Source organism: Listeria floridensis FSL S10-1187 (genome assembly GCF_000525875.1).
Taxonomy (GTDB): domain Bacteria; phylum Bacillota; class Bacilli; order Lactobacillales; family Listeriaceae; genus Listeria; species Listeria floridensis.
In genome coordinates this window covers 1-57671 of sequence record NZ_AODF01000015.1, presented here as the reverse complement: position 1 = coordinate 57671, position 57671 = coordinate 1, and the positions used below count along the sequence as shown (strand labels likewise).

Below are 57671 nucleotides of genomic sequence, written 5' to 3'. Positions count from 1 at the left end.
GTCGGCTTTCGCTACACAACGAAGCACCTTGCGTATCAATATGATGTCAGTGGGACGGTGAAAAATTTGGAGGACGGCTCTGTTGAAATTAGTGCGCGAGCTGAAAGCGGACAGCTTGAAAACTTTATTGAGGCTGTAAAAAAGGGGCCTTCGCGGGCAGCGCATGTGAACGAAGTTTTTGTTTATAAAGGGGCTCCTGTTCCAGAAAGCAAAACTTTTGATATCATCTATTAATTAAGCCTTGAAATCCCTTGTCATTTGAATTATAGTAAAGGAATGATGCCGCAGGAAAGGAGCTGATGCGCGCATGGGAATACTGGCGCAAATGTTTGCTGAACCTGAATTTATTTCGATTTCAGTCACGTTCCTTTTGACGCTTGCAATTTTTCGGTTCTGGCCGGTTATCACTTTACTGAAACCTGCGATGGTGACGCGAACTCATGATACCATTCGTTTGTTTCGTCTAACGCCATGCAAAATAACTATCAGTAAGCCGACCCGCACCAGTTTTGTTGTAAACTGGATTGTTGCAACGCTTAAAAAAGGCCAGTTCGATGATGATGAAAATCACAGTTCTTATTCCTTATCCGAACTCAAATGAAACTTTAGGAGGAAATAAGAATCTTGAAACTTAAACAAAAACATATTATTTTAATCAGCATGTTGCTTGTCGGCTTGCTAGTTCTCTCTGGCTGTAGTATGGACCCTTCTCAAAATCAGGACGGTTTTTTCTACAAATATTTAATCTGGCCGCTTGCTTGGTTTATCCAATTTGTCGCTTCTTTTTTCAGCAACAACTACGGAATCGCGATTATCATCACAACGCTCGTTATTCGTGCTGTGATCATGCCACTCAACCTTAGAACGGCAAAAGCGCAAATGGGGATGCAATCCAAAATGGCTGTTGCCAAACCGGAAATTGATGAAATCCAAGCGCGTTTAAAACGTGCAACAACGAAAGAAGAACAATCTAAAATCCAACAAGAGATGATGGTTGTTTACCAAAAATATAATATTAATCCTATGCAGATGGGCTGCTTACCACTTCTCATCCAAATGCCTATCCTGATGGCATTTTATTATGCGATTCGTGGTTCAGAAGCCATCGCAACGCATACATTCCTTTGGTTTAATCTTGGAACACCAGATATGATTCTTGCGATTATTGCCGGTGTTGTCTACCTTGGTCAATACTATGTATCAATGATTGGTTATACACCGGAACAAAAGAAACAGATGCGTATTATGGGACTGATTTCCCCAGCAATGATTCTGTTCATTTCCTTCTCAGCACCAGCTGCACTTGCACTTTACTGGGCTGTCGGCGGGATTTTCCTTGCCGGGCAAACCTTGCTAACGAAGAAACTTTACATGAATAAACACCCTGAGATAAAAGAAATGGAAAAAAGCGAACGTGAATTTGAAGAAACGGTTGAAAAACAAAATAAACAATAAGAGTGTTAGTAAAAAGAGGAGAGCGAATCGCTCTCCTCTTTTTATATTCAGCGAATGAAGGGTTTGCCTTCATAACACATTAAATCGCGGTAGCAAGCATCGTGCTGTTCATTCACAAGTTTTGGAACCTGATCAAGTGGGAAAAATGCCAGCTCAAGTGTTTCGTTATTTGTCTCTTTAAACAGTTCTCCGTCTCGATACTCCACGTGAAAGAAAAATAAAATCGGCTGAGCTTTATCTCCGTTTGGATAGCAATCTTCATACTTGGAATAAACTCCGATCAACTCTTTCGTTATTACTTTAAGTCCAGTCTCTTCATAGAATTCTCGCTCTACAGTTTCACAAACTGATTCGCCAAGCTCGACTGCACCGCCAGGAAAGCCCCAGCTTGCTCGATCACTTCGCTTTTGCAGCAACACTTCTCTGTTTTTGTTCAGCAAGCAGCCTCCGGCAAAATTCAAGATAATTTGATCGTGCCCCACTTTCGTTCGAATCCATTTTATATAATCCATCTTCATTCTCCCTTCATCAAAAAACAACCCGGCTGAAAATCATACCGGGTTGTTCGAATCAGCAATCTTAATTACCGTTTTTCTTTTCTTCTTTTTTCTCACCAGCCACTTTTTCAATCAGCGGCAGCGTAATCGTAATTTCGGTTCCTTTTCCTTCAGCGCTAGTTGCACTAATTGTGCCAAGGTAGCCTTCAACCAGCTGTTTGGCGATCGCGAGGCCAAGCCCGTTCCCACCTTTTTCTCGACTCCGGGCTTTATCCACCCGGTAAAAGCGGTTGAAAACTTTCTCGATCTCGTCTGCTGAAATTCCGACCCCGTAATCGCGAATTGTCACTTCGACTTTTTCGCCGCTACGCGCAACTGCCATATCGACTTCTTTTGCACCATCTGAATATTTCACTGCGTTATCCATTACAATAATCAACAGCTGTTCCAGATGGTTGTGCTGAATCAGTGCATGCAGATTATCCGCTTTCTCATCAAGCTTAAATGTAAAGTCGGTGTACATTACTTCAAAATTACGTCGCACTTGTTCGACAGTGTCATTGATGCTCGTAATTTGTAGTTCTTTCGTTTGCGAAACTTGTTCTGCTCGTGACAGGTCAAGCATTTCCTGTACCAGTTTCTTCATTCGTTCAAGCTCTGTGAGCGATGCTTGAAGCGATTCATCAAGTACTTCGGGATCATTTTTCCCCCAGCGGTCAAGTAGCTTGAGATGCCCTTCCATAATTTGAACCGGCGTCCGCAGTTCATGCGAAGCATCCTCTACAAATTGTTTTTGCTGTTCAAAGCTCGTCTCAATGCGCGTCATCATATCGTTAAAGATAACCGTTAGTTCGGTAATCTCATCGCGTGATTTCGTTGTTGTTTCAATTCGTTGTTGGAACCCGTTATTTCGGACATCGCTCATTCCTTTTGCCAGTTTGGTAAGCGGGCGGAGGAAGTTTTGAGCGAGCAGGTAACCAAGCATACCGCTGATAAATAGAGCCACTGCCCCAAGAAGGAACATTGTGAGTAAAAGCTTGCCCATAATTTTATTGTAGCTTGTCAGCGGATTGATAATCTGAACATAACCGATCACGGTTGAATTGTCATTTAGTGATGTAATCGGTCCTTGCGAAATCAGCATCTTATCTCCGCTGATTGTCGGTTTATTTGTTACCCGATCATTCGTATACGGTTTAAAATACGAGGAAAAGTCATTATTTGCCGTTTTTTGACTGGAATTAAGAAAGTATTTATCAAGCTGTTCACCTTTTGCATTATAGATGGCAATCACTTGATCTTGAATTTTTCGGCTAATGCTCGGACTTTTATCAAAAACTTCTTTTAAAAGATCAGCATTATCCAAGTTTCCCGATTTCAAAACTTGATTAGCTGTTGTTTCTGCAAGAAGTGAATTTACTTTTTGCTCCTCTTCATTCAGGAGCATTTGTCCGATTCCTTGATAAATCGCATAAGAAAATAAGAAAAATGTCAAAAAAATGGCTGCCGCTGCCCCGAAAGTCCATTTAAATTTTAGTGAACGACTTTTCAGTGAAAAGCTGCTTACATTTGTCATGTACGCATCACATACCCTGTACCGCGAACGGTTTGAATATAGCTCTCTTCCTCTTCATGGTCGATTTTATTTCGCAAATAACGTACATAGACATCCACCACATTGGTTTCCACTTCTGTTTCATAACCCCACACTTTATTGAGCAGAACCTCGCGTGTGAGAACGATATTAACATTTTCCATCAGCGTAAGTAGTAGCTCATATTCACGCTTTGTTAAATCAATCACCTCTTCGCCTCGTCTTACAATCCGGCTTTCCTTCTCAACCACTAAATCACGGTATTCAAGTGTGGTTTGTTTTGCCGATTGTTCTGCATTTTCAACACGTCTTAGAAGCGAGCGAAGTCGCGCAAGCAATTCTTCAATGGCAAACGGCTTTACAATATAGTCATCCGCACCATGATCGAGTCCTGAGACACGGTCAATGACAGAATCCCGAGCTGTGATCATTATGATTGGCGTTTGCTTCACTTGGCGAATCCGCCGGCATACTTCCATCCCATTCAAATGCGGTAGCATTAAATCAAGCAAAATCGCATCCCAATCTTCATCAAGTGCTATTTCAAGCCCTGCACGGCCATCATTTGCAACCGTCGTTTCATAGTTTTCATGTTGAAGCTCAAGTTCAATAAAGCGAGCTAAATTCTTTTCATCTTCCACAATTAATATTTTACTCATCTAAAAAACCTCTCTTCTGGGTTTATGACTGTTGTCCTATTTCTATTGTAGCGAACTTTAAAGATAAAACAACTCCTAACCGCCACCCTGGATACTTTTTTAGTAAATTATTATTTAAAACCGCTGATTTCTCATGAATTTATTAGAATTTCGATCAATAAAAAAGCACATCCTCAAGCAAGAGGATGTGCTTCTTCGTTATTTAATCAATCTTCAACTTCAGGCCACTCCGTGTGGAATGTTCCTTGTTTATCAACACGTTCATACGTATGCGCTCCAAAATAGTCGCGTTGTGCTTGAATCAAGTTTGCAGGAAGAACACTTGAACGATAGCTGTCGTAGTAGCTGATCGCAGCTGAGAATGTTGGAACTGGGATTCCAGCTTTCACAGCTTCTGCCACAACTTCACGTAGTGCACCTTGATAATTATCTGCAATGCCTTTGAAATAAGGATCAAGCAAAAGGTTATTCAAGTTTTTATCGTTGTTATAAGCATCGGTAATTTTTTGCAAGAAGCGCGCACGAATGATACAACCCGCGCGGAAAATCTTCGCAATTTCACCGTATTGTAAATCCCAGTTATATTCATCGCTTGCCGCTTTCATTTGTGCAAAACCTTGCGCGTAAGAAGCAATCTTACTGAAATACAGTGCGCGGCGTACCGCTTCAACAAAAGCTTTTTTATCTCCGTCAAAATGATAGCTTGATGGTCCAGTTAAAACTGTACTTGCATGAACACGTTCATCCTTAAGAGCCGAAATATAACGTGCAAATACTGATTCAGTAATCAGCGAAAGCGGAACACCTAAATCAAGCGCGCTTTGGCTCGTCCATTTTCCTGTTCCTTTTTGACCAGCTTTATCTAAAATAACATCCACGATTGGTTTGCCTGTTGCATCATCGCGAACCGTCAAAATGTTTTTCGTAATTTCGATCAAATAGCTGTCAAGTTCGCCTTCATTCCATTCAGCAAACACTTCAGCAAGCTCATCGTGATTAAGCCCTACGATGTCTCTTAAAATCGTATACGCTTCAGCAATCAATTGCATATCGCCGTATTCGATTCCGTTATGCACCATTTTTACATAATGACCCGCGCCATCTGGACCGATATAAGTCACACACGGTTCCCCGTCTGCAACTGCTGCAATTTCACGCAAGATCGGTGCAACAAGGTCATATGCTTTACGCTGACCACCCGGCATGATTGAAGGTCCCTTAAGCGCTCCTTCTTCACCGCCTGAAACCCCAGTTCCGATAAAGTTAAAGCCTTCTTCGCTAAGTTCTTTATTACGGCGAATCGTATCTTTGAAAAAGGCGTTTCCACCGTCAATTAAAATATCGCCTTCTGAAAGGAAAGGTTTAACCGCTTCAATCATCATATCAGTAGCTTCTCCTGCTTTTACCATGATGAGAATACGGCGCGGAACTTCTAACGATTCGACAAACTCCTCCAAGCTGTATGTCGGAACTAACTTCTTGTCCGAATGTTCTTCCATAACTGCTTTTGTTTTTTCAGTCGAACGGTTAAAAATGGAGACTGTATGCCCGCGGCTTTCAATGTTTAAAGCCAAGTTGCGTCCCATTACGCCCATTCCGATTACTCCAATTTCTTGTTTTGCCATTTGAAATATTCTTCCCTTCCTGAATTTATTAAGGCAGAAAAACTGTCTTACATTTCTCAACCCCTTTACTATACCAAAGAAACCCCGCCCGGGCAAATGAATCTTCCTCAAAACGTTCGGCTAGCGCGGCGGAAATTCCGTTATAACTTCCATTCCGCGAGCAGAGCTGATGATGGCAAGAAGAAGTCGTGATAAGTTTTCGAGTTCGGCCTGCGCGATCCTTTCTTTTTCTGTGTGCGGATTTTCATATCCGACAGAAAGAAGCAAGGTCTCAAGTCCTCTTTCATTGAATATGCTCGCATCTGACCCTCCGAGAAAAACCACTTCTTGATTCTTGAGTTCTGCTTTCCTCGCTGCTTGCTTCGCAAGCAGCACAGCCGGATGCTGATCACGAATTTTAAAGCCCGGATAACTAATATGCAGTTCAGAATCCACACTGGCACCGTATTTAGCCCCCGTTTGATCAAAAAGTTGGCGAATCCCTTCTATTGCCTCCAAGCGGCTATCCAAAACAAACTCTCCCGCAATCGTTAACTCAACCCGTACCGTTTCCTCACCGAGCTGATTTTTAGTTCCGTCAAACCGAAGCACATTGACTATCATATCTTGCGGCATCCTAGACTTTCTAATCCGGTGAAGAGCTGCGCGAGCAATATTAATCGCCGAAACATCACTGTCTTTAAAACTTTGAATCACTGTAACGTTCAGTTCCGCATGCGTATCCGAAATCCGCTGAAACGAACCTACCTTGCCGGGTGCATCTAAACAAAAACCATATCGCGATTCAAGTACTGTTAAATCAAGCATTTTCGCACCAAGTAGCCCTGCTTCTTCCCGTGTCGTAAAAATGAATTCAAGCGGTCCGTGCTCAAGCGAAGTATCTTCTTGAACCGTCTTAATTACCGCAAGCATTGCCGCAACCCCTGCCTTGTCATCCGCACCAAGATAGCCTGAACTCGACCGATAATAACCGTCTGAAAGCTCGATCACAGGCTTTTCTCCGTTCGTTGCCGTATCCAGATGTGCAGCAAAAAAAAGCGGAGCAAACCCCTCTTTTGTCTCAGGAATCCGCGCTATAAGTCCGCCAGGCCCAGTATGAATCAGCGGCACTTGAAACCCATCAATTTCTGCCTTTATGTATTCAAGAAGTTCGTCCTCAAAAAGCGAAGGCGAATAAATCTTTGTAATCGTTTCAAAATAAGCAAACACATCTAAAACTGCCATAGTCAGACCTCTTTCTCCTTACGGCTTTTTCTGTTTATTCGTAAAGTTCTCCTTGAAGAACTGCTTAAAAATTGTTAGAATCAAACTAGAAAAGTATTTTGAGAGGAGCAGCACGTCTTATGTCTAATAAAAAAGTCATGCGCTTTGTCGTCATCTTGATGCTTGTAGCCATTGTCTTATCGAGCATCCTAACGGGTGTACTCATGGTTCTGTAGAAGCCGATTCCGATCGGCTTTTTTATTTTTGACAAAAAAAAGAGCAGCACCGCAAAGAGTACCACCCAAAAACATCTAGGGAGTTTAGGGGTATGAATCTAGATGTAAAATACTATACCCCTATCTCCAAAAATGCAAACATTATTAATAAACCGAAGTGTTATCTTTCGAAATTTCTTCCACTGTCTTCTTAATCGTTTGAAGGAACCTGCCTGCCATGAGACCATCTAGAATCCGGTGGTCAATCGACAAACATAAATTCACCATATCGCGGATCGCAATCATATCCTCAATGACAACTGGGCGTTTCACAATCGCTTCCACTTGCAGAATAGCCGCTTGCGGATGATTAATAATCCCCATCGACTGAACTGATCCGAAAGAACCAGTACTGTTCACCGTGAACGTTCCACCCTCCATGTCTGCCGTTGTCAACTTGTTATTCCGAGCTTTTCCAGCCAGTTCACTGATTTCGCGCGCAATTCCTTTGATTGATTTTTCATCTGCATTTTTAATAACTGGTACATAAAGCAAATCATTCGCAGCGATCGCAATCGAAATATTAATGTCTTTATGCTCGATGATCTTGTCTCCTGCCCAAGTACTGTTAAGCATTGGGAATTCCTTAAGTGCTTGTGCGACTGCTTTAATGAAGAAGGCAAAGTACGTTAAGCTGTATCCTTCTTCTTGTTTGAATTTATTTTTAACACTATCGCGGTAGCGAACAAGATTTGTTGCATCTGCTTCCGTCATCATCCATGCATGTGGAATTTCGTGCTTGCTTTCCACCATATGTTTCGCGATTGCACGACGCACTCCGTTAACCGGAATTTCACGATCGCCGTTTGCTACCTTCAGAAACTCTTTTGGAGCTGCTGGCTGTTCCGCCTTAGCAGGAGCTACTGGTTCAGCCTGCACTGATTTTTCTGCTGCAGGTTTTTTAGCTGGACCCGCTTCAACAAATTTCAACACATCTTTTCGCGTAATCCGTCCGCCGTTCCCGGTTCCTGGAATTTCGCTCAAGTCCAGATTATGTTCACCAGCAAGACGAAGCACTGCTGGAGAAAAGCGCGCGCCAGACGGAGCATTTGCTTTCGCTTCCTTCATACTTGCTCCACCATTTTGCGGGGCTGCAGCTGGTTCCACAGTTTCCGCCGGAGCCTCAACTGCATGTTCAGAAACATCCGCAGTTGCATCGCCGCCATCCGTTTCAATCGTACAAATAACCGCTCCGACTTCAAGCGTTTCATCTTCTTTTGCAAGTATTTCTTTGATTGTTCCTGTATAAGAAGAAGGAATTTCAGCCGTTACCTTATCCGTAAGCACCTCAGCAATCGCATCGTATTTTTCGACCTTTTGCCCCGGTTCAACCAGCCAAGAACTAATTGTCCCTTCCGTCACACTTTCGCCAAGTTTTGGCATTGTGATTTCCATAATTGCCACGTCACTTCAACCCCTTCATTAAAATTCTGCAAGCTCGCGCATTTTATCTAAAACCTTATCCGGATTAATCATAAAGAATTTTTCCATTGTCGGTGAAAACGGCATTGCCGGCGTATCCGGTCCTGCAAGACGCATAATCGGCGCATCGAGATCAAACAAACAATGTTCCGAAATAATCGCCGCTACTTCCCCGATAATACTGCCTTCGAGGTTATCTTCCGTTACGAGAAGGACTTTCCCGGTTTTTTTAGCCGCCTCAATAATCGCTTCCTTGTCAAGCGGGTAAATCGTGCGCAGATCAAGAATATGCGCCTCATGCCCCTCGCTCTTAAGGCGTTCCGCAGCCTGCTGTGCAAATTCGACCGCAAGCCCGTACGTGATCACAGTAATGTCGTCGCCTTCACGAACCACATTTGCTTTCCCGATTGGAACCGTATAGTCTGTATCCGGAACCTCGCCTTTAAGCAGCCGATAAGCCCGCTTATGTTCAAAGAAAAGAACTGGATCATTATCACGTATCGCCGCTTTTAAAAGCCCTTTTGCATCATAAGGATTAGAAGGAATCACAATTTTTAGTCCCGGTTGACCAAAGAAAACCTTCTCAACCGATTGCGAGTGATAAAGCGCTCCGTGAACACCTCCGCCAAATGGAGCCCGAATAACCATCGGAACACTCCAATCATTATTCGACCGGTAGCGAATACGTGAAGCTTCCGAAATAATTTGATTGACCGCTGGCATAATGAAGTCCGCAAACTGCATCTCAGCTACTGGACGATAGCCGTACATAGCAGCACCAATCCCAACTCCGGCAATTGCCGATTCAGCAAGCGGTGTATCAATTACACGACCTTCGCCGAATTCGTCATAAAGACCGGCTGTTGCTTTAAACACGCCGCCCTTTTTTTCCAACATCTTCTCCTAAAACAAATACTTTTTCATCGCGTTCCATTTCCTCGCGAAGCGCCATTGTGATGGCATCAATATATGAAATGACTGGCATGTTTTATTCCTCCCCCGTACGTTCTTCATAAACATAAAGAAGTGCTGATTCCGGCTCAGAGTAAGGTGCATTTTCTGCATACTCTGTTGCTTCATTGACTTCCTTCGCAATCTCTTTTTCAAGCGCTTCTAAATCAGCTTCCGTCATAAAGCCTTCTTCAAGCAGCTGACTTTGGAAAATAAGTAGCGGATCATTCGCTTTTGCTGCATCCACTTCTTCACGTGAGCGGTACGAACGGTCATCATCATCTGACGAGTGAGGCGTAAAACGATAAGAAACTGTTTCAATTAAAGTCGGCCCTTCGCCGCTTCGTGCACGATCAACCGCTTTTTTGAATGCTGTATATACAGCCCCAATATCATTTCCGCTGACACGTTCACCCGGAATTCCGTATCCAAGCGCTCGATCAGACAGTTTTTCCGCTGCATATTGCTTTTCAGCAGGTACGCTAATCGCGTATTTATTATTATGAATCACGTAAACAACCGGAAGTTTGTGTACACTTGCAAAGTTGATTCCTTCATGGAAATCTCCTTGGTTTGATGAACCTTCCCCAGTTGATGTATAGGCTACAATTTTATCTCCGGCCATTTTTGCTGCAAGTCCGATTCCAGCTGCGTGAGGAAACTGTGTCGTTACCGGTGAACTTTGCGTTACAATGCGGTTTTTCTTTTGCCCAAAGTGAGCCGGCATTTGACGTCCGCCCGAATTCGGATCTTCCGCTTTCGCGAATGCAGAGAGCATCACATCACGTGCTGTCATACCGAAAGCAAGCACTACAGCCAAGTCGCGATAATATGGCAAGCAGTAATCCTTATCCAAATCAAATGCATAGGCTGCCCCGATTTGAGCAATTTCTTGACCTTGCCCAGAAATTGTAAACGGAATCTTCCCAGAACGATTTAATAGCCAAATCCGCTCATCTAATCTTCTAGCAAGTAATGTCGTACGAAACATTTCTTGTAATTTATCTTTTGACAATCCTGTATCTTTTAAAGCCATTATCTTTCCTCCTATACGTCACCCGATTTTCATTTAACCGTGAATTTGATTGCCATCAACAGCAAGCGCCGCTTCTCCGAATGCTTCTGAAAGCGTTGGATGCGGATGGATCGTCTCACCAATTTCCCAAGGAGTCGCATCAAGAACTTGTGCAAGCGCAGCCTCACTGATCATATCCGTTACATGCGGTCCGATCATCGAAACGCCAAGCAGATCATCTGTTTTTTCATTCGCAACAACTTTAATGAAACCATCAGATTCACCGAACACAAGCGCTTTTCCGATCCCGCGGAAGAAGAACTTGCCTTTCTTAATATCATATCCGCGTTCTTTTGCTATATCTTCGCTAATTCCAACACTTGCAATTTCAGGCGAGGTATAAATACAACGCGGCACGAGATCATAATCAAGCGGCTTAACGGCTTCACCCGCAATATAATTCGCTGCAATAATCCCTTCATGCATTGCAACATGTGCTAGTTGAAGCGTTGGGATACAGTCACCGATTGCAAACATATGACTTTCCTTCGTTTGAAATCTTTCATTCACTTGGATAAAGCCGCGTTCCACGACTACATCTGTATTTTCTAAACCGATATTTTCAACATTAGCTGCACGTCCTACAGAAACTAGCATTTTTTCCGCAGTAAAAGTTTGCTTTTCACCTTTTACAAGCGCATCAATGGATACCGTTCCTGCTTCTTTTACAAGTGAATCCGCTTGTACCTCAGCACTTGTAATCATTTTGATTTTCTTTTTCTTGAAAAGACGTGTCAGTTCTTTCGAGATTTCTTTATCCTCAGTTGGGATAATCCGATCTGCATATTCGACCACCGTAACATCTACACCAAAATCATGTAGCATGGATGCCCATTCCATTCCAATGACACCGCCGCCGACGATAATAATTGATTTTGGAAGTTCTTCCATTTGAAGCGCACCGTCAGAAGAAAACACATCTACTTCATCGAGCTCAAGTCCTTTCAAAGAACGTGGTCGTGAACCCGTTGCGATAATCAAGTTTTTCGGAATGATCATTTCATTTTCAGAGCCATCATTAAACTCAATCGAAATCGTTCCAGCAGTAGGCGAAAAAATGGATGGACCAAGAATTGTTCCCGTTCCTTCATAAAGATCTATTTTACCTTTTTTAAACAGCTGATGGATACCAGTTGTGAGCTGATCAACAATTTGATTCTTCCGTTCAATTGCTTTCAGGAAATTCACAGAAGAGCTTCCTTCTACCGAAATACCGAATTCTTCTGCCTTTTTAACCGTTTGAAAAACCTCAGCCGAGCGCAGAAGTGCTTTGCTTGGAATACAACCACGATGCAAACACGTTCCGCCAAGACGGTCTTTTTCGACAACCGCAACTGTCAGTCCTTTTTTTGCGGCTTCGATTGCTGCTACATATCCGCCTGTTCCTCCGCCTAAAACAACGACATCATATTCTTTTGCCATTCTTGTTCCTCCTTTTAATACTCTTTTGCTTGTTCAACTTTCGCTAAGATGCGCTGTGTACCTTCATTCAAAGCTTTTAACTCATCTTCGCCAGGTGAAAGAATCACTCGACCAATCCAAGAAACAAGCTCCGTTACTTTATCCGTAAATGCTTGGCTGCGTGCAAGACCGCCAGTCAAAATAATCCCATCGAAATTTCCTTTAAAATAAACCGATACAGCTGCAATTTCTTTGCTGACTTGAATCGCCATCGCATCAAAAACGAGCGCCGCTTCCGCGTCACCAGCTTCAATCCGACGTTCAATTTCACGCATATCATTAGTTCCAAAGTAAGAAATGATTCCGCCTTCCCCGACAAGCTGCTTTTGCATCTCTGCTTTACTTGCTCCTGGCTCAAAACAAGCCTCAAGAAAAGCCGACATTGGAAGTGTTCCTGAACGTTCAGGACTAAATGGTCCCTCTCCGCCAAGCGCATTATTGACATCAATCGCTTCGCCGCCAAGATGCGCAGCAACCGAAATTCCGCCGCCAAGATGCGCAATCACAAACCGACTTTCTTCATACGTTTTCCCGAGCTGCTTGGCTACTTTTCGCGCCGTTGCTTTATGATTTAAGGCGTGAAAAATGCTAATCCGTTCATAAGCTGCGTGTCCTGATATCCTTGAAGTCGGGATAAGCTCATCTACAACAACCGGATCAACGATATAAGCTTTGATACCAAGTGGAGTACTTAAATCCTTTGCGATCAAACCACCAAGATTACTGGCATGCTGACCTGAAACTCCAATTTTAAGATCATTCACCATCTTTTTTGTAACCTCGTAGGTTCCACCTTTCAGCGGACGAAGTAAGCCTCCCCGACCAACGACAGCATCGAGTTCCGCTAGTTTAAAACCGGTTTGCTCTAATCGCTCAACAATTGCCTCTTTGCGAAAGTCAAGCTGATCCAAAATGGTTTCAAATTTCTTTAACTCATCAAACGAATGACGCATTTCTTCTTCAAAACGAAGTTCCTCTCCATCATAAATTGCAATTTTTGTGGATGTCGAACCTGGATTGATTGCAAGAACTGTGTGAGACATTTTTTACCCCCTTTAAGCACTTTTACGATGAAAAATCAGCTAAATCAAGCTTCATTTGTGAAATTCGATTTATGTTGTCAGTCTATTCAGTACCATTGTAACACGAGGGTTTAAGAGAAAAAAAACCGTTTGCATCAAATTAAAAGAAAACGCTTTATTCACATTTGTTTATCATATTCAGACCATTCTGCCAGTTAACAAAAACGACATCAATTTATTCTCTGCAGAATCACTTCTTGAAGAAATGACAATCGGAGCCTTCGCGCCGATAACCGAGCTCGCAACCTTCGCACCTCCGAAGTAAACAAGCGCCTTATAAAGCGCGTTACCCGTTTCAATGTTTGGGACAACGAGAATATCAGCATCACCCGCTGCCGGATTGTCAATTCCCTTATGAAGTGCTGCTTCTTTTGATACCGCAACATCGAGTGCAAGCGGACCAGCAGCATCAAGTTCTGAATATTCCTCTTCCATAAATTTTAAAAGCGCCTCTGCGTCGACCGTAGACGGCATCTTAGCTGTTACTTTTTCCACAGCACTCAAAAAAACAACTTTCGGCGACTTAACCCCAAATTTCCGCACAGCTTCCACCGCATTGGCCGTAATTTGCTTTTTCTCTTCCAAACTCGGGGCAATATTCATCGCACAGTCAGTAATAAAAATCGGCTTATGATAGCTCGGTACCTCAAACATGGCGATTTGCGAAAGCAATTTATCCGTTCGAAGCCCTTCTTCTTTGGCAAGAACTGCGCGAAGGATGGTTGCCGTCGCCACAAAACCCTTGACGAGCACATCTGCTTTTCCTTCACGCACCGCGCGTACCGCTTGCCCGGCCGCATCTTCATCAGAACTTGCTTCAAACACCTTTACCTGATTTTCATCATAAACAACCTCTCCCGGACCGAACAGCAAAAAATTTCCCAGTCCTTTTTGAAGCGCCAAATCCACAGTTTCTTTGATGACCGGATCATTTGCACCCGCCACCGCATAAGTCCTTTTAACCGCGATATTTGTTTCTAAAAGTGATTTCCCTTCCATGACAACTCCCCCTCTAGTATGTTTCACACAAAAAAGGCTTCATCTAGAATTAGCAGTTGTTTTTATGACCTGGTAATAAAATCACCATTTCATCATAAACAAAAACTCTCCCATATGCAAGCCGTTTTGTCTTATTTATGTGTTTTCTTGATTGCATTTGCTTGTTCAATCATTTCTTCCGCGTGTTCTTTCGCAAGTTTAGTCACTTCTGTTCCAGCAATCATGCGACCGATTTCAAGCACCTTATCCTGACCTGACAGTTGCTTAACGAGCGTGATCGTCCGTTTATTTTGAACCTGTTTTGCAATATAAAAATGATGATCTGCCATTGCAGCTACTTGAGGCAGATGTGAAATACACAAAACTTGAGAACCAATTGAAACAGCATAAATTTTTTCGGCAATCGCTTGAGCGACGCGTCCACTAACTCCGGTATCGACTTCATCAAAAATAATCGAGGTAATGCCTTGGTGCCGCGAAAAAATCGTCTTGAGCGCGAGCATCATTCGCGAAAGCTCGCCGCCGGAAGCCACTTTCGAAATTGGTTTAACCGGTTCGCCTGGATTGGTCGACATATAAAAGACTGCATCATCCGTTCCGTTTTCTTGAAAATCGTTTAATGTTTCAAAATGTACTTCAAAGATTGCTTTTTCCATATAGAGCTGCTGCAATTCCTGTTTGATTTGTTTTTCAAGCTTTTCAGCAGCCTCGCGCCGAACTTTGGATAAGCGTTCCGCTTTCTTAGTCAGACTTGCCTGTAAGCTTTGTACTTTTTGTTCAAGTGCATCGACATTACGCTCGCTGTTTTCAAGCTGCTCGATTTCTGTGCTGATTTCTGATTGGTATTGAATGATATCTTCAATCGTCTTACCGTATTTGCGCTTCAGCTGACTTAATTCAGCCAAGCGATTTTCAATATCGTTCAACTCTTCCGGCTGAAATTCTAGTTGGTCAAGTGCTTGCCGAATTTCCAAGACCGCATCCTCAAGTTGATAATAGCTCGAGGCCACGCTTTCCTGCAAATCTGCGTAATCCTCTGTGACGGTTCGAGCTGCTTCAAGTTCGCGCATCGCCTCGCCTGTATACGACAACCCGCCTGGATCACCTGTCAGTGCGTTATATGCTGTTCCTAAACTATCCGACAGCTTTTCAAAGTTAACCAGCCGGTTTTTTTGCTGCAACAACGCTTCTTCTTCGCCGGAACTAAGTCCTGCTTCTCGAATCTCTTGTTCTTGAAAATGTAGCATATCCAGACGTTGCGCCATTTCTCTTTCATTTTTAGTGAAGTTGCGTAGCTCTTTTGAGGCCCGCTGATAAGCTAAAAAGTCAGTTTGATAGTCTAGAAGTGGCTTGGCTAGCTCTTTTTGCGCAAATCGATCGAGCAGCGTCAAATGAAACTCATCATGCATCAATTCTTGGTGTTCATGCTGCGTATGAATATCGAGTAGCTTCGTTCCGATATCACGTAAAAGTGTCGTTGTGACAAGCTTTCCGTTTACTCGGCAAACATTTTTTCCAGACTTAAAAACGGTTCGTTCAAGTACGACACTATCGTCCGAAAAATCAATTCCGTTTTCAGCTAACACTGCCGTAACCGCTTTATTTTCTTTCGGCAGCTCAAACAAACCTTCAAGCGACAGTTTATCTTCCCCGTGTCGAATAAACTGGCTCGAGCCTCGTCCACCGACAAGAAGACCCAGAGCATCAATAATAATCGACTTCCCTGCGCCTGTCTCCCCGGTTAAAACTGTCATCCCTTCTTCAAAAGAAAGCGAAAGGGATTCGATGATTGCGAAATTGTGGATGGTTAATTCCTGTAACATCCCTTCATCAACCTTTCATTAAAGCATTTCAATTAAACGTTCCGATAGCTTGATTGCATCCTTCTCTGAGCGGCAAATAATGAGACAAGTATCATCGCCACAAAGCGTACCTGCTTTTTCCGTCCAGTTTAAGTTATCAAGCAAAGCCCCAATCGCATTTCCATTTCCCGGCATAACTTTCAAAATCAAAATAAATTGAACTGTGTCGACACTGATAAAGCAGTCAACGAGCGCTCGCTTCAGCTTTTGCTGCGGGTTGAATTTATTGTCGGCAGGCAAACTGTATTTGTATGTTCCATTTTGCGTCGGAACCTTCACAAGATGAAGCTCTTTAATGTCCCGAGATATAGTCGCTTGTGTCACTTTCACATCACGTTTTTGCAAAAGCTCGACCAGCTCTTCTTGCGTATCAATCTCATGTGACGTTACAAGTTCTCGAATAATAATATGACGATGGCCTTTATTCATTATTTTATCACCTCGCGAAATTTTTTCTATCTCCATCTTATCGGAAAAATCGCACAATGTCACGGATTTAACGCAAATTTTTTCAGGAGAATTTTGGAAATTTTTATTCATAATCGCTCATAAAACCTGCAAATTCTATTCAAGCTACGCAAAAACACCTGTTTCTCCATCGATGTTTCATTGAAACATGTGGAAAAACAGGTGCTTCTCTGTTAAATTAAGGCAGAATTGGAATATCTAAAGTTAGATTTTGTAAACTATCCTTTGAAGAGAAATACGGAGCCGCAATGATATTTTTATCTTTCAAACTAGCAGGAATATAGCCGCTGTATTTCTTACCGCCAAATACTGCATTTGCGTCGTTGATTCCGACATACATTTGCGTATCAAATGGCAGTTTATCCATTGTATAGCTTGTCAAAATTTTCGATGTTGTGATCGTTTTAAGCACACGTCCATCACGATCATAAACCGTCAGCCCAGTTGAATATGCTTTCTCAGAAGTATCGAAAACACCGTTTTGATTGGCATCTGTGAATATTTTACCTGTTAGTTGCGGCAGTTTGCGAATACCAAAATCAAAATTGGTAGTTTTCGTAAACTTGAAGCCAGTCAAATCATAGGTATCTCCATTTAAATCTACTTTAATCACACGTGTTGCTGGGAGCGCACTCACTACGTTCATGATTTGCTTCGTCATGTTAAGCGAAGTTTGAACATCCGCCTCGAGATACTTATCAATGTTCAACGCAGAAACTGCACGAATTGCTTCTGGAACATATTTTGCGACCGACTTAAGATATTCATTATCAGGAGCTGTTGCTGCATCACCAGTCGCAATTAACGAAGGATCATCGAGTAATTTTTCAACATCGCCTGTTGTAAGAATTGAAACAAGCGCATTGATCTTGCTAAGATTTCCAAGCAAATCACCTAGTGTTAAGTTAAACGGCGAACGCATCATGATATACATGCCGGAATCCACATTCGGAAGCTGAATTGCTGCACCTTTTGCACTTGTACGGAATAAAATCGCATCTTCAATATCAAGACTTCCGCTAAGCGCACTTGTAATTTGACTGTTCAAGTTAAAATCATTTAAACGTCCGCTTTGAATCAAATCAGCTGTCTTCTCTAAATTGATGAAGATAACCGTTTTGCCGTTCATGATGCTCTCATTTGCATCTTTAACACCATTAATATTCAAATCTTCAAATGGCGTTACCGTTAAGTTCGCTGTTCTTTTTGCTGCCAAGTCTTGAAATCCCATCAATTGGTTGACATTCACTTGAACAATGCCAGCTGTTTTTGTTCCATCGGCATTTGCAAGCGAACTTGATTGCACAACCGGTTTCAAATTCGTTTCAAAACCGTAACGCATAAAATAGGTGCCTTTCGCAAGCTTCGTAAAGCTATACATTCCTACTGCATTCGTTGTTGTTTTTGCTACAGCATTTTGGTCATTCTTAGCATCATCTGCTGTTTTATACAATGCTACTTGAATTTTCGGAATTGAAAGCTCAAGTTTTGCAAGTTCCTTTACCCCATTGCCATTTTTATCCAAAAAGACAGAACCTGTGACTCCATAGATCGATGCGTTAAAAAACGCCGAACCAGTTGCTGGTGCAATTGTCGTAAAAACTAAAAGTGAGAGTAATAGTACACAAAACAGTTTTTTTTAGACCCTTTTTTAAACAAATAAACCCCTCCTTGTGAAGTAAAACCTGTTTGCTGCGTTGCTTACCATAAAAAAGTCATTTCAATCAATTTTGTCATCGCATCAGTCCCTTTCTAGTTGCCGTTATCAACCATAGTATACCATATAATAAAATACTTTATAAACCAAAAATAACCAGAATTGAAAAAGCGTTTGAACAATTGGAAGTCTATCCCCGTCGTTCAAACACTTTTCATTAATTATTTTCTTTTTTTCTTATCTAACTCCAGATGTGCACGTTTTACAGTTTCTGCAAACGAATCATCGCCGATAAAGTTCGTTCCTTGCTTTTCAAAATCTCCGCCCCACACAAGATGAGCAATAAATTCAATATTGCCTTCTCCACCCGTAATCGGCGAAAAATCAAGTCCTTGTACATCAAATCCATTTTCGAGAGCGAATGATAAAATATCGTGAATAACCGCTTCATGAATCTTTGGATCACGAATGACCCCCTTTTTCCCAACTTGTTCTTTACCTGCTTCAAATTGTGGCTTGATAAGTGTCATCACATCCCCATTTGATTGAAGCACCGTTCGTAGTACTGGCAAAATCAATTTCAGTGATATAAAGGAAACATCGATCGTCGCAAAATCCGCGAGACCTTCCAAAAAATCAGCTGGAGTTACGTGTCTAAAGTTCGTCCGCTCCATAACCGTTACTCGGCTGTCGCTTCGCAGTTTCCACGCGAGCTGATTATAACCGACATCAAGCGCATAAGAGTGGCGTGCTCCATTTTGCAAGGCGCAATCAGTGAATCCGCCCGTTGAGGCACCGATATCAAGCATTAATTTATCTCTAACATCAAAGTCAAAAACAGCAAGCGCCTTTTCAAGTTTTAACCCGCCTCGGCTCACATAAGGCAACGTTTCGCCTTTTACGCGTAACTCGCTGTCGACAGGGATTTTTTCTCCTGGTTTATCAACAAGCGTATCTGTCCGAAAAACAATTCCAGCCATGATCGCTCGTTTTGCCTTTTCACGTGTTTCAAACAAACCTTGTTCCACCAAAAGAACATCTGCACGTTCTTTTTTCACATTCATTCAGTTCGCCTCAAGCTTTCTGAAACGCGCAAGCATTTCCGTGATTTTTCGTTCAATATGCTGTTTTGAAACCCCATGTTCTTCGAGTAGCAACTCCACCGAACCATGACTAATAAATTCATCTGGAAGACCAATCCTATGAATAACCGCATCATCATATCCTTCTGCCTCAGCAAACTCAAGCACTGCACTACCAAATCCGCCTGCAAGAAGGGCTTCTTCGACAGTTAGAATGGCTAGTTTCCGATTCAAGAAATCTCGCAGCATGGCTTCATCTAACGGCTTAATGAAGCGAGCATTGACAACACCTACTCCAAGCCCCTGCTGATTTAGTTTCTTCGCTGCTTGAAGTGCCATCTCAATCGTCGTACCAAATGTAATAATCACGGCATTGGTCGGTTCGATTAACAATTCAAAACTTCCAATCGGAAGCGTTTCTTGATTTTTCTTTACTTCCATACCGGTAGCAGTTCCACGTGGAAAGCGTAGCGCAAATGGTCCGTCAAACTCATGGGCCGTTTGCAGCAAATGATAGGCTTCCTGTTCATCTTTCGGCATTGCAATCACGATATTTGGAATACTGCGCAAGAAAGCAATATCAAAGATCCCTTGATGGGTTTCTCCGTCGCCGCCGACAAGGCCTGCACGGTCAATACCAATTAAAACATTCAAATTTTGACGACAGACATCATGAACGACTTGATCGTAACCACGCTGAAGAAAAGTCGAATAAATTGCAAGAAACGGCTTCAAACCTTCCGCAGCGATCCCTGCAGCTAGTGTAACCGCATGCTGTTCTGCAATTCCAACATCAAAGAAACGATCCGGGAATTCCTTCGCAAACTTTTCAAGTTTTGAACCAACGGGCATAGCAGGTGTAATCGCTACGATCCGTCCATCTTCGCGAGCAAGTTCTAAAATACCGTCGCTAATCACTTCACTCCACGCAGGAGCATTTGAGACCGGTTTAATAAAGTCACCTGTTTCAATTTTATAAGGACCGTGCCGTGCCAAGCCCCGCTTCGATCCGTCTCAGCTGGTTCATAGCCTTTTCCTTTTGTTGTGACAACATGAATCAGCGTTGGCCCTTTCACTTTCTTAGCAAACTCCAGATTCGTAATCAGATCTTGGTAGTCATGTCCATTTACAGGACCAAGATAAGTAAAGCCCATCTCCTCAAAGAACGTTCCTTGAACAAGCAAATATTTGATGCTATCTTTGATCCGTTCCGCCATATTGGCAATCCGGTCGCCGGCTTGCGGAATTCGCTTCATCGCTGCTTCCACATCTTTTTTAGCACGTTTAAACTTGCCTGAGGTACGGAGCTTTCCAAGCATATTGTGCATGGCACCTACATTAGGCGCAATCGACATATTATTATCATTTAAAATGACAATTACTTCTTTACCCATATCTCCAATGTGATTCAGCGCTTCAAGTGCCATACCGCCTGTCAGTGCCCCATCACCGATGATTGGAACAACATGATAATCCTCATGCTTTATATCGCGTGCAATTGCCATCCCTGCAGCAGCAGAAAGCGAAGTCGAACTGTGTCCCGTTTCAAACACATCATGAATTGACTCTTTTCGCTTTGGAAACCCGTCTAAACCGCCATGCTGACGCAGTGTATCGAACTTTTCGGCCCTACCCGTCAAAATTTTATGGACATACGACTGATGCCCGACATCAAAAATAAATTTATCTTTTGGGCTGGAAAAAGAATAATGGAGAGCAATTGTAAGCTCCACCACACCTAGATTCGGTCCAATATGACCGCCCGTTACGGAAGTCGATTCAATCAGAAATTTACGTACATCTTCTGACAGAGCTTCAAGCTCTGGAATCGTCATCTTTTTCAAGAAGGCCGGATCCTTAATTTTTAAAAGATCCAATCCAAACCACTCACTTTCATTCCGATTTTAATCAAAATAAGAAAAAACGCCCGAAAAAAGGGCTTTTCCAACTTTTCTTTATTAATTGACACTATTATATCATTTCTCCAGTCGTTCACCAAGCAAATTCAAAATTCTTTCACGAAAAGCAAAAAAAGCAACCCCGCAAGCGGGATTGCTTTTTAAAAGTCAAAATAAATGTGGCTTACGCTTTTTCAACGTTAGCAGCTTGAGGTCCGCGAGCGCCTTCTTCAACGTCGAAAGTTACTGCTTGACCTTCTTCAAGAGTTTTGAATCCGTCACCTTGAATAGCGCTGAAATGTACGAATACATCGTCTCCGCCTTCACGTTCGATAAATCCAAATCCTTTTTCTGCGTTAAACCATTTTACTGTACCTTGTTCCATGTTAATTTCCTCCTCGTGTGTTTCGCACACATATATTGTACTATTCTTGCTTAACGGCACGAGATTGGAAAGTTGTTCAACTTTGTATCTTTACCCACAAAAATAATGCTCTTTAATAATAACATGGTTCAAACGGAAAAGCAACCATTGTTCCATTAAATTGCACAAAAATTGCTACAGATATCTAATATGTACGTTTCACAATCCAATCAGCCAGTTCCATCAGCCACGTATCTTTTAATCCGTGCCCCGAAAGTGCAGCGACGGCAATGTGATAATGCTCCTCAAGAGCTTTTTTAAGCTCCGTCAAGCGTAAGCAAGCTTGGATACGTGCTCTTCGAAAGCTCTGCATCTTTTCCAGCTTCTTTCCCAAGCGTAGCCGTGTCTCCTATCACATCAAGGATATCGTCGCAAATTTGGAAAGCAATCCCAATATTCTCTGCAAAAACTTGAAGCCGCTTCGTCTCTTCTTCGTTCGCTCCGCCGATAACACTTCCCGCATAAACAGCCGAACAAAGTAGCGCTCCGGTTTTACGACGATGAATTGCCGCAAGCTCATCAAGCGTAAGCTGTTTCTTTTCTCCGAGAATATCTGCCTGCTGGCCGCCAACCATTCCAAAAGCTCCAGCACTAAACGCTAAATTTTGAATAATTTCAAGTCGTTTTAACTCAGAAATTTCATCCGCCTCGGATAACTCCGTAAATGCGAGCGTTAAAAGAGCATCCCCCGCAAGAATGGCTGCTGCTTCACCAAAGACCTTATGATTTGTCAGTTTTCCTCGCCTATAGTCATCGTTATCCATTGACGGCAAATCATCATGAATCAAGCTGTACGTATGAATCATTTCAAGCGCACTGGCAGGACGAACACCAAGCAACATATCCCCTTGAAGCGCTTCAATAGTAGCAAAGACAAGCAACGGTCTAATCCGTTTTCCACCCGCTAAAAGCGAGTAGCTCATCGCTTCCTTCAAGCTAGGTTCAATATCGCGGTCAAGCGCTTCCGCTAACCGTTCTTCTACTAGTACCTTATAATATCTGCTAAATTCCCGAAATTCCAAAGCGTCTCATTCCCCTTCCGCTTCATCTAACGGCTTTTCTTCGCCGGCTTCATCCACGACTTTCGCCATTTTTTCTTCCGCACTTTTCAGCTTCGTTTCGCAAAGTTTAGAAAGCTCAATCCCGCGCTGATACATATCAAGCGACTCTTCAAGTGCTGCCGATCCATTTTCAAGTGCCGCTACAATCTCTTCTAGTTCTTTAAGCGCTTCTTCAAATGTCAGTTCTTTCTTCGCCAATTTCCTTTTCCTCCTTTGCCATTACGTTTGCCTGAAACGTGCCGCCGTACATTTGTACTGTCACTTCATCACCAGGTTCAATTTGCTCAATTTCTTTCACAAGTTCCCCTTCTTTGTAGGTGAGTCCAAACCCTCTTTTCAAAAGAGCGAGCGGATTAAGATACTGCAGCGCCTCAATTTGCCTAACAAACTGATGCCGCTTCTCCCGAAGGGCCTCAAACGCCGCCCGGTCAAGCCGCTTTTTCGCCGTCATCACATACTCTTTCGTTTTTCCGATCTCATAGCCCGGCGAGTTGCTATCAAGTTTTTGCTTAAGCAGTTCGAGTTTATTTCTTTCAGAGGCTATTTTTTGCTGCACTGCTCGATTGAGCTTTTCGAGATCATAATCAAGCCGTTCAATTTGATTTTCGACGAGACGCTTTGGCCCGTAAAACTTAAGCTTCTCTTGTTTAGAACGAAGTTCAGCTTGATTTTGTTCTAGAAGCCTCCGCGCTAAATAAGTCAGCCGGTAATCACGTTCCCGCAAACGTTCGAGCAAGTCAGCAGCATGCGGTACCGCAAGTTCAGCGGCTGCTGTTGGTGTTGCCGCTCGAATATCTGCAGCAAAATCCGCCAAAGAAAAATCTGTTTCATGTCCGACAGCTGAAATAACAGGTACATCCGAATCATAAACAGAGCGCACCACCACTTCTTCATTAAACGCCCAAAGCTCCTCAAGCGAGCCGCCACCACGTCCAATAATCATCAAGTCAATGTCATTCCGCGCATTGATCCGTGCAATGTTTTCCGCAATCTTTTGCGCAGCACCGTCACCTTGAACGAGCGTCGGATAAACGAGAACCTCAACACTCGGCATTCTTCTGTGAACAGTTGTCAAAATGTCACGAATTGCAGCACCTGTCCTGCTTGTTACAACTGCAATTTTAGAAGGGAAAGAAGGAAGCACTTTTTTTATGCGCTGCATCAAAAAGCCCTTCCTTTTCCAACTTTGTTTTCAGCTGTTCAAACTCGACGTAAAGCGCGCCGATACCATCTGGTTCCATACCTTCAGCATAGAACTGATAGCGTCCAGCTTTTGTAAAAACCGAAATTCGACCTGTTAAAAGAACATTCATTCCGTCTTCCGGTTTAAAATTTAATTTTGGGACAGATTTTGCAAACATCACAACTCGAATCATCGAGGCTTCATCTTTCAGCGTGAAATAAAGGTGACCGCTTGTCGGCATCTTCAAATTTGAAATTTCACCTTTAACAAAAACTTGTTTCAAATAAGGATCGGCTTCAAATTTTCGTTCAATATATTTTGTTAGCGCCTGCACGGTTAAATACTTTTCTTGCAAAATCATCACATCCAGTTATTAGCCTTGTTTAGCAAATAAATTTTTTGCGGCCTTAAGCGTATTCGTTAAGAGCATTGTTATCGTCATCGGACCAACTCCACCAGGAACAGGTGTAATATATCCGGCTTTATCAAATACATCATCGTAATCAACATCGCCGCAAAGCTTGTTGTTTTCGTCGCGATCCATTCCGACATCAATCACAATCGCGCCTTCTTTCACATAATTTTTCTTCACAAATTTTGCAAGTCCCGTAGCTACTACTAAGATATCTGCTTCACTTGCCACCCCTGGAAGATCTTTTGTACGGCTGTGCGCAATCGTGACAGTAGCGTTTTCTTGCAACAACAACTGCGCGACAGGTTTCCCAACGATATTGCTTCGGCCGATTACAACCGCACGTTTTCCTTCGATCGTTTCGCCCGTTGATTTGATAAGTTCAATAATACCCGCAGGCGTACACGGAACTAACGTTTCTTTTCCAATAAATAAATTGCCGACATTTAGCGGATGGAAACCGTCCACGTCTTTTTCCTGACTAATGGCATCAATCACTTTGTCTTCCGAAATGTGTTTTGGAAGCGGAAGCTGAACGAGAATTCCATGAATCGTTTGATCATTGTTTAAATCATAAACCGTTTGAAGCAGTTTTTCTTCAGAAACATCTTCAGGAAGCTCGATTAAAACAGACTTCATCCCAGCTTCTTCTGTTCGTTTCTGCTTATTTCTTACATATGTACGCGAGGCTTGATTATCACCGACAAGAACAACTGCTAAACCTGGTTGTTTTCCTGCCGCAACTAGTTCGCTTACTTCTTTGGTTACGCTTTCTTGAATCTCTTTAGCTAATTTCTTTCCGTCAATTACTTGTGCCATTTTCAAATTGCCCCCTTAAAAACTTATGATTAAGTAACAGTAACACCCTCGAAAGAAGCTGGTCTGCAGATGAAAACTACAGCGTCCCTACTTCTTTCAAAAGATATTTCTCTTACAGTAAAACCATTAATCGTTTTGCGCAATATTTGCTAGAACACCATTAATAAACTTACCAGCTTTTTCATCACTGTAGACTTTAGCAATTTCAATTGACTCATTTAAACTTACGCGATCCGGCACATCTTCTAAATAAAGCATTTCAAAAGCGCCGACACGTAAAATTGATAAGTCCACTTTATTCAAGCGATCGAGTTTCCAATTTTCTAGATGTGCTTCGATTTTTTGATCAAGTTCTTGTTTATGTTCTGAAACACCGAACACCAGTTTTTTAACGTAATCATCTTCCTCTTCATCCATCACATTGGTAATGGCTTGTTCTGCTGTCATTTCATTCAGTTCCATTTGAAACAATGCTTGAAGCGCTCGTTCACGTGCTTCTCTTCTTTTCATTTTCGTGCTCCTTTTCCTCTTTTAAAGACCCGTTTAAAATGTTAAATCATCAAGTGACAATGCTTCTGTTTTTTCAAACTGCACACCGACGATATGAACATTTACTTCTAGCACATTCAAACCGGTCATATCAAAAATCGTTCCACGCACAGCGTTTTGGACGTTTTCTGCTACGATCGGAATGCTTGCTCCAAATAAAACGGTACAATAAAGATCAACTAAGATGCCGTCTTCTACTAAATCGATTTTCACACCTTTACGGTAATTGACTGCTCCGCCAAGACGCTCTCGCATTTCACTAGCAAATCCGCCTTGCATTGACGCCACGTAATCCACTTCGCTAGCAGCAAGACCCGCAATAACACCAATCACTTCCGGTGCAATTTCGATTTTTCCAAGAGGTTCATCCTGTCCTTTGCGTAAATCTTTTGTATAGGCCATGATTATTCCTCCTCGCTATTTTTCATCACATCATTCTGTTCAAGAAATTTCGTATTGAAGTCTCCAGAACGGAACGCTTCTGTATCAAGCACGCGCATATGAAAAGGAATCGTTGTCGGAATTCCGTCAATCGCAAACTCACTAAGCGCCCGTTCCATTTTATCAATTACCTCTTCACGTGTATCTGCGTGACAAATCAATTTAGCAACCATAGAATCATAGAACGGCGGGATCTTGTAGTTCGGATAAGCAGCCGAATCAATCCGTACACCGTTGCCGCCGGGCGGCAAATAAAACGTAATCTCTCCAGGCGCAGGCATAAAATTGCGTTCTGGATTTTCCGCATTAATACGGCATTCCATTGCCCAGCCGTTCATTTTAATATCCTGCTGTTTCACAGAAAGTGTTTCCCCGGATGCCACTAAAAACTGCTCTTTGACAAGATCAACGCCCGTTACAAGTTCAGTAACAGGATGCTCAACTTGAATACGTGTATTCATTTCCATAAAGTAAAACGACTTTTCTTTAGGCTCGTAGATAAACTCTATGGTACCTGCTCCCGAATAATTAACAGCTTTTGCCGCCTTTACTGCAGCTTTTCCCATCTTTTGACGCATCTTTTCATCTAAGGCTGGCGAAGGACTTTCTTCGATCAGCTTTTGTAAACGCCTTTGAATCGTACAATCTCGTTCTCCTAAATGAATCACATTACCGTGATTATCTGCCATGACTTGAATTTCAACATGACGAAAATCTTCGATATATTTTTCAATATAAACACCCGGATCTCCAAACGCTGCTTCTGCTTCTTGCTGCGTTGTTTGAATTCCAGCAACTAATTTTTCTTCATTTTCTGCGACACGAATGCCTTTTCCGCCGCCGCCTGCTGTTGCTTTAATAATAACCGGATAACCGATTTTTGATGCGATTTTTTTTGCCTTCCTCTGCGTCTTGTACAATACCTTGCGAACCAGGCACTACTGGAACTCCAGCTTTTCGCATCGTTTCACGAGCAACATCTTTTGTCCCCATTTGCGAAATCGCTTCCGCACTAGGCCCAATGAATGTGATATTACAATCTGCACAAAGCTCAGCAAAATCAGCATTTTCAGCTAAAAAACCATATCCAGGGTGAATGGCATCGCAGTTTGTCAAAACTGCTGCGCTAATAATATTCGACATATTCAAATAGCTTTCCTTGGACGCTGCAGGACCGACGCAATAAGCCTCATCTGCTAACTGACTATGTAAGGCGTCCCGATCCGGCTCAGAATAAATAGCGACCGTTTCAATTCCAAGCTCTTTTGCCGCACGAATAATACGGACAGCAATTTCACCACGATTCGCCACCAATACTTTTTTTATCATAATGCAGGACTCCTTATTTTTTTCTCACTTTAAAGAGCGGTTGACCATACTCCACTAGTTCCCCGTTAGAAACTAGGATTTCTGCGATCTCTCCGTTCATATCTGCGGTAATATCATTAAACAGTTTCATCGCTTCGATAACACATACAACAGTATTGCTGGAAACCGAAGATCCCACTTGAACAAATGCCTCGTCTCCTGGGCTTCCCGATGTGTAGAACGTCCCTACCATTGGTGAGGTGATTACATCTAAGTCTTCACTGGATGTAGCTGCCGTCTTAGTGTTATTAGCTTCTTCAGGTGCAGAGCTACTAGTAGCAGCCGTTTGAACAGCTTGAACCGGTTCTTTATAGTTTACAACCTTAGCAGGTTCAGCAAGAACAGTTCCGCTGTTTTTTTTGCAAATGGATTTTAGCATCTTCAACTTCTAATTTAAATTCATCCAGATTGGATTCGTCAACCAGCTTAATCAGCTGTTTAATCTCATCAAATGATAGCATTTTGATTCTACACTCCTTAATTTATCTATATTAGACATCATTGACATTGTATCATAATTTGTTATGAAAAAGTATCACTCGAGCACGATTTTAACAAAAAAAAGCACTTGCTGAAAAGCAAGTGCCGCAAAAATGAATTATGCTCGTGAGACATAACTTCCTTCTGTTGTATTAATAACAAGCGTATCGCCTTCATTCACAAAGAAAGGAACTTGAACGACTAGTCCAGTTTCAAGCGTCGCTGGTTTTGAACCACCAGAAGACGTATCGCCTTTAATTCCTGGCTCAGTTTCCGTCACCTTAAGCTCAACCGTGTTTGGAAGATCCACACCGATTGTTTCGCCTTGATACATAATGATGTTAATTTCCATATTTTCTTTTAGAAATTTAAGCTCATATTCAATTTGTGCAGCCGGCAATTCGATTTGTTCGTAATTCTCATTATCCATGAAAACATGGTTGTCTCCATCTGCATAAAGATACTGCATTTTACGATTATCGATTTGCGCTTTCGCAACTTTTTCACCGCCGCGGAAAGTTTTTTCTTGAATAGCTCCCGTGCGAAGATTACGAAGTTTCGAGCGAACAAACGCTGCCCCTTTTCCTGGCTTTACATGTTGGAAGTCAAGAACGCGCCAAATGCCGCCGTCTACTTCAATCGTAAGACCCGTTTTAAAATCATTTACTGAAATCATCTTTTTTCCTCCTGTTAACAAACCATGATCATGGAATACAATTTCCGTTAATACTATCCTTTTTTATTTAACCATAAAAAGCCCGAACTTACAAAGAAAACTTATAAAATAATCAGCTCTTTCGGCGAATGGATCAAGACTTCGTTTCCGTTTTCCGTAATCAAAAGATCATCTTCAATACGTACACCGCCGATTCCAGGCAAGTAAATACCCGGTTCATCCGTTACAACGTTGCCAGCCACAAGTGCTTTTTCTGCCTTCATCGAAAGATTAGGACCTTCATGAATCTCAAGACCGATACCATGACCAAGCGAGTGTCCGAATGCTTCGCCATATCCAAACGAAGCGATATGATCACGCGCAATTTTATCCGCTTCAATTCCCGTAATCCCCGGTTTAAGTGCATCAATGACTTTCAGCTGTGCATCAAGCGTAATCTGGTAGATCTCCTTAAGTTTTGCATCCGGTTCCCCAATTGCAACCGTCCGCGTCATATCCGAGCAATAACCATTATAATAACAGCCATAATCCATCGTCACAAAATCCCCAGCTTCAATCACCTTATCCGATGCCACACCATGCGGAAGCGCTGAGCGTACACCACTTGCAACAATCGTATCAAACGATGACGACGTTGCTCCATTTCGCCTCATAAAGAATTCCAGTTCATTCGAAACTTCGATTTCTTTCATGCCAGCTTTCATAAACGTGATAATATGGTCAAACGCGGCATCCGCAATTTCACACGCAACACGAATTTCTTTCATTTCATCTGCTGTTTTCACTTCGCGCATCGTTTCAAAAAAGCCTTGAATTGGTGCAAGTTCAGCAGCAAAAGCTTGGCCCATTGCTTTAAATTCCGCAACCGTCACATAACTTTCTTCAAAAGATAGCTGTTTTACTCCGTTTTGAATGAGCAGTGCATTTACCGTCTCGAAAATCGGCCCGCTATGCTTCACAACCTCATATCCAACCGCTTGTTTCGCCGCTTGCTCCGTATATCTGAAATCTGTCACAAAATAAGCCTTATCCGGCAAGATAAGCGCAACACCGCTCGTACCAGTGAATCCTGATACATAACGTCTGTTAAATTCACTTGTTACAAGAACAGCTTCAATATTTTCAGCTTGAAGCGCCCCTTGAATCTTTGCTAATTTATTCATTCCATTTCCTCCCCGGCTAGTCATTTTCTCCTTTTCATTGTAGCATAAAATAAAGCTTGATAGATAGAGTGAGCAGCCCCGCGGCGTTCTAGCGTCATCAAGCCTAAAGTGCTATAATGTTTACTTAGAAATTACAAAGGCTGGTGAAACCATTTGAATCAAACCAAAAAGCCTGCTTACGGAGGCCAAGCGGTCGTTGAAGGTGTCATGTTCGGCGGCAAAAAACAAACCGTAACAGCTATCCGCCGTAACGACGACTCTTTAGAATATTTTTATTTAGAAAAAAACAGCCCTGCTTGGGTAAAGACCATCAAACGAATTCCATTTATCCGCGGCATCGTCTCCCTTGTCGAATCTAGCGCCCTTGGGTCTAAGCATCTGACATTCGCTACCGACCGCTACGACGAGGATCCGAATGCACCGCAAGAAAAGAAAATCGAACAAAAAGAATCCAAGCTGGCCATGTGGCTTGGCGTTGCAGTGATCGGCGTCCTTTCATTTATTTTCGCAAAATTTGTCATGACATTAATCCCAGTTTTTCTCGCTCAATTCTTTCGCTTTCTCGTCCCCGGCGATGTTGGACAAGTTATTTTAGAAAGCTTTTTCAAACTGCTTCTTTTACTGGGTTATATTTTCGCCGTATCACAAACACCCATTATCAAACGTGTTTTCCAGTATCATGGTTCCGAGCATAAAGTAATCAACTGCTATGAAAATGATCTTCCGTTAACCGTTGAAAACGTCCAAAAACAATCGCGACTTCACTACCGGTGCGGCAGCAGTTTTATATTATTTACAGTTATTGTCGGGATGTTCATTTATTTTCTTGTCCCCACCGATCCGCTATGGCTACGCGTTGTCGATCGAATTCTTCTGATTCCAGTCGTACTTGGTGTCGCCTTTGAAGTGTTGCAGCTTACTAATAAATGTCGCAACATTCCTGTGCTTCGCTACCTAGGTTATCCTGGCCTTTGGCTCCAGCTGCTGACAACCAAAGAACCTGATGACAAACAAGTTGAAGTGGCAATTGCTTCCTTTAACGAATTGCTCCGCATAGAGCGTGAAGGCATTCCCGAAAAAGAAGAAAAACTGCCAAATCTAGAACTATTGGAATGAGGGATTTTACTTGAGAAAAAGTTCACTAGTTATCTTTATCCTATTACTTGCTCTTTGCTTGTTCGGTCTTTTCACCGGTGGGCTCACCACAATGCTAATTCTAATTGGTTCTGCAGCCTTGTTTGCCATTTTGTTTTACTTTATCGTCCGGCCAAAAAACAAGCAAAAGACAGATGCTAATTACCAAAAAGCAGTCAAGCAATCGCAAGAATTACAAAAGGCAAAACAAAACGCGGCTTCAAAAAAGAAAAATTCTTCCTTCAAAGTAATTGAAGGCGGGAAAAAATAAGGTATAATAGTTATGATGCTTTTTTACAGAGAGGAGTTTAGAATTTGGGTAGTTGGATTTTAGCATTTGCCATCTTACTGATCCTAGTTGTTTATGAAGGATATCAGTTTATTATGCGCAGAAAAGCACTTACTGTATTAACAGAAGATCAATTTAAAGAAGGGTATCGTCGTGCACAATTAATTGATGTGCGCGAGCCGAATGAGTTTGACGGCGGTCATATCCTCGGAGCACGAAACATTCCGGTCACACAATTAAAACAACGTACATCGGAAATCCGCAAAGATCAGCCCGTTTATCTTTACTGTCAGTCTGCTCAGCGCAGCAGCAGAGCGGCTATCTTACTTTACAAGCGCGGTTACCGAGATATTTACCAGCTTAAAGGCGGTTTCCGCAAATGGACTGGAAAAACAAAAGCCAAATAATATTTGATAAGCCGCGCCAGACTTGGCGCGGCTTATTTACACAAGGAGGAAACACAATGAAAATTACTGCTCCGCGTATTCCAGATCAACTAACCAGTCAAGTTTCTATTTCAACAGATGAAACCGTCTTTAATCAAGTACATTTTAGCGGCGAATTTCCGCTTGCTGAAAGCGAGCACTACATTATCGAGAACTCAAGGTTTGAAAATGCTTATTTCTCTGACACCTATTATCCGAGAATCGAATTTACAGATGTTTCTTTTGAAAAAAAGCGACCTAGCGAATCTTGCCCTGCACTCAAGCGCCATTCACCGCAGCTCGTTCATAGATTGCAAACTAACAGGGATAGACCTCTCTGATACGCTGCTTCAAAATGTTACCTTCAAAAATTGCCTATTAAATTTGGCCGGCTTTAGTTTTAGCCGTTTTAAATCCGCTACTTTCATCGATTGTGACCTTCGTGGTGCCGAATTTGAAAACGTTGATTTCAAAAATTTCTCATTCGTCCGGTGCAATCTCGACGACTGTATGTTTGCTGAAACTTCACTCGCTGGTCTTGATTTCACTGACAACACATTTGAAAAAATCACCGCCACTATCCCTTCATTAAAAGGTTTAAAAGTGACACGAGACCAAGCACTTAAATTATCTACTATTCTCGGAATTGTTATCGAAAACTGAAAAACGCCTGAAGGTACATTGACCTTCAGGCGTTTTTATTAGCTTTCTTTTTGATAACGAAGAACTGGCTTACGAGCAGCTTGCGTTTCATCAAGCCGTTTCACGTACGTATTATGCGGAGCTTCTTGAACGATTTCAGGATCGTCTTCAGCTTCTTTCGCAATTTGTAGCATTGTATCAATAAATTTATCTAATGTTTCTTTTGATTCTGTTTCAGTCGGCTCAATCATCATCGCTTCTTCAACGATTAATGGGAAGTAAACCGTTGGTGGGTGGAAATTATGATCAAGTAGGCGTTTCGCGATATCCGTTGTTCGAACACCTAATTTCTTCTGACGGTTTCCACTTAATACAAATTCATGTTTGCAAATTTGATTAAACGGTAAATCAAATGCATGTTCCAAGCGGCGCATCATGTAATTAGCATTCAGCACAGCATATTCCGTTACTTTCTTAAGCCCTTCTGCGCCCATTGTGCGGATATAGGTATACGCACGAACATTGATACCAAAGTTGCCGTAAAAAGGTTTTACCCGGCCGATCGATTGCGGATAATCGTAGTCGAATACAAATTGATCCGCCTTTTTCGTTAGCACCGGTGTTGGCAAGAACGGAATCAAATCTTTTTTGATACCAATTGGACCTGAACCAGGACCCCCTCCGCCATGCGGACCTGTGAATGTTTTATGCAAGTTAAGATGTACCACATCAAAGCCCATATCACCAGGACGAGCTTTTGACATAACCGCATTTAAGTTTGCTCCATCATAATACAGTTTACCGCCAGCTTCATGGATAATTTCAGCAATTTCGACGATATCTTTTTCAAATAAACCGAGTGTATTTGGATTTGTCAGCATAAGAGCCGCTGTATCCTCACCCACTACAGCACGAAGGTCTTCCACGTCAACAAGACCTTTTTCATTTGACTTAACAGTAACTACTTCAAAACCTGCAACAGTAGCAGAAGCAGGGTTTGTTCCGTGAGCAGAGTCTGGAATAATTACCTTGGTACGTTTTGTGTCACCGTTTGCCTCATGATAAGCACGGATTAGCATTAAGCCTGTCCATTCCCCTTGGGCACCTGCTGCAGGTTGAAGCGTCACTTCATCCATTCCTGTAATTTCAATCAAGCTTTGTTGAAGATCATACATTAATTCCATCGCACCTTGAACCGAGCTTTCAGGCTGATAAGGATGAATATTCGCGAAACCTGGAAAGCGTGCTACACGCTCGTTAATTTTTGGATTGTACTTCATTGTACAAGAACCAAGCGGGTAGAAGCCGGAATCTACTCCAAAATTGTGATTGGATAATTCCGTATAATGACGCATGATTTCGAGCTCACTTAGCTCAGGCATATCCGCTTTTTTCGAACGAATTGTCTTCTCATCAAAAATACTATTTAAGTCCGTTTCTGGCACATCTTGTTCCGGCAAGCTAAAACCAATTCTGCCTGGAATAGAGCGTTCAAAAACTAAAGGCATTGTCTCGCTCATTTGACTCCCTCCAAACTATCAACTAATGCTTTTACAAACGTGTCGATTTCCTCTTTCGTACGCAATTCTGTAACCGCAACAAGCATGTGATTTTCATATTTTGGATAATACTGCGCAAGATCATATCCGCCGATAATATCCTGTTTTAGAAGCTCTTCGTTCACTTCAGCAACCGGTTTGCCAAGTTTTACAACAAACTCATTAAAGAACGCATCACTGAACAGTACATCAAATCCAGCATCAGCAAAACATTTTTTCGCATAATGAGCTTTATCAATGTTTTGCTTCGCCATTTCAGGCAAACCTTCTTGTCCAAGTGCAACCATCGCTACAGATGAAGCCAGTGCATTAAGAGCTTGGTTTGAACAAATATTACTTGTCGCTTTATCGCGTCTGATATGCTGTTCACGAGCTTGAAGCGTCAGAACATAGCCGCGTTTGCCGTTCTCGTCAACCGTTTCACCAACTAAGCGACCAGGAACTTTGCGCATCAGTTTGTTAGTCACAGCAAAGTAGCCGCAGTGCGGCCCGCCGAACGATTCCGAAATTCCAAAAACCTGCGTATCTCCCGCAACAACATCTGCACCAAACTCTCCAGGAGGCGTTAATAGACCAAGAGAAAGCGGATTGCTCGAAACAATAAACAACCCTTTTTTATCATGAACAATCGGCTCGATGGAAGCTAAATCCTCCACTTGTCCGAAGAAATTTGGATACTGCACAACCACCCCGGCAACTTCATCTGTCATTGCTTGATTAAGTGCCTCAATATCCGTTTTTCCATCTTTTTCAGGGATAAGTTCAACAGTAGCATGGTGACCTTTTGCATAAGTCTTAACAACATTAATTGCTTCTGGGTGAACGGTTTCCGAGATTAGAATTTTTTTTACGTTTCGTGTGACCAACAGCAAGCATTGCTCCTTCAGCAAGAGAAGTCGGGCCATCATACATTGATGAGTTCGCTAAGTCCATTCCAGTCAACTCAGCAACCATCGTTTGAAATTCAAAAATTGCTTGAAGTTCCCCTTGTGAGATTTCTGGCTGATAAGGCGTATATGCCGTATAAAATTCAGAACGTGAAATAACATGATCTACAATCGTTGGAATGTAGTGCGAATATGTCCCAGCTCCAAGGAAAGATGCCGCATCTTGTGTGTTCACGTTTTTTGCAGCCAGTTTTGTTAATTCTTTCAGCAAATTTGGTTCTGAAAGCGGCGGCTTAAGGTCATAATCACGCTTAAACCTCACTTTTTCGGGAATATCTGCAAACAAATCTTCGATCGAATTCACTCCGATCGTTTGAAGCATCTCTTTTTCATCTTGTTCCGTCATCGGTAAATAACGAAATTTCGCCATGTTTCTTCCTCCTTTAACTTACGTAAAATCTCCTAATTTTCACGCTTGTAGAACGGTGTTGCAATAACTTCTGCTTTTATTTTTTTTATTTCTAACTTCGACTTCAACTTCTTGTCCAACCGTAGCATAATCTGCTTGAACGAGAACAAGGCCGAGGTTTTTACCCAGTGTAGGTGATTGCGTGCCGGAAGTGACTTCGCCAATTTCTTTACCGTCTGCAAATACTTTATAGCCGTGGCGCGGTATACCTCGTTCAATCATTTCAATCCCGACAATTTTACGCGGAACGCCTTCTTCTTTTTGTTTAATCAATGCTTCTTTTCCAATAAAATCCGCGTCTTTTTTAAGCTTTACAGCAAAGTTAAGGCGCGCCTCAAGTGGAGAAATGTCTTTCGAAAGCTCTTGCCCATAAAGCGCAAGATTCGCTTCAAAACGTAAAGTATCACGCGCGCCAAGCCCAATCGGTTTCACACCTGCATCAATTAACTTTTCAAAAATTTCTACCGTATCTTCTGCTTTTGTATAGATTTCAAACCCATCTTCGCCAGTGTAGCCTGTCCGAGAAATCAGAACTGTTTTACCAGCTACAACTGCATTATCAACAAAACCAAAGAAGGGAATAGCCGAAAGGTCAGTATCTGTTAACCCAGACAGAATTTTTTCAGCTTCTGGTCCTTGAACCGCAAGCTGTCCAAATTTGTTCGACTCATTTGAAACTGTTACGTCACCTTCGACGTGTTCTTTAAACCAGTTAAAATCTTTTTCTGTATTTGCTGCGTTCACAACAAGCAAATATCTATTCTCTTCCAATCGATAAGCTACGAGATCATCCACAACTCCGCCATTGTCATAGCAGACGATATTATATTGCGCACGTCCCGGCTCGATTGTTGCGATATTATTTGTAAGCATCTTGTCTAAGTATTTCGTGCTATCTGTTCCCTCTACTAAAATTTCCCCCATGTGTGAAACATCGAAAACACCAGCATGCGTTCTAACCGCTTCATGCTCTTCCTTGATTCCAGAAAATTGAACGGGTAGGTCCCATCCCCCGAAATCAATTGTTTTAGCCCCATACTTCGCATAAACCGGATGTAAAGGTGTTTGTAAAAGCTCTGTCAACATGAAAACCTCCTCTTAATTTTGTGCACAGGAAAAAGGCTTACCTAATCTCAATAAGCCCTGTCGTTTGCTTCACTCCAGAGTTGCGTCCTATAAGCATCCTTTTGCCTGAGAGTTTCACATAGTCCATGCTTTCCCCGTCGGCGCTGCTAGAGCAGTCTCTCTGCTTACACTCACCCGCGATTCTTCTATGTACTCTTTCCTTTTCTCTAGCTTACCATGCCAGCGATTGTTCGGCAAATAATAAGGTTATACGGATATATAACTGTTTTAACCAATAAATGTTCGTAATGAAAAGGCTTAACTTTATTATTTTTAACGAAATGTCCGTGTTGTTTATATTTTCACAATCTTTTTCACGAACGAAAAAAATTTTTTTTATACACTATGCATGACTTTTCCTGATAAAAAAATCTCTAAAAAACTTACTTTTAGGTAAAAATGCCCCATCACAGCTTAAAATCCATATTTAGCAAACGAGGAGTTTTATTATTTATGGAGAAAAAGAAGAGCAAGGGGGTGTGACACTTGCCAAAAACTATTCTTGAAAATCTGCTCCACTATGCCCTTTCCTTAAACGCAAGCGATATCCATCTTCATCCCTGTCCAAACGGTGCGTCGCTTCGCATTCGGGTTGCCGGGAGACTATATCCGTTTAAACTTCTTGATCAAGATGCTGCAGAAAAGCTGACTCTCTACTTAAAGTTTCAATCTGGTTTAGATATTGGCGAAAAACGCCTGCCCCAGTCTGGAACATTAGATTACGACTTCCGTTCTGAAAAAATTGCCCTACGCATCTCAACGCTGCCCCACTCTTCCGGTGCAGAAAGTATAGTTTTGAGGCTCTTTCGATACAACCGAGCCTTACCCTTTCTCGAATCAACACTTTTTTCAAATGAATCTCAGGCGATTCTTTCTTGTTGCACAAATCAAACTGGCCTGTTTTTGTTTTCTGGAAGCACAGGGAGTGGAAAATCCTCGTCTATGTATGCGCTTGCTGAAATATTCTCATCTAGAGAACTGCTTAGTGTTATCACGATTGAAGATCCTGTTGAGCATGGTAACAATGAATTCCTTCAAGTGGAAATTAACGAAAAGGCAGGGCTAGGATACAGCTCAGTCATTCGCTCCGTATTAAGGCATGACCCCGATTTATTGATTATTGGGGAAATCCGTGATTCGAAAACCGCTAAAATGGTCGTCCGTGCTGCCTTGACTGGTCATCTGGTTCTTAGCACCGTTCACGCCGACAGCCTATCTGGAATTATTGCACGAATGCTCGAATTTGAAATTCCAGAGGCACATTTGAAACAGGCACTTCTTGGAGTAAGCCATCAAAGCCTTCACAATGTGTATTGTCCGCTTTGTTTAGGAAATTGTGAGCTTTACTGCACACATCTTACCGAGAAGCAAACCGTATTATACGAGCAAGCAACGAAAAGCGCGACGCTAAGTCTACTCTTTTCTGGAGAAGAAAAAGCTGATGGCCTAAGCATTGCGCAACAAATTGAGAAAGGAGTTAATTATGGATTTTTTTGAAAAAAAACACGCTTGAATGATGATGGCGACTTTTTGATTCGGCTGGCTGAATTACTTGATCAAGGGTTTTCAATCGAAGTAGCCATTTCTTATCTATCAATCACTTCTCCGAAAGAACGACTGAGATACAAACAAATACTTACATCGCTTGAACAAGGAAATACTTTTTATACAGCCATCAAGCAAGCAAATTTTCCTGAATTTATTTCAGCCCCGATTTTTTATGCTGCAGAACACGGTTATTTTACTAAAACTTTGCATGAATGCGGAACGCTGTTAAAAAAAAAGAGCCGAACAAGAAAAAACACTTAAAAAAACCTTTCAATACCCTATCTTATTATTTTTGACCGTCATCATTGTGTTTTTCTTACTTCGCATTTTTCTACTTCCAAAATTTGATTTACTTTTCAGTCAAATTGGAGATCACCAAAATCTTTCCACTACTTTTACACTTTTTTTTGCTAAAACAACTTCCTCTTTTTTTTATTCCTTTTTACTTTATGTATTTTCTTTATCAGTATTCTTATTGTTCGAAAAAGCAAGCGCAAAGATGCTTTAAGTCGAGCTAAGTTCTTTGGGAAAATCCCATTCATTTCTGTATTTACAAGGCTGCACTATTCTCAAGTTTTTGCAAGAGAATGTGGCTACTTGCTTAAAAGTGGGCTTTCAGTGCAAAAAATGCTACAGCTTTTTATCAGTCCCCATTCTCCTGTGTTCTTTAAAGCAGTTGGTGATAAGCTACTTTCAATGTTAGAACGTGGATATCCGCTTGCAAATTCCGCTAATCAGCTTCATATTTTTGAGCCCGAATTAATTGCTATTATTCAACATGGAGAGAAAAATGCAACTATTGCGGAAGAAATGTTATTTTATTATGACTTGTGCCATCAAAAGATGATGGACAAAACAGAAAAACTATTTAGCTGGATACAACCTGTTGCTTTTCTAATCATCGGTCTATTAATTGTTTCCATTTATTTATCCATTCTCTTTCCAATGTTCAGTATGGTAGATCAAATTTAAAGGAAGTGTCATTATGAAAATTAACTGGCGAGACGAGCGAGGGTTTACGCTTGTGGAAATGCTTGTTGTTTTACTTGTTGTTAGTGTCCTACTTCTCCTTATCATTCCAAACCTCACTAAGCAGAGCAAATCGATCAACGACAAAGGCTGCAGCGCATTTGTGTCGATGGTTGAAACGCAAGTTCAAGCTTACGAGCTTGAGTACAATAAAATTCCAACATTCGATGATCTACATGCAAAAGGTTTTCTGTCCGATAAGCAGAAAAGTTGTCCAAATGGCAATCAAGTCGCTATCAATAGCGATGGAACCGTTCATGAAAAATAGGCGCATCAATCGAAACGGCTTTACTTTAATTGAAATGCTTATCGTTTTAGCGATTTTTATGATTCTTATCAGTTTATCTATTAAACCGGCATTTCAAGCCCTACAGCATATTGAGAAAAAACAATTTCTGCAAGTCATTAAAGCTGATATTTTTCTTGCTCAAACTCGTGCCTTAGTCACGAATCAGCCTATTACTCTTACATTTGAGGAAGATCGACTATTGATTCAAGAAAAAGGAGATCAGAAAACACAAGATCTTTACCCGAAAACTTTAAAGCTTAAGCAAAAAGAGCAATTTTCTTTCCTAGGCAAAAGCGGTCATATCAATCGGTTTACAACAGTGTTCTTTAAAGGACAGAGTAGGTCGTACAAATTGATTTTTCAAATCGGGAAAGGAAGATTTCGTTTTGAAGAAAATTAATGGTTTTTCACTAATTGAAAGTTTACTGTCTTTAAGTATTCTTTTACTTATCTGTACATTTCTTTTTCCGCTTATGCTTGGCATGATTCAACAATTAGACAAAGAAAAAGATTTTACTCTTTTACTGCAAAATATGCATAGCGAAATACAGATTTACCAAGGTGTCCAACATCAATCTACTACAGCCGATTATAAAATTGAGTTGAAACTTGAAGAAGGCAGGCGAATTATTTGTGGCACATCCCAAAAAAATCAAACATGCATTTCTGCCCGCTAGCAATGGTTTTACATTAATAGAAGCTCTTTTGTCTCTTTTCACAGTTGCTTCCGTCCTCACATTAGCTCCTCTAGTCCTGCAAGCAGAAAATCGAATTATTTCAGCTAGTCACATTAAAGCTTCATCAGAGTGGCACATCTTCTTAAAACAACTTCACGAAGAACGCAGTGGTCAGCAGCTTTCTAAAATACTCCCTCATGGCTTTTGTTTTATTGCTACTGACATGGATAAAGAAACCTGTTATTCTCAGTATAAATCAATTGTGCGCAAACAAGTTGATGGTCACGGGCATGAAACTGTTCTGACTGATATAGAAGATTTTCAAATCTTATCTCGCTCTAAATTTATTGAAGTTGCTGTTTCTTTTAACGATCATCATTTTTTACAAACAAAAATGCCTCTTTAGGATGTGTTTTTTATGAACCATAACGGATTCACACTTGTACTCACACTCATGCTATTATCCCTAACTTTAATTAATTTTTTCTTCAGCTATTAGCTTATTTAATCGCCAAATAAGCTTTGAAAAAAGTTGGCAATCCTACTATCACTATGTCATCTCAAGAGATTTATCATCATAAAAAAAACCGAGCTGTCAAGCCGTTTTCAACTTGACTGCTCGGATTTCCTAATTTAATAAGTTTTGCTTGGAATCACAATTAGTTCAGACATCTTTTTTTGTTTAACATCTATGACGCGCTCAAATTGATAACCATACAGCAGATACTTGCCGTTTGGCGAACTCAGAAGCGGGCGATTATCCAGCAACTCCATTACTGTGCTTTTTTTACCAGTCAGAGGGTTTATTACAATAAGTTTGTATTCACCTTGCAACGTTTTAAGCTTCCGACTTTTATAGGGCTCAAAACTTGCAAACATCTTCTTGGAAAAGTTCAAATCAAAATAAGGTATGAATGTACCGAGTTCATCATATTCTCGCGGCATTTCATATTTTGAGATTGTTTGAAAACCAGTAGTATGAAAATCATACGTAACAGCATCCGCTCTGTTAGAACGTTCCATCGTAATCAATAAATCTCGATTCGTCGCAAATTGTAAGATATTTGCTAAAATCAAACTTTCTTCTTCACAAGATCGGGTATCTTCTAAATATAGATTCCCTAACTCCTCTTTATTTGACTTACGATTTTCTAAGTAAAAATGATCACTATACCAGGAAACAAACGGTGAAGAAATAGGAATCGGCTCATAGGTGCTTTCTTTGAAATTATAAGCATGAGCTTGAAATGTGAAATCATGTTCATAAGTAACAATCATTATTTTTTCAGGCGTTTCTTGATTCCAATAAAAATTAGCAGCAAGCGGCTCCATTTCTAGGTGTTCAATCTCATCGCCTGTTTTACTATCATAGATAGTTAAGCCTGCTTGATTTGGATTTGAAGCCGCGTAAACAAAGAAGTATTCATAATCAGGACTAACTTTGATTTCAGATATGGTATTGCTCGTTTCAAAAATAGTTTTACTTTTACCAGAAAAAATTTGATAACGGATCAAATATGTTTTTCCAGAAGTCTGTTTTTGCAACAAAACAGTATTATTTGAAAGCCAGCCGATCGTTCGAATAAAATCGCCATTCTGGATATCAACCGATTGGATAGGTTGAGTTTCTGATTTGGTCTTTTTTTCTTCCTGTCGTTGCACGGAATTATCTTGTTGGCATCCAGATAGTACAAGAATAACCCCGATAAACAAAAAGAAAAACAGACTAATTCGATTTATTTTCATCGTTGGCCTCCATTCTATTCGTTACCATACAAACTACCCTTTTTAGAATACAGTAAAACCCTTTAGGAATAGAGGCTCTCTATCAATATCGTTTTTATGCTTCGCTGTTTGGTAGAACCAGCCAAGCAGCACCAATTACGCCAGCATCATTTCCTCGTGTCGCAATCGAAATTTTGGTTGATTCAAGTACTGTTGGGAATACCATTGTCTCAAAATGGCGTTTAACTGGATCAAGCAAAGCATCTCCCGCAGCTGAAACACCGCCGCCGATGATTATTTTCTCTGGATTTAACATGTTTCCGATGTGGCTAAGAGCAAGTGCTAAATAAAAAGAGATCTTTTCTACTACTTGCTTCGCAAATGGATCGCCATCTTTTTCAAAATCAAAGATTAGCTTCGAACTGATTTTCTTATCTGCATGAATCAATTCCACAAGTTTAGACTTGTCGTCAAATTGTTCAGCCATATCTTTCGCAACTCGAACAATTCCCGTCGCAGAAGCAACAGTTTCCAAGCAACCTTTCTTTCCGCACGTACACTGATATCCATTTTCAGGCATGACCGTTACGTGTCCAATTTCACCAGCTGCTCCGCGAATACCGTGCAAGATTTGTCCTTCTGCAAAGATACCACCACCGACGCCTGTTCCGAGTGTCACAAAAACTACGTTTGCTCCGCCTTCACCAGCACCTTTCCAGCGCTCACCAAGTGCAGCTACATTTGCATCGTTATCAAGAGCAATATCAAGACCTGTTAATCGTTTTAAGTCTTCTGAAACCGGTTGTTCTTCGACCCAATTTAAATTATATGCACCTTTAACAGTGCCAGTTTCATAGTTGACTGTTCCAGGAGTACCAAAGCCGATCCCATAAAATTCGTCGTTATCAATCTGTAAGTCTGTCAACTTCTGATTAATGCTATCACCAATATCACGAACAATATGCGACCCGTTATCCGAAATATCAGTTTTGATACTCCATTTTTCTTGAATTTCGCCTTCTTTTGTCAAAATCGCAATCTTTGCTGTAGTTCCACCTAAATCAACACCGATTAATTTCTTTTCCATTTCGACTTGCTCCTTCTACTCACTGCCCAGAATGGCTGTTTTTCTTTTGTTCCTTGATTAGTTCTTGTTTTAATATGCTTCGTGCACGTGCATATCTTTCACGTTCAATCATTTGATGCTTGAAAAGTTCGGTCAACTCATGTTCCATCATTTCAATATCATACTCGCGCTTTCCCAAATAAACGATGATGCCATATTTCTTCAACAGCTGCGCGACATCATACACTGAATTCATAATGATCCCTCTTGCTTTTGCATATTTTTTTGGAGCTCGTTATAAAAATCTTGATACACTTTTTCTGAAGATAGATTTTTAGCCAGTTCAGCCTGCTTCAATGCTTCCTTATGATTTCCCTCACGCATATAACAAACAGCTAAGATATAATGTGGCTGCGGCAGTTCATTATTCAAGAAAACAGCCTCTGAAGCTCTTTTCTTCGCTTCACCAAAGTCTTGCTTTTGTAGCGCTTGTCCTGCCATGAGCGTATTACTGTATTCATCTGCATTGCCGCTTTCATCCAAATAACGGAAAATCTTGTCTGCTTCTTTAGGCTTACCTTTTTGCAAGTAGTATTGAGCTACACCATTTGAAAGAGCCGGATCTGCTTCATCATCTGAACGATTGAATCCCATGAACAGAAACAATCCTGCCAAAATGATAACAGCGGCTCCATACAGCCCACGTCGAAGATTAAAGTATTGCTGCGGTAGAGAAAGAACACCTGCTAAGAAAAATCCACCAACAAGCCCGCCGACATGCCCAGCTAAATCAATGTTTGGCATAAATAAGTCAAGTACAAGATTAATTCCAACTAATACAGCAATATTTACACCAATCGTTTTAGCATAAAGGTGCGGTTTTAACACAACCACATAGAGCAGACAGCCAAATAGAGCGAACACGGCAGTACTTGATCCGACCGCCACATTATTATTTAGCGCAAAACCTGCAATGTTTCCTGCAATACCGCCAAGCAGCAGAATGACAGCATAACGCCATCTGCCGTACAATCGTTCTGCCCACGGACCGACAATATAAAGCATTAAACAGTTGGCCGCAATGTGCATAAAACCTGTGTGTAAAAAGATCGGTGAAATGAAACGCCACCATTCACCTTCATAGATCAGCGGATTAAACTTGGCTCCCCACTCTACCAATGAATATGTGCTAAGTTGGCTGTCTTTTAAAAAGACCCAAATAAAGTAAAGCATTTGCATCAAAATAAATGTGTAGGTAACGAATGGCTTGGTTGTACGGGCTTTTTGTTCTTCATCGTTTACTTTCTTTGTAATGTATGTGATTACTGATTGACGTTCATTAACAACCAGATCATCTGTAATTTCATTTTCGACATGGAAAGTGCCTCTAGGTATTTGAAGTTTTTCTTCAAGTGCTTCTAAATGGTCGTTAAGCTGCTCAGATGACACAAGCAGGTTTTGAATTGTAATTTTTTCAGTTTCATTTTGAACTTTATCTTGAAATAACCCATGTTCACCCACAGGAACAAAAGGTGTAATATAAATGTTGGCGACCTGAAGATTCGTTGCCCCCATCTGTTTGCGAAGATTTTCGGCCACCGTAAATGTGTGACTGACGTCCCTTTCTACAACACTCGTCCATCCGAGTTCACGAATTTGAATGCGTATCACAGGACGTGTTTTTTGGCTGGGATTTTCTAACCAGAGTTCGTGCTTTTCTTCATGAAGGTGAATCAAGCGATAGTTTTCTTGCTCTAAAAAATAGTTAGTTAACCGCCAGAAAATATAGTTTTCTTGGAGACTCAAAAGATTCCCTGCTTTCTATCGAATTTGCCAATTATATTTACTACTATACGCAAAAAAACAGGCGTTGTAAACAACAGAACCTGTTTTTAAGAATTTTTATCACAATCTCTTTTTATTAAACTGAAAGCAGCTTTTTAACGGGGATATCATGGGCTTCAGGAATTATTTCTCGGCTAAGCTGTTCTGAAAAAAGCAGTGAGATCGTATCGCCAGAAAAATCTGTTAAAAAGCGATCATAGAATCCTCCTCCAAAACCAATCCGATACCCCTCGGAGTTAAATAACACACCAGGGACGATCAAAAGATCCAATTTTTTCTTTGGAATGAGTTCTGCTTCACTATTAGGTTCAAGCAAATCAAACTTTTTACGAATCAGCCGGTCTCCTTTTTGATACTTACGAAACTGCATCTTGTTCCCCGGATAGATTGTTTCTGGAATTGCTGTTGTTTTTCCTGCTTCCCATGCTTTTAAAATAATGGTTTCTGTATTAATTTCTGGATAGCGAGACAACGTAATCCCTATCGTATGAGCGCGCTTCCATTGCTCGGTTTGGAAAAGAAGGGATGCAAGCTGATCCGACTTCTCTTTATGATCCTTTTTTTCAAGACTTTCCAAGCGTTTCAACGTTTCTTTTCTGAGTTCTGTTTTATCCATCTTCAAACTCCTCCCTAAAAGGAAAAAAGCAACAGGAAAATCTGCTGCTTACTTCGTTTCGCGGTGCAAAGTTACACGGCGTAATCTTGGACAATATTTTTTTAGTTCAATACGTTCAGGATTTTCACGTTTATTTTTAGTCGTAATGTAATTACGATCACCACATTCAGTGCACTCTAAAGTAATATTTACGCGCATCTTTTTCCCTCCAAATCTGCATGAAAGATTATTTAATAACCTGTATAATGATATCATCTTTCCCGCATTTCTGCAAGGTCGGGCGACACTTTTCTTTTTAATTTCTTTACAAAACGCAATTTCCATAGCCAAGGGCTTATCTTTGTGTTATAAATAGAAGGTAGAAGTATAGGGAAAAGAGGTGTTACTCCATAATGACAGTCGTAATTATTATCCTTCTTGTTGCGGCGATTGCGCTTTTTGTTCTTTCTTTTATGCAAAAAGGCGATAACAAACAATTAGAAACAGAACTTGAAGAAGTAGCTTCACAGCTCATGCATGAAAACTACGAGTTGAAAAAGCGTGTTTCAGCGCTTGAAAAGTTGATGAATCCTGAAAACGGACAAACTACCGATCTTCCTGCTGAAACGGAAGAAAGTACAGATTTGAGTCCGAAAATGAAAGATTTGCTTAAAAAACAAGTAATCACTCTTTATACAACAGGAATTGCAACAGATGAAATCGTCGAACAAATCGCGCTTCCAAGAGAAGAAGTGGAACAAATTATCGAGGAATACTTGGAACATTAATTCCAATTGAATAAAACATGGCGAGAAAGGAGCACACCCTTTGAAGAACAATTTAAGGATGATTGCTGTTGGTCTCTTAATCTCAGCAGCAGTATTGTTTGTTTTCAACCAATTCTTTACTACAAAAACGGATGCTGCTGTCGAAACCAAGAAAACAGAAACAAAAGCAAAAGACTGAAACAACAACCTCAAAAGAAAACAGCGATACATGGAAGAAAAAATATGAAAAACTGCTAGCTGAACAAGAACTTGAGAAAAACAAAGCAGCAGAAGAAAAACGCTTAGCTGAACAAAAGAAAAACGAAGTTAAAAAATACAAACTAGTAATTGCAAAAGGCGATCCTTCGTCAAAAGCAAGTCAAGATCTTGAGAAAAACGGCATTGTTAAAAGTGCAACCGAATTTGAGAAGTTCTTAAAGCAAAATAACTACGAAAAATATATTCGTGACGGCTCTTATGAAGTAACGAATAAAATGACGTATGATCAAATCGCTAAAAAATTAGCACACAAATAAAAAAGATTGCCCTCACCGGGCAATCTTTTTTATTTATCTTCTTTATTAAACCGAGGTTTGCGCGGACGATCATTTCCGCCATTTCCCCGTCCTTTAAAATCTTTGTTATCACGAGGCTTCTTCTCTTCATAGCCTTCTGGTTTTTCAAGTAACGCCTTACGTGACAAGTTCACACGGCCTTGATTATCGACTTCGATCACTTTAACCGTTACTTCGTCGCCAAGTTTAAGTACGTCCTCTACCTTGCCCACTCGTTCATAAGCAAGTTCCGAAATATGCACAAGTCCATCAGTACCCTTAAAGAGTTCCACAAACGCACCAAATTTTTCAATTCGGCGTACTTTACCAGTGTAAATTTCACCAACCTGAACTTCGCGCACGATGTCTTCAATAATCGCCATTGCTTTTTTGTTCATCGCTTCATCCTGCGACGCAATGTAGATTGTTCCGTCCTGTTCAATATCAATTTTCACGCCAGTTTCATCGATAATTTGGTTGATTTGTTTTCCACCAGGTCCAATAACATCCTTGATTTTTTCTTCTTTAATATGCATCGTCATGATTTTCGGTGCATATGCTGATAGATGCTCACGTGGTGCACTGATTGTTGTCATTAAGTGCTCAAGAATGTGAAGACGTCCAGCTTTTGCCTGCGTAAGAGCTTCCTCTAAAATTTGACGGCTTAAACCATCAATTTTGATATCCATTTGTAGCGCTGTAATACCATCACGTGTTCCTGCCACTTTAAAGTCCATATCCCCGAAATGATCTTCCATTCCTTGAATGTCGGAAAGGATCGTGTAATCTTCACCGAGCTTCACAAGCCCCATTGCAATACCAGCAACAGGTGCCTTGATCGGCACACCAGCATCCATAAGAGCAAGTGTCGATCCGCAAATACTTGCTTGCGAACTTGATCCGTTTGATTCAAGCACTTCCGATACAAGACGCACTGTATACGGGAATGATTCTTCATCTGGAATAACATAGGAAAGTGCACGCTCGCCTAAAGCTCCATGCCCGATTTCACGACGTCCTGGTCCACGACGCGGTCCAGTTTCGCCCACACTGAATTGTGGGAAGTTATAATGATGCATGAAACGCTTATATTCTTCGGCACCAAGCCCATCAATAATTTGGTGTTCACGCAGTGGTGCAAGCGTACAAACACTCAGTGCTTGCGTTTGTCCACGCGTAAAAAGACCTGAACCATGAACGCGAGGAAGTAGTCCCACTTCAGAAGACAGCGGACGAATTTCATCCACTTTACGGCCGTCTGGACGGATTTTTTCCTGCGAAATCAAACGACGCATTTCATCTTTTTCAATGATTTCAAGAATTTGTGCGACTTCATCCAACACATCTTCTTCATTTTCCAGTTCTTTTACCTTATAGCTTTCAAGCACTTCTTCCTTCACAGCGTCAATAGCTGCTTCACGTGCTTTTTTCTCTTCTGTTTGAATCGCTTGTTTCATTTTCGCTTCGCTGACAGCCTTCACTTCTCTTTCAAGTTCAGGGTCAGTTACGAAAAGTTCGATTTCACGTTTTTCTTTCCCAACTGCTTTTACAATTTCTTCTTGGAATTTGCAAAGGCGTTTAATTTCTTCATGACCAAACATGATCGCTTCAAGCATAGCTTCTTCTGATACTTCTTTCGCACCAGCTTCTACCATATTGATTGCATCATAAGTTCCGGCAACCGTTAGCGAGATATCGCTTTTCTCGGCTTGTTCCATTGTTGGATTGATGATGTATTCACCATCAACACGACCCACTTCAACTCCTGCAATTGGTCCGTCAAACGGAATATCTGAGATGCAAAGCGAAATAGAAGAACCAAGCATTGCAGCCATTTCAGGCGAGCAATCTTGTTCTACACTGAAAACCGTAGATGTAATTTGAACCTCATTACGAAATCCTTCTGCAAAGAGCGGTCGAATCGGACGATCAATTAAGCGAGCCGTAAGTGTTGCACGGTCACTTGGACGCCCTTCGCGTTTTAAAAATCCACCTGGTACTTTACCAACAGAGTACATTTTTTCTTCATAGTTCACTGTAAGCGGGAAAAAGTCACCCGGTCTTGGTTTTTTCGATCCGACAGCCGCAGTTAAAACCGCTGTATCCCCGAAACGAACCATTGCCGCTCCGCTCGCTTGTTTAGCCAGCTGGCCTACTTCAATTGCAAGCGTTTTGCCCGCAAGCTCAGTCGTGAAGACTTGTTTTTCAGACATATTTTCACTTCTCCTTTTTATTCGGAGCGTAGAACTTTACCATGCATAGATTCTTTCATGCACACTTCTTTTTTGAAGCACACATGAATCCAAAAACCTGCCAGATGACGTATCTTCTAGCACGTTTTTGGATTCATGCGATAAAGCTACAAACGCTCAATTCATTTTTCTTTAAAAAAAAGCGGGAAACCAAGAAGTATCCCGCTTTTTCCAGTCTAGTTTTTAACGACGTAAACCTAAACGTTTGATAAGTTCGCGGTAACGTTGTACATCTTTATTACGAAGATAAGTAAGCAGGTTACGACGGTGACCTACCATTTTCATTAGTCCTCTGTAAGAATGATGATCTTTCTTGTGTACACGAACGTGATCATTCAAGCTGTTGATTTCCGCAGTAAGTACAGCAATTTGTACCTCTGGAGAACCAGTATCAGTATCATGGACACGATATTCAGCGATAATCTTATTCTTTGCTTCTTGAGTTAAAGCCATGTTAACTCCACCTCCTTCATTTCTAATCCCCTGTCACTGAGCGAAGCGTTGGTGATTCGCATACGCCAAGTAAAGGTTCTTTTCGTACAGAATTAAAGATACACTAATTTTTTGGGAAAAGCAAGCAAAAATAGAGTTTTTCTGCCAAGTTTGACCCAGCAAATTTATTTGGCGAAGTAGGCCCGCGTATTCGCCTCATCTTGTTTAAGTTGCTCGATCAACCCTTCCATGCCGCTGAATTTCATCTCTGGGCGGAAGAAATGGTACCATTCAATTTCTGCTTCTTCTCCGTATATTTCTCGATCAAAATCGAGAATAAAGACTTCAATTGACATTTCTTGATCCGTCTTAAACGTGACATTATAGCCAATGCTTGCCATCCCAGCATAGCTTTTCCCGCCGATAATAAACTTAACCGCATAAATCCCAAGCTTAGGAATCAAGTAATCATCTTCAATTTTCATATTAGCCGTCGGGAACCCAAGCGTGCGTCCACGTTTATCTCCGTGAATCACAGTCCCTTTAATTTTATAAGGATACCCTAACAGTTCATCAGCCGTATCCAAGTCTCCACTTTCAATTGCACTTCGAATCTTCGTGGAACTGATTTTTGCGGCAAAAGCTTCCTGTTTGTTAATCGTTGTTACATCAAAACGACCTTTCGCATAGCCAGCAAGATCTTGCATCTTACCTGCACCTTTTTTTCCATAAGAATAATCAAAGCCTGCTACAACATGTTTCGCGCCAAGCGCTACTAAATAGTCTTCAACAAACGCTTCTGGCGAAAGATTGGCAAAAGCAGCCGTAAAACGTACTACATAGACAATATCCACGCCAAGCTGTTCAAGTTTTTCGAGTTTTTCATGAAGCGGCGTTAAGTAATGAATCTGTTTCCTTGTCTTGCCTAAAACGACCGACGGATGAGGATCGAATGTAAGTACAGCTGTTTTTTCACCATGCTCATCCGCAATCCGTTTTGCTTCTTTAATAACCGCTTGATGCCCGCGATGAACCCCATCAAAAAATCCGAGTGCAATCGTTTTTGGATCGCTGTTTTCTACTTCAATATCAGGGTGATGCAAAAAATAAGTTTCCATGATTTCTTCTCCTCTATCAAAATTCCCATTTATCATAATACAATATATTGCATCCATGCAATAATGTGGATCGCTAACCTTAGGTTTCACGTAATTCGATAACCTTCTCCGGTTTCCACTTGCCAGGTTTATTCGGATGCGGTCTGTAAATAGCCGTTAGTTTTTCATGAAATAACAGTGCCGCAATATCCGGTTTGGCATCCACATCTCCACTGAAAAGTTCTGTTTGATCGAGAACGGCTCCGTTTAAAACACGCTCATATAGCTCGCTTGATAAGGCAATTTGCGGCATATTGGATACCCCTAATTCTAGCGGATGAAGGAAGTCAAATTTGTTTGCAAGGACTTTTTCTTCGATGTCAGAAAGCGTGGCGCAGTTTTCTACCGAAAAAAAACCACTTTTAGTACGTTCAAGCGCCGACATGTGTGCCGGATATCCGAGCGCCTCGCCGATCATAACCGCAAGCGTGCGAATATATGTCCCCTTGCCGCAGCGAATGCGTAGTTTAAAACTCGGGTTATCTTGTGTTAGTGCGCCACTGTCAAGCCGTTTCAGCTCGTTAATTGTAACGATTCGTTTCGGTCGCTCTACTGTTTCTCCAGCACGTGCATATTCATATAGTTTGCGCCCGTTTACTTTGACAGCCGAATACATCGGCGGAGTTTGAGTGATATCCCCGGTCAACCTTTGTAGTACAGCTTCAAGTTCCGCTTCTTCTATTTGTGCCGAAATAGCCTTTTCAGCGACAACTTCACCGGTTTGATCTTCCGTTTCCGTACTCGTACCAAGCGTGATTTCTGCCACATATTCTTTGCCTTCATCTGTCAAATATTCGGCTAGTTTTGTTGCGCGTCCGATACAAATTGGCAAAACTCCAGCCACAGCTGGGTCAAGCGTTCCAGTATGTCCCACTTTTTTGGTTTTTAAAATTTTACGCAACTTAAAGACACAGTCATGACTTGTCATACCTGGTTCTTTATAAAGCGCGATTATTCCGTCCATCTTAGCTCGCATCCTCCTTTTCAAACAAAAAAGCCGAAACGAAAACGCCTTATCCGTTTTGTTTCGGCTCCTGTTTCAGCTGTCTTTATTTAAGTCGCGCAGCAGTTCGTCAATTCGATTACCGTATTCAAGCGAACTGTCGATTTCAAACAGAATCTCAGGAACTTTGCGTAAACTCATCCGGTTGCCGATTTCAGAGCGAATAAAGCCGTGTGCCTTCTCAAGCGCGAGAAGTGTTTGTTCGCGTTCTTTTTCATTTCCAAGGATGGAAATATAGACCGTCGCTTGTTGCAAATCTCCTGTTACTTCAATATCCGTAATCGTGATAAAACCTAAACGAGGATCTTTGATTTTTCGGTTTAAAATATCGCCGAGTTCTTTTTTCATTTGCTCCGCAACCCGATTTGCTCTTACACTCATTTTGTTCACCTCTATAACCACTCGGTTTCAGTTTGATGCCTCTCCCATTCAGGAAAAGAATCTAGAAACGCGAGAACTTGATCTGCTTCTTTTTCGCCTTGAATGCGAGTATCAGATATGACTGCAAAACCAATTTCAGTTCGCTGCCACTTATCTTGATACCCGATTTCGGCGATTGAAACATTAAATTTTTGACGTGCACGTGTTAAAATTCGCTTTAACACGGCACGTTTTGCTTTTAAATTTGTTGCGTCGTATATGAGAAATTCACAAACGACACTTCGAACCATCATTTCCGTTCAATTTCTTCCATCACAAAGGCTTCGATCACATCGTCTTCTTTAATATCGTTAAAGTTCTCGATCGTGATCCCACATTCATAACCTTTAGCTACTTCTTTGGCATCATCTTTAAAGCGTTTAAGTGATGAAAGTTGTCCTTCAAATACAACGATACCATCACGAATCAAGCGGACTCCGCTGTCTCGTGTGATTTTACCGTCAGTAACAAAACAGCCGGCAATTGTACCGATTTTTGATACGTTAAACGTTTGGCGAACTTGAGCTTGTCCGATAATTTTTTCTTCGTATTCTGGATCAAGCATCCCTTTCATCGCTGCTTCGATTTCTTCAATTGCTTTATAAATAACGCGGTGTAAACGAATATCCACACTTTCATTTACAGCTGCTTCACGAGCTTGTGTTGTCGGACGAACGTTAAAGCCGATAATAATCGCATTCGATGCTGCTGCAAGTGTGATATCAGATTCATTGATTGCACCTACAGCTGTATGAATGATTTTGACATTAACACCTTCCACTTCAATTTTACGAAGGGATGCGGCTAAAGCTTCAACAGAACCTTGTACGTCCGCTTTGATGATAACGTTCACTTCTTTCATTTCTCCAGCTTTCATGTGTTCAAACAAGTTGTCAAGGCTGACACGGTTTGTCGCAGAACGTTGTGCTTGAAGTGCTTTTGATGCACGTGATTCCCCAACTGAACGCGCTGTTTTTTCATCCTCAAAGACTACAAAACGGTCGCCTGCTTGTGGTACATCATTTAACCCAGTAATTTCAACCGGCGTACTTGGTCCGACTTTTTTAACACGGCGTCCAAGATCATTCACCATCGCACGTACACGTCCAAATGTGCTTCCGACAACGATTGGATCTCCAACATGAAGCGTTCCGTCTTGGACAAGAAGTGTCGCAACAGAACCGCGCCCTTTATCAAGCTCTGCTTCTACAACCGTACCGATCGCACGACGATCTGGATTTGCTTTTAACTCTTCCACCTCAGAAACAAGCAGAATCATATCAAGCAAGTTATCAAGACCTTCACCAAACTTCGCAGAGATTGGCGCGAAAATAGTATCGCCGCCCCATTCTTCTGGAATAAGCTCATATTCAGTCAGTTCTTGCATTACTCGTTCAGGGTTTGCTTGCGGTTTATCAATTTTATTGACAGCTACGATAATTGGCATCTTAGCCGCTTTCGCATGGTTGATCGCTTCAATCGTTTGTGGCATAACTCCATCATCTGCTGCAACAACGAGAATCGTAATATCCGTAATTTGCGCTCCACGGGCACGCATTGCTGTAAAGGCCGCGTGCCCAGGTGTATCAAGGAATGTAATTTTCTTACCACGCACATCCAACTGATAAGCACCGATATGCTGCGTAATTCCGCCGGCTTCGCCGAGCGTCACTTTCGTGTTGCGCAGTGAATCGAGCAAGGTTGTTTTCCCGTGATCGACGTGTCCCATGATCGTTACAACTGGTGGACGTTCTTCAAGGTGTCCTGCATCTTCTTCTTCAGCACTTTCAAAATACACATCAAGATCTGTAATATCTACTTTGATTTCTTCTTCAACTTCAACCCCGTATTCTGCACAGATTAGTTCAATTGCATCTTTATCAAGCTCTTGATTGATCGTTGCTACGACGCCAAGCATAAAGAGTTTTTTAATGATTTCAGATGGCTCGCGTCCAAGTTTTTTCGCAAGTTCTGTAACTGTAAGTGACTCTGTGAAAACAACCTTTTCCGGAAGTGGTTTAGGTTTTGGCGGTGTAATTGGCGATGCAAACGTATTTTGTTTCGCCTTTTTCTTGCCTTTTCCGCCGCGATTTTGATTAAATCCGCCGCGTTGATTGTTTCTTCCGCCGCCGCGGTTTTGGTTATTCCCGCCACCAAAGCGATTACCGCCTTGACCTTGGTTACGATTTTGATTCGAGCCTTGTGGTTTTGAACCAGTCGAACCCTGCGTCTTCGCTTGACCAGAAGATTGCGGTTTCGATTGATTCGAGCTTTGTTGTTTTGCTACACTCGATGAATTGTTTGATACAGCATTTTTGTTTGATGAATGAGAAGGACGATTATTGCCTTTATTGACACCAGCTGTATTAGCCGGTTTGTTATCTTTTGGTTTTTGGTTTTCGTTTTTATTCAGTTTGTTTGGCTCCTTACTGTTCCCTGCGCCTTGCGGTTTTACACTCTTAACCGGAGCAGGATTTTTATTCTCTTTATTTGAAAATGATTGATCAAGTTGTCTTAACGCATTGTCATTGATTGTAGACATATGATTTGATACTTCAATCCCTAAGCCGCGTAATTTTTCAATGATTTCTTTACTAGAAACTTGTTGCTTTTTTGCATACTCATATACACGAATTTTACTCATGCCGTACACCTCCACTAGGTAATCAACCGAGCAGTTCTTTTAGTTTCTTAGCAAATCCTTTGTCGAGAATAGCGATGATCGCGCGCGACTCTTTGCCGATCGCACCTCCTAATTCTTCCCGAGTTAACAGTTTCCTTAGGTCGACCTCGTAGTATTCGCATTTATTCCGGATTTTCTTTTCGGTTCCGCTTGAAACATCACCAGCTAAAAGAACAAGCGATGCTTTTCCGCTTCGAATTGCTTTTAAAACTAATTCTTCTCCGGTTGTTATTTTCTTTGCACGATAGGCAAGACCGAGGAGTTGGAGAAATTTTTCATCCATGATGTTCTCCCTCAAGCGATTTTACATAGCTAATTAACTCGTCGTAAAATCCATCTTGCTCTTTCATTTTTAATTGCTGAAACAAAGCGTTTTTTGCTTTGGCACGCTCGGCAACAGCTACATCTTTTTTAATATAAAAGCCGCGTCCAAGTGCTTTCCCACTCGGATCAATTGTAAGCGTCCCTTCTTTGGAATAAGCAATCCGTAGAAGTTCTTGCTTCGGTAAACGTTCACCGGTTATAATGCACTTCCTTAACGGGATTTTTTTGTTACGCATGTTCGGCTCTCCTTTATTCTTCATCTTCCGAAACGATTTCGGTTTCTACCGCTGTTTCTTCTGTTTCTTGAACAGGCGCTTCCTCGCGCGGATAAATACCCATTTCACGGGCAACGGTTTCACTCTTAATATCAATTTTCCAACCCGTAAGCTTAGCTGCAAGACGAGCGTTTTGGCCGCGTTTTCCAATAGCCAGCGAAAGCTGATAATCAGGGACGACAACGGTTGTCGCTTGCTCCTCTTCATTTACAATAACATCGAGAACTTTTGAAGGGCTAAGTGCGTTCGCAACAAACGTATAAGGATCATCCGACCATTCTACGATATCAATTTTTTCGCCTTTCAACTCGTTCACAATCGTTTGGACACGTGCACCTTTTGGCCCTACACAAGCACCAACTGCATCTACTTCCGGATCTGCCGTATAAACAGAAATCTTAGAGCGATCGCCTGCTTCGCGAGCAACCGATTTAATTTCGACAATTCCTTCATAAATCTCAGGAACTTCCATTTCAAAAAGTCGTTTCAAAAGTCCTGGATGTGTTCTTGAAACAAAGATTTGCGGACCCTTTGTCGTTTTTTCAACTTTGGTCAAATACACTTTGATTCGGTCATGCGGACGATACGTTTCATTCGGCATTTGTTCATTTTGCGAAAGAATTGCTTCAATTTTGCCGAGGTTCACATAAATGAAACGTGAATCCTGACGCTCAACAATCCCTGTCATGATATCATCTTCACGATCAATAAACTCATCATAAATGATACCACGTTCTGCTTCGCGAACACGTTGAGTAACAACCTGCTTCGCGGTTTGCGCAGCAATTCGACCAAAGTCTTTTTGGCGTTACTTCAAGTTCAACTACATCTCCAACTTTATAGACGGGATTCAGTTTATGTGCCTCATCAAGCGACATTTCAAGACGAGAGTCAAAAACTTGATCAACCACATCTTTTCTTGCAAAAACTTTAATTGAACCTTTTTCAGGGTTAAAATCAACACGAACATTTTGTGCTTGATTAAAATTGCGTTTATATGCGGAGACAAGTGCCGCTTCGATTGCTTCTACGATTACATCTGGGGAAATTCCTTTATCATGTTCCAAAACATGAAGAGCATCTAGTAATTCTGTGCTCATTTTTTATTCACTCCTTATTCATTTTTTTAAAATTCAATGGCTAGACGTGCTTTGGCCACTTTGTCTTTTGGAATCACACATGTTATTTTACGTGTTTTATCCTTGATCTCTACCTTGAGCTCGGTTCCGTCGTAGGAAAGAAGCGTTCCCTCCCACATTTTGCGACCATCAATTTGTTCATAGGCTGTTACATGAACATATTCGCCCACGGCTTTTTCGAAATCTGCTTCCTTTTTAAGAGGACGTTCAGCACCTGGTGATGAAACTTCGAGAAAGTAATTTTGTGTGATTGGATCGGATTCATCCAATTTTTCACTTACCTTTTCACTAACGAGCGCGCATTCATCAATATCAATGCCGCCTTCTTTATCGATAAAGATTCGTAAAAACCAATTTTTTCCTTCTTTTTCAAATGCTAAATCGACAAGTTCAAAACCCAGTTCATCGGTAATAGGCGTAACAAGTTCCTCTACTTGGTCTAAAACCTTACTCATTTCAGCCTCCTTAGAGATATGCTCTGCTCTTCTTGCGGCTCTCACCAAACCACCGCAAAATGAAAGAGTGGGCAAAAGCCCACTCTTAGCTGAGTTATCGTTGTATTTCACCTGTAATAATAGCATAGTTTCACAAATTTAGCAAATCCGCCGTTTTTACGGTTTTTGTTAAAATAGCGACAGTTGGTTTTGATCAGGCAATCCTTCAAGACATCCTTGATCGTCCATGTATTGAATGATCGTCTTCGAAACCTTCCCACGCTGCTGCAAATCTTCTTTCGAGAGAAACTCCCCATCCGCACGCGCTGCAACAATTTGACGCGCAACGTTTGTTCCAAGACTCGGAATCGCATTAAATGGTGGAATCAATGTATCTCCTTCAATCACAAACTCGTCAGCCTTTGATTTGTATAAATCAACCTTCTGGAATTTGTAGCCGCGAGCGAGCATTTCATTCGCAATTTCAAGCACCGTCAGCAAATTCTTTTCCTTGGTAGAGGCTTCGAGTCCTTTGTCATTAATCTCTTTCATAACAGCCTTAACCGCTTCGCGTCCGTTCACCATTGCAGTGAGATCAAAGTCATCAGCACGAACCGAGAAATACGTAGCATAGAAATAAAGCGGATGATGCACCTTGAAATAGGCAATCCGAACTGCCATCAGTACATAAGCAGCTGCATGGGCTTTCGGGAACATATATTTAATCTTTTTACATGAATCAATATACCAAGCCGGTACATTGTTTTCGATCATTGCAGCTTCCATTTCCTCAGTTAGCCCTTTCCCTTTCCGAACAGATTCCATAATCCGGAAAGCAAGAGAACTTTCGAGTCCTTGATAAATCAAGAACACCATGATATCATCCCGACAACCGATGACATCCGGCAATTCACAAATTTTATTTTTGATCAGCTCTTCAGCGTTGCCGAGCCAAACATCCGTCCCGTGAGACAATCCTGAAATCTGAACCAGCTCAGAAAATGTTGTCGGTTTGGTTTGTTCAAGCATTTGACGAACAAATCGCGTTCCAAATTCCGGTATACCGAGCGTTCCAGTCTTAGAATC

General features: G+C 41.5%; 57 protein-coding genes, 10 pseudogenes and 1 riboswitch (1 of these 68 running past the window's edge). Of the genes and pseudogenes, 18 read left to right on the top strand and 49 right to left on the bottom strand.

What is annotated here, in order from left to right:
• From MFLO_RS07370 to yidC, 3 genes are all read left to right on the top strand, one after another.
• Positions 1-234: the 3' portion of an acylphosphatase gene (locus MFLO_RS07370; protein ID WP_036097308.1), read on the top strand. The gene continues 48 nt to the left of window position 1, outside the view; the window shows 234 of its 282 coding nt (coding positions 49-282); its start codon lies off the left edge, out of view; the stop codon is at positions 232-234.
• 73 nt (positions 235-307) lie between these two features.
• Positions 308-601, top strand: a complete 294-nt coding sequence (locus tag MFLO_RS07365) for a hypothetical protein (RefSeq protein ID WP_036097307.1) — start codon at positions 308-310, stop codon at positions 599-601.
• A 59-nt stretch (positions 602-660) separates the two neighbouring features.
• Entirely contained in the window at positions 661-1455 is a 795-nt protein-coding gene (gene yidC, locus MFLO_RS07360) for a membrane protein insertase YidC (protein ID WP_036097336.1), read from the top strand.
• 47 nt (positions 1456-1502) lie between these two features.
• On the opposite strand, the gene MFLO_RS07355 is transcribed toward yidC, so the two are convergent.
• The 5 genes from MFLO_RS07355 to MFLO_RS07335 form a co-directional block, all read right to left on the bottom strand.
• Complete coding sequence (locus MFLO_RS07355) at positions 1503-1967, bottom strand: NUDIX hydrolase (RefSeq protein ID WP_036097306.1); 465 nt, start codon at positions 1965-1967, stop codon at positions 1503-1505.
• A 67-nt stretch (positions 1968-2034) separates the two neighbouring features.
• Positions 2035-3528, bottom strand: a complete 1494-nt coding sequence (locus MFLO_RS07350) for a HAMP domain-containing sensor histidine kinase (protein ID WP_036097305.1) — start codon at positions 3526-3528, stop codon at positions 2035-2037.
• Positions 3525-4205 carry a response regulator transcription factor gene (locus tag MFLO_RS07345; protein ID WP_036097304.1) on the bottom strand — a complete coding sequence of 227 codons (681 nt, stop codon included), beginning with the start codon at positions 4203-4205 and terminating at the stop codon, positions 3525-3527. The genes MFLO_RS07350 and MFLO_RS07345 overlap by 4 nt, the downstream gene beginning before the upstream one ends.
• Positions 4206-4411: 206 nt before the next feature.
• The gene (gene gndA / locus MFLO_RS07340) at positions 4412-5830 is read right to left on the bottom strand and encodes an NADP-dependent phosphogluconate dehydrogenase (RefSeq protein WP_036097303.1); all 1419 of its coding nucleotides are present in this window, start codon (positions 5828-5830) and stop codon (positions 4412-4414) included.
• A 120-nt stretch (positions 5831-5950) separates the two neighbouring features.
• On the bottom strand, positions 5951-7054 hold the full coding sequence (locus MFLO_RS07335) for a M20/M25/M40 family metallo-hydrolase (protein ID WP_051993548.1): 1104 nt from the start codon (positions 7052-7054) through the stop codon (positions 5951-5953).
• 119 nt (positions 7055-7173) lie between these two features.
• On the opposite strand from MFLO_RS07335, the gene prli42 reads away from it, so the two are divergent.
• Positions 7174-7269: a stressosome-associated protein Prli42 gene (gene prli42 / locus MFLO_RS15375; protein ID WP_149022993.1), complete on the top strand. Its 96-nt coding sequence runs from the start codon at positions 7174-7176 to the stop codon at positions 7267-7269.
• Positions 7270-7413: 144 nt separating this feature from the next.
• On the opposite strand, the gene MFLO_RS07330 is transcribed toward prli42, so the two are convergent.
• The 23 genes and pseudogenes from MFLO_RS07330 to MFLO_RS07225 all read right to left on the bottom strand — a co-directional run bounded on the left by MFLO_RS07330 (position 7414) and on the right by MFLO_RS07225 (position 29841).
• Complete coding sequence (locus MFLO_RS07330) at positions 7414-8712, bottom strand: dihydrolipoamide acetyltransferase family protein (protein WP_036097302.1); 1299 nt, start codon at positions 8710-8712, stop codon at positions 7414-7416.
• A gap of 18 nt (positions 8713-8730) precedes the next feature.
• A pseudogene (locus tag MFLO_RS07325) lies at positions 8731-9715 on the bottom strand (alpha-ketoacid dehydrogenase subunit beta).
• A gap of 3 nt (positions 9716-9718) precedes the next feature.
• Complete coding sequence (locus MFLO_RS07320) at positions 9719-10717, bottom strand: thiamine pyrophosphate-dependent dehydrogenase E1 component subunit alpha (RefSeq protein WP_036097301.1); 999 nt, start codon at positions 10715-10717, stop codon at positions 9719-9721.
• 33 nt (positions 10718-10750) lie between these two features.
• The gene (gene lpdA, locus MFLO_RS07315; protein ID WP_036097300.1) at positions 10751-12178 is read right to left on the bottom strand and encodes a dihydrolipoyl dehydrogenase; all 1428 of its coding nucleotides are present in this window, start codon (positions 12176-12178) and stop codon (positions 10751-10753) included.
• 14 nt (positions 12179-12192) lie between these two features.
• Positions 12193-13260: a butyrate kinase gene (buk, locus tag MFLO_RS07310; protein ID WP_036097299.1), complete on the bottom strand. Its 1068-nt coding sequence runs from the start codon at positions 13258-13260 to the stop codon at positions 12193-12195.
• Positions 13261-13437: 177 nt separating this feature from the next.
• Positions 13438-14298 (bottom strand): phosphate acyltransferase, encoded by an 861-nt coding sequence (locus tag MFLO_RS07305; protein WP_036097298.1) that lies wholly within the window; start codon positions 14296-14298, stop codon positions 13438-13440.
• A gap of 131 nt (positions 14299-14429) precedes the next feature.
• Positions 14430-16121 carry a DNA repair protein RecN gene (gene recN, locus MFLO_RS07300; protein WP_036097297.1) on the bottom strand — a complete coding sequence of 564 codons (1692 nt, stop codon included), beginning with the start codon at positions 16119-16121 and terminating at the stop codon, positions 14430-14432.
• A gap of 18 nt (positions 16122-16139) precedes the next feature.
• Positions 16140-16589 carry a transcriptional regulator AhrC/ArgR gene (ahrC, locus tag MFLO_RS07295; protein WP_036097334.1) on the bottom strand — a complete coding sequence of 150 codons (450 nt, stop codon included), beginning with the start codon at positions 16587-16589 and terminating at the stop codon, positions 16140-16142.
• A 217-nt stretch (positions 16590-16806) separates the two neighbouring features.
• A complete protein-coding gene (locus tag MFLO_RS07290) occupies positions 16807-18153 on the bottom strand; it encodes an SdrD B-like domain-containing protein (RefSeq protein ID WP_036097296.1) in 1347 nt (448 codons plus the stop codon).
• A gap of 353 nt (positions 18154-18506) precedes the next feature.
• Positions 18507-19349, bottom strand: a complete 843-nt coding sequence (locus MFLO_RS07285) for a TlyA family RNA methyltransferase (protein ID WP_036097295.1) — start codon at positions 19347-19349, stop codon at positions 18507-18509.
• Positions 19350-21211 (bottom strand): annotated as a pseudogene (gene dxs / locus MFLO_RS07280) (1-deoxy-D-xylulose-5-phosphate synthase).
• Between the two features lie 238 nt (positions 21212-21449).
• Positions 21450-21650 (bottom strand): cold-shock protein, encoded by a 201-nt coding sequence (locus MFLO_RS07275; protein WP_036097294.1) that lies wholly within the window; start codon positions 21648-21650, stop codon positions 21450-21452.
• A 184-nt stretch (positions 21651-21834) separates the two neighbouring features.
• Positions 21835-22711 (bottom strand): annotated as a pseudogene (locus MFLO_RS07270) (polyprenyl synthetase family protein).
• 6 nt (positions 22712-22717) lie between these two features.
• Entirely contained in the window at positions 22718-22948 is a 231-nt protein-coding gene (locus MFLO_RS07265; protein WP_036097293.1) for an exodeoxyribonuclease VII small subunit, read from the bottom strand.
• A pseudogene (xseA, locus tag MFLO_RS07260) lies at positions 22923-24291 on the bottom strand (exodeoxyribonuclease VII large subunit). Before xseA ends, MFLO_RS07265 begins: the two are co-directional and overlap by 26 nt.
• 15 nt (positions 24292-24306) lie before the next feature.
• Positions 24307-25164 carry a bifunctional methylenetetrahydrofolate dehydrogenase/methenyltetrahydrofolate cyclohydrolase FolD gene (gene folD / locus MFLO_RS07255; protein ID WP_036097292.1) on the bottom strand — a complete coding sequence of 286 codons (858 nt, stop codon included), beginning with the start codon at positions 25162-25164 and terminating at the stop codon, positions 24307-24309.
• A 126-nt stretch (positions 25165-25290) separates the two neighbouring features.
• Complete coding sequence (nusB, locus tag MFLO_RS07250) at positions 25291-25674, bottom strand: transcription antitermination factor NusB (protein WP_036097291.1); 384 nt, start codon at positions 25672-25674, stop codon at positions 25291-25293.
• A 33-nt stretch (positions 25675-25707) separates the two neighbouring features.
• On the bottom strand, positions 25708-26115 hold the full coding sequence (locus MFLO_RS07245) for an Asp23/Gls24 family envelope stress response protein (RefSeq protein WP_036097290.1): 408 nt from the start codon (positions 26113-26115) through the stop codon (positions 25708-25710).
• Positions 26116-26117: 2 nt separating this feature from the next.
• Positions 26118-27483, bottom strand: a pseudogene (accC, locus tag MFLO_RS07240) (acetyl-CoA carboxylase biotin carboxylase subunit).
• 13 nt (positions 27484-27496) lie between these two features.
• Complete coding sequence (accB, locus tag MFLO_RS07235; RefSeq protein WP_420912522.1) at positions 27497-27889, bottom strand: acetyl-CoA carboxylase biotin carboxyl carrier protein; 393 nt, start codon at positions 27887-27889, stop codon at positions 27497-27499.
• Positions 27862-27983, bottom strand: a pseudogene (locus MFLO_RS17205) (acetyl-CoA carboxylase biotin carboxyl carrier protein); the annotation flags it as partial. The gene accB and the pseudogene MFLO_RS17205, both read right to left, overlap by 28 nt.
• 137 nt (positions 27984-28120) lie before the next feature.
• On the bottom strand, positions 28121-28678 hold the full coding sequence (gene efp / locus MFLO_RS07230; RefSeq protein ID WP_036097289.1) for an elongation factor P: 558 nt from the start codon (positions 28676-28678) through the stop codon (positions 28121-28123).
• 101 nt (positions 28679-28779) lie between these two features.
• Positions 28780-29841 (bottom strand): M24 family metallopeptidase, encoded by a 1062-nt coding sequence (locus MFLO_RS07225; protein WP_036097288.1) that lies wholly within the window; start codon positions 29839-29841, stop codon positions 28780-28782.
• Between the two features lie 207 nt (positions 29842-30048).
• On the opposite strand from MFLO_RS07225, the gene MFLO_RS07220 reads away from it, so the two are divergent.
• From MFLO_RS07220 to MFLO_RS17200, 5 genes are all read left to right on the top strand, one after another.
• The gene (locus tag MFLO_RS07220) at positions 30049-30957 is read left to right on the top strand and encodes a DUF1385 domain-containing protein (RefSeq protein WP_420912521.1); all 909 of its coding nucleotides are present in this window, start codon (positions 30049-30051) and stop codon (positions 30955-30957) included.
• Between the two features lie 91 nt (positions 30958-31048).
• Positions 31049-31246, top strand: coding sequence for a hypothetical protein (locus MFLO_RS07215; protein WP_241433575.1), 198 nt, complete (start codon positions 31049-31051; stop codon positions 31244-31246).
• A 44-nt stretch (positions 31247-31290) separates the two neighbouring features.
• The gene (locus tag MFLO_RS07210) at positions 31291-31671 is read left to right on the top strand and encodes a rhodanese-like domain-containing protein (protein ID WP_036097285.1); all 381 of its coding nucleotides are present in this window, start codon (positions 31291-31293) and stop codon (positions 31669-31671) included.
• 56 nt (positions 31672-31727) lie between these two features.
• Complete coding sequence (locus tag MFLO_RS16350) at positions 31728-32030, top strand: hypothetical protein (protein ID WP_162148147.1); 303 nt, start codon at positions 31728-31730, stop codon at positions 32028-32030.
• Positions 31924-32352: a pentapeptide repeat-containing protein gene (locus MFLO_RS17200; RefSeq protein WP_420912520.1), complete on the top strand. Its 429-nt coding sequence runs from the start codon at positions 31924-31926 to the stop codon at positions 32350-32352. The genes MFLO_RS16350 and MFLO_RS17200 overlap by 107 nt, the downstream gene beginning before the upstream one ends.
• Before the next feature lie 38 nt (positions 32353-32390).
• Here MFLO_RS17200 and gcvPB read toward each other — a convergent pair whose 3' ends face one another.
• The 3 genes and pseudogenes from gcvPB to gcvT all read right to left on the bottom strand — a co-directional run bounded on the left by gcvPB (position 32391) and on the right by gcvT (position 36329).
• Complete coding sequence (gcvPB, locus tag MFLO_RS07200; protein WP_036097283.1) at positions 32391-33851, bottom strand: aminomethyl-transferring glycine dehydrogenase subunit GcvPB; 1461 nt, start codon at positions 33849-33851, stop codon at positions 32391-32393.
• A pseudogene (gene gcvPA, locus MFLO_RS07195) lies at positions 33848-35207 on the bottom strand (aminomethyl-transferring glycine dehydrogenase subunit GcvPA). The gene gcvPB and the pseudogene gcvPA overlap by 4 nt, the downstream one beginning before the upstream one ends.
• 32 nt (positions 35208-35239) lie before the next feature.
• Positions 35240-36329: pseudogene (gcvT, locus tag MFLO_RS07190) on the bottom strand (glycine cleavage system aminomethyltransferase GcvT).
• A gap of 86 nt (positions 36330-36415) precedes the next feature.
• Positions 36416-36506, bottom strand: a riboswitch (glycine riboswitch).
• A 351-nt stretch (positions 36507-36857) separates the two neighbouring features.
• On the opposite strand from gcvT, the gene comGA reads away from it, so the two are divergent.
• From comGA to comGF, 7 genes are all read left to right on the top strand, one after another.
• Positions 36858-37868, top strand: a complete 1011-nt coding sequence (gene comGA, locus MFLO_RS16345; RefSeq protein WP_036097282.1) for a competence type IV pilus ATPase ComGA — start codon at positions 36858-36860, stop codon at positions 37866-37868.
• Between the two features lie 12 nt (positions 37869-37880).
• On the top strand, positions 37881-38180 hold the full coding sequence (locus MFLO_RS16815) for a type II secretion system F family protein (RefSeq protein WP_277619770.1): 300 nt from the start codon (positions 37881-37883) through the stop codon (positions 38178-38180).
• A 192-nt stretch (positions 38181-38372) separates the two neighbouring features.
• Complete coding sequence (locus tag MFLO_RS16810) at positions 38373-38891, top strand: type II secretion system F family protein (RefSeq protein ID WP_338151507.1); 519 nt, start codon at positions 38373-38375, stop codon at positions 38889-38891.
• Between the two features lie 13 nt (positions 38892-38904).
• Complete coding sequence (comGC, locus tag MFLO_RS07175; protein ID WP_036097281.1) at positions 38905-39216, top strand: competence type IV pilus major pilin ComGC; 312 nt, start codon at positions 38905-38907, stop codon at positions 39214-39216.
• The gene (gene comGD, locus MFLO_RS07170) at positions 39206-39637 is read left to right on the top strand and encodes a competence type IV pilus minor pilin ComGD (protein ID WP_036097280.1); all 432 of its coding nucleotides are present in this window, start codon (positions 39206-39208) and stop codon (positions 39635-39637) included. The genes comGC and comGD overlap by 11 nt, the downstream gene beginning before the upstream one ends.
• Positions 39624-39914, top strand: coding sequence for a hypothetical protein (locus MFLO_RS15685; protein WP_036097279.1), 291 nt, complete (start codon positions 39624-39626; stop codon positions 39912-39914). Before comGD ends, MFLO_RS15685 begins: the two co-directional genes overlap by 14 nt.
• Complete coding sequence (comGF, locus tag MFLO_RS07160; protein ID WP_077913184.1) at positions 39847-40320, top strand: competence type IV pilus minor pilin ComGF; 474 nt, start codon at positions 39847-39849, stop codon at positions 40318-40320. The genes MFLO_RS15685 and comGF overlap by 68 nt, the downstream gene beginning before the upstream one ends.
• Before the next feature lie 227 nt (positions 40321-40547).
• On the opposite strand, the gene MFLO_RS07155 is transcribed toward comGF, so the two are convergent.
• From MFLO_RS07155 to rpmG, 6 genes are all read right to left on the bottom strand, one after another.
• On the bottom strand, positions 40548-41660 hold the full coding sequence (locus tag MFLO_RS07155) for a YqgU-like beta propeller domain-containing protein (protein ID WP_036097278.1): 1113 nt from the start codon (positions 41658-41660) through the stop codon (positions 40548-40550).
• 94 nt (positions 41661-41754) lie between these two features.
• The gene (locus MFLO_RS07150; protein WP_036097277.1) at positions 41755-42726 is read right to left on the bottom strand and encodes an ROK family glucokinase; all 972 of its coding nucleotides are present in this window, start codon (positions 42724-42726) and stop codon (positions 41755-41757) included.
• A gap of 19 nt (positions 42727-42745) precedes the next feature.
• Positions 42746-42961 carry a YqgQ family protein gene (locus tag MFLO_RS07145; RefSeq protein ID WP_036097276.1) on the bottom strand — a complete coding sequence of 72 codons (216 nt, stop codon included), beginning with the start codon at positions 42959-42961 and terminating at the stop codon, positions 42746-42748.
• A complete protein-coding gene (locus tag MFLO_RS07140; RefSeq protein ID WP_036097275.1) occupies positions 42958-44511 on the bottom strand; it encodes a rhomboid family intramembrane serine protease in 1554 nt (517 codons plus the stop codon). Before MFLO_RS07140 ends, MFLO_RS07145 begins: the two co-directional genes overlap by 4 nt.
• Positions 44512-44626: 115 nt before the next feature.
• Complete coding sequence (locus MFLO_RS07135; protein WP_036097274.1) at positions 44627-45166, bottom strand: 5-formyltetrahydrofolate cyclo-ligase; 540 nt, start codon at positions 45164-45166, stop codon at positions 44627-44629.
• 48 nt (positions 45167-45214) lie between these two features.
• On the bottom strand, positions 45215-45364 hold the full coding sequence (rpmG, locus tag MFLO_RS07130) for a 50S ribosomal protein L33 (RefSeq protein ID WP_003719608.1): 150 nt from the start codon (positions 45362-45364) through the stop codon (positions 45215-45217).
• Between the two features lie 194 nt (positions 45365-45558).
• Between rpmG and MFLO_RS07125 the strand changes: the two genes are divergently transcribed.
• Positions 45559-45933, top strand: a complete 375-nt coding sequence (locus tag MFLO_RS07125; RefSeq protein WP_036097273.1) for a hypothetical protein — start codon at positions 45559-45561, stop codon at positions 45931-45933.
• A gap of 40 nt (positions 45934-45973) precedes the next feature.
• Positions 45974-46448 (top strand): annotated as a pseudogene (locus MFLO_RS07120) (endolytic transglycosylase MltG).
• 29 nt (positions 46449-46477) lie between these two features.
• Here the strand turns inward: MFLO_RS07120 and pnp are convergent.
• From pnp to MFLO_RS07060, 12 genes and pseudogenes are all read right to left on the bottom strand, one after another.
• Positions 46478-48679 carry a polyribonucleotide nucleotidyltransferase gene (pnp, locus tag MFLO_RS07115; protein ID WP_036097272.1) on the bottom strand — a complete coding sequence of 734 codons (2202 nt, stop codon included), beginning with the start codon at positions 48677-48679 and terminating at the stop codon, positions 46478-46480.
• 222 nt (positions 48680-48901) lie between these two features.
• Positions 48902-49171: a 30S ribosomal protein S15 gene (gene rpsO, locus MFLO_RS07110; RefSeq protein WP_036097271.1), complete on the bottom strand. Its 270-nt coding sequence runs from the start codon at positions 49169-49171 to the stop codon at positions 48902-48904.
• Between the two features lie 164 nt (positions 49172-49335).
• A complete protein-coding gene (locus MFLO_RS07105; protein WP_036097270.1) occupies positions 49336-50268 on the bottom strand; it encodes a bifunctional riboflavin kinase/FAD synthetase in 933 nt (310 codons plus the stop codon).
• Positions 50269-50347: 79 nt separating this feature from the next.
• On the bottom strand, positions 50348-51271 hold the full coding sequence (gene truB, locus MFLO_RS07100) for a tRNA pseudouridine(55) synthase TruB (RefSeq protein ID WP_036097269.1): 924 nt from the start codon (positions 51269-51271) through the stop codon (positions 50348-50350).
• A 75-nt stretch (positions 51272-51346) separates the two neighbouring features.
• Positions 51347-51691, bottom strand: a complete 345-nt coding sequence (gene rbfA / locus MFLO_RS07095) for a 30S ribosome-binding factor RbfA (protein ID WP_036097268.1) — start codon at positions 51689-51691, stop codon at positions 51347-51349.
• A gap of 11 nt (positions 51692-51702) precedes the next feature.
• On the bottom strand, positions 51703-51981 hold the full coding sequence (locus tag MFLO_RS07090) for a DUF503 domain-containing protein (protein WP_036097332.1): 279 nt from the start codon (positions 51979-51981) through the stop codon (positions 51703-51705).
• Entirely contained in the window at positions 51981-54374 is a 2394-nt protein-coding gene (gene infB, locus MFLO_RS07085) for a translation initiation factor IF-2 (protein ID WP_036097267.1), read from the bottom strand. The genes MFLO_RS07090 and infB overlap by 1 nt, the downstream gene beginning before the upstream one ends.
• Positions 54375-54396: 22 nt before the next feature.
• On the bottom strand, positions 54397-54696 hold the full coding sequence (locus tag MFLO_RS07080) for a YlxQ family RNA-binding protein (protein WP_036097266.1): 300 nt from the start codon (positions 54694-54696) through the stop codon (positions 54397-54399).
• A complete protein-coding gene (gene rnpM, locus MFLO_RS07075) occupies positions 54689-54973 on the bottom strand; it encodes an RNase P modulator RnpM (RefSeq protein WP_036097265.1) in 285 nt (94 codons plus the stop codon). The genes MFLO_RS07080 and rnpM overlap by 8 nt, the downstream gene beginning before the upstream one ends.
• 13 nt (positions 54974-54986) lie before the next feature.
• Positions 54987-56112, bottom strand: a pseudogene (gene nusA, locus MFLO_RS07070) (transcription termination factor NusA).
• 26 nt (positions 56113-56138) lie between these two features.
• Entirely contained in the window at positions 56139-56606 is a 468-nt protein-coding gene (gene rimP / locus MFLO_RS07065) for a ribosome maturation factor RimP (RefSeq protein WP_036097264.1), read from the bottom strand.
• Positions 56607-56774: 168 nt separating this feature from the next.
• Positions 56775-57671 (bottom strand): helix-hairpin-helix domain-containing protein (locus MFLO_RS07060; RefSeq protein ID WP_036097263.1); only part of this gene is annotated, 897 nt, incomplete at its 5' end.

Bases quoted from the DNA above. Each gene is read 5' to 3' on its own strand.
- MFLO_RS07365 (WP_036097307.1), top strand. From the start codon at position 308: ATGGGAATACTGGCGCAAATGTTTGCTGAACCTGAATTTATTTCGATT.
- yidC (WP_036097336.1), top strand. From the start codon at position 661: ATGTTGCTTGTCGGCTTGCTAGTTCTCTCTGGCTGTAGTATGGACCCT.
- MFLO_RS07355 (WP_036097306.1), bottom strand. From the start codon at position 1,967: ATGGATTATATAAAATGGATTCGAACGAAAGTGGGGCACGATCAAATT.
- MFLO_RS07350 (WP_036097305.1), bottom strand. From the start codon at position 3,528: ATGACAAATGTAAGCAGCTTTTCACTGAAAAGTCGTTCACTAAAATTT.
- MFLO_RS07345 (WP_036097304.1), bottom strand. From the start codon at position 4,205: ATGAGTAAAATATTAATTGTGGAAGATGAAAAGAATTTAGCTCGCTTT.
- gndA (WP_036097303.1), bottom strand. From the start codon at position 5,830: ATGGCAAAACAAGAAATTGGAGTAATCGGAATGGGCGTAATGGGACGC.
- MFLO_RS07335 (WP_051993548.1), bottom strand. From the start codon at position 7,054: ATGGCAGTTTTAGATGTGTTTGCTTATTTTGAAACGATTACAAAGATT.
- prli42 (WP_149022993.1), top strand. From the start codon at position 7,174: ATGTCTAATAAAAAAGTCATGCGCTTTGTCGTCATCTTGATGCTTGTA.
- MFLO_RS07320 (WP_036097301.1), bottom strand. From the start codon at position 10,717: ATGGCTTTAAAAGATACAGGATTGTCAAAAGATAAATTACAAGAAATG.
- lpdA (WP_036097300.1), bottom strand. From the start codon at position 12,178: ATGGCAAAAGAATATGATGTCGTTGTTTTAGGCGGAGGAACAGGCGGA.
- buk (WP_036097299.1), bottom strand. From the start codon at position 13,260: ATGTCTCACACAGTTCTTGCAATCAATCCAGGTTCGACATCCACAAAA.
- MFLO_RS07305 (WP_036097298.1), bottom strand. From the start codon at position 14,298: ATGGAAGGGAAATCACTTTTAGAAACAAATATCGCGGTTAAAAGGACT.
- recN (WP_036097297.1), bottom strand. From the start codon at position 16,121: ATGTTACAGGAATTAACCATCCACAATTTCGCAATCATCGAATCCCTT.
- ahrC (WP_036097334.1), bottom strand. From the start codon at position 16,589: ATGAATAAAGGCCATCGTCATATTATTATTCGAGAACTTGTAACGTCA.
- MFLO_RS07285 (WP_036097295.1), bottom strand. From the start codon at position 19,349: ATGAATGTGAAAAAAGAACGTGCAGATGTTCTTTTGGTGGAACAAGGT.
- MFLO_RS07275 (WP_036097294.1), bottom strand. From the start codon at position 21,650: ATGGAACAAGGTACAGTAAAATGGTTTAACGCAGAAAAAGGATTTGGA.
- folD (WP_036097292.1), bottom strand. From the start codon at position 25,164: ATGGCACAAGTAATTGACGGAAAGAAATTAGCTAAAGAGATTCAAGAA.
- nusB (WP_036097291.1), bottom strand. From the start codon at position 25,674: ATGAAAAGAAGAGAAGCACGTGAACGAGCGCTTCAAGCATTGTTTCAA.
- MFLO_RS07245 (WP_036097290.1), bottom strand. From the start codon at position 26,115: ATGGCCTATACAAAAGATTTACGCAAAGGACAGGATGAACCTCTTGGA.
- efp (WP_036097289.1), bottom strand. From the start codon at position 28,678: ATGATTTCAGTAAATGATTTTAAAACGGGTCTTACGATTGAAGTAGAC.
- MFLO_RS07225 (WP_036097288.1), bottom strand. From the start codon at position 29,841: ATGAATAAATTAGCAAAGATTCAAGGGGCGCTTCAAGCTGAAAATATT.
- MFLO_RS07220 (WP_420912521.1), top strand. From the start codon at position 30,049: ATGTTCGGCGGCAAAAAACAAACCGTAACAGCTATCCGCCGTAACGAC.
- MFLO_RS07215 (WP_241433575.1), top strand. From the start codon at position 31,049: ATGCTAATTCTAATTGGTTCTGCAGCCTTGTTTGCCATTTTGTTTTAC.
- MFLO_RS16350 (WP_162148147.1), top strand. From the start codon at position 31,728: ATGAAAATTACTGCTCCGCGTATTCCAGATCAACTAACCAGTCAAGTT.
- MFLO_RS17200 (WP_420912520.1), top strand. From the start codon at position 31,924: ATGTTTCTTTTGAAAAAAAGCGACCTAGCGAATCTTGCCCTGCACTCA.
- gcvPB (WP_036097283.1), bottom strand. From the start codon at position 33,851: ATGAGCGAGACAATGCCTTTAGTTTTTGAACGCTCTATTCCAGGCAGA.
- comGC (WP_036097281.1), top strand. From the start codon at position 38,905: ATGAAAATTAACTGGCGAGACGAGCGAGGGTTTACGCTTGTGGAAATG.
- comGD (WP_036097280.1), top strand. From the start codon at position 39,206: ATGAAAAATAGGCGCATCAATCGAAACGGCTTTACTTTAATTGAAATG.
- MFLO_RS07155 (WP_036097278.1), bottom strand. From the start codon at position 41,660: ATGAAAATAAATCGAATTAGTCTGTTTTTCTTTTTGTTTATCGGGGTT.
- MFLO_RS07150 (WP_036097277.1), bottom strand. From the start codon at position 42,726: ATGGAAAAGAAATTAATCGGTGTTGATTTAGGTGGAACTACAGCAAAG.
- MFLO_RS07145 (WP_036097276.1), bottom strand. From the start codon at position 42,961: ATGAATTCAGTGTATGATGTCGCGCAGCTGTTGAAGAAATATGGCATC.
- MFLO_RS07135 (WP_036097274.1), bottom strand. From the start codon at position 45,166: ATGGATAAAACAGAACTCAGAAAAGAAACGTTGAAACGCTTGGAAAGT.
- rpmG (WP_003719608.1), bottom strand. From the start codon at position 45,364: ATGCGCGTAAATATTACTTTAGAGTGCACTGAATGTGGTGATCGTAAT.
- MFLO_RS07125 (WP_036097273.1), top strand. From the start codon at position 45,559: ATGACAGTCGTAATTATTATCCTTCTTGTTGCGGCGATTGCGCTTTTT.
- pnp (WP_036097272.1), bottom strand. From the start codon at position 48,679: ATGTCTGAAAAACAAGTCTTCACGACTGAGCTTGCGGGCAAAACGCTT.
- rpsO (WP_036097271.1), bottom strand. From the start codon at position 49,171: ATGGCTTTAACTCAAGAAGCAAAGAATAAGATTATCGCTGAATATCGT.
- MFLO_RS07105 (WP_036097270.1), bottom strand. From the start codon at position 50,268: ATGGAAACTTATTTTTTGCATCACCCTGATATTGAAGTAGAAAACAGC.
- truB (WP_036097269.1), bottom strand. From the start codon at position 51,271: ATGGACGGAATAATCGCGCTTTATAAAGAACCAGGTATGACAAGTCAT.
- rbfA (WP_036097268.1), bottom strand. From the start codon at position 51,691: ATGAGTGTAAGAGCAAATCGGGTTGCGGAGCAAATGAAAAAAGAACTC.
- MFLO_RS07090 (WP_036097332.1), bottom strand. From the start codon at position 51,981: ATGGTTCGAAGTGTCGTTTGTGAATTTCTCATATACGACGCAACAAAT.
- infB (WP_036097267.1), bottom strand. From the start codon at position 54,374: ATGAGTAAAATTCGTGTATATGAGTATGCAAAAAAGCAACAAGTTTCT.
- MFLO_RS07080 (WP_036097266.1), bottom strand. From the start codon at position 54,696: ATGGATGAAAAATTTCTCCAACTCCTCGGTCTTGCCTATCGTGCAAAG.
- rnpM (WP_036097265.1), bottom strand. From the start codon at position 54,973: ATGCGTAACAAAAAAATCCCGTTAAGGAAGTGCATTATAACCGGTGAA.
- rimP (WP_036097264.1), bottom strand. From the start codon at position 56,606: ATGAGTAAGGTTTTAGACCAAGTAGAGGAACTTGTTACGCCTATTACC.